Genomic DNA, 57,671 nt, shown 5'->3' with positions numbered 1-57,671 from the left:
TGGACCAGGTGGGAGACGCGCGCGCCGGGGGAGGTTTCCTCGCCCTTGTCGAGGGTGGTGCGCAGGATGAGGCCCATGGCGACGCCGGCGACGGTGGCGTGCACGCCGCTGTTGTACATCAGCGCCCAGGTCGCGATGCCGAGGGGGACGTACCACCACCAACCGCGTACGCGGAAGCGCTGGAGGGCGTAGAAGGCGGCGAGGCCGGCGAAGGCGCCGCCGAGGGCCCAGAAGTTCAGGTCGCCGGTGAAGAAGATCGCGATGATGAGGATGGCGCCGAGGTCGTCGACGACGGCGAGGGTGAGGAGGAAGGCGCGCAGCGCCGACGGCAGGTGGGTGGAGATGACGGCCAGCACCGCGAGGGCGAAGGCGATGTCGGTGGCCATGGGAACGGCCCAGCCGTCGAGGCTGCCGCCCCCGAGGCCGGCGGTGAGCGCGTACAGGGCGGCGGGAACGGCCATGCCGCACAGCGCGGCCACGACGGGCAGCGCGGCCGTGGCGGGAGTGCGGAGTTCGCCGACGACGAGTTCGCGTTTGAGTTCGATGCCCGCGACGAGGAAGAAGACGGCGAGGAGGCCGTCGGCGGTCCAGTGTCCGACGGAGAGGTCGAGTCCGAGGGCGGGTATCCCGAAGTGGAAGTCGCGTATCTGCCGGTACACGTCGCCGAGCGGGCTGTTGGCCCAGATCAGGGCGACGACCGCGGCGCCGAGCAGCACCAGGCCGCCGATGGTCTCGGTACGCAGCGCCGCGGCGATGGCGCGGCGTTCGGGCCAGGGGAGGAGGCCGAGGAAGGGGGAGCGCTGTGGGGGCGGGGCAGCGGTCATGACAGGGGTACCTCCGGGGCGTCGGCTGAAAGTGGGCACACGGCCCCCAGGACGCCGACCAGACTTCCCGGCACACCCCGCGCCCACTCCCTTGATGTGACGGGGAGGTTCTTGACGCGTTCTTTACACCCTATCGGGAGGGCGGGGATGTGGCCAGGGGGGCTTTGACGTGCGGGAACAAGGGGCAGCGGGCCCGTGGGCACCAAGGCGCGAGGTGCACACGGGCCCGCTGCGAGGAGCCGGGCCGCCGGGGGACGGTCAGACGGTGGTCTTCACCGGCTCCTGGTCTTCGTCCTCGTCCGTGTCCGTGTCGAGGCCGGCGTCGCGGCGGCGGACGAAGTCGAGGAAGTTGTTCAGCTCCCGCTTGACCACCGGGGCCAGCAGGTACAGGCCGATGATGTTGATGACGGCGAGCATGAAGAGCACCGCGTCGGCCATGTCGATCAGGGTCTGCAGGGTCAGCAGGGAGCCGGCGACCGCGAACAGGGTGTACATGATGTTGAACGTGAGCCGGCTTGCCTTGCTGCGGCCGAACAGGTGGGTCCAGGCCTTCATGCAGTAGTAGCCCCAGGTCAGCACCGTGGAGATGGCGAAGAGCATCACGGCGATGGTGAGGATGTAGGGGAACCAGGGCAGGACGGTGGCGAAGGCGTCGGAGGTGATGGTGACGCCGCCGATGGAGTCGCCGCCGTTGCGGAGCTCGACGTAGCTGGCCGGGTTGGCGATGACGATGGTCAGCGCGGTGATGGTGCAGATGACGACGGTGTCGATGAAGGGCTCCAGCAGGGCGACCAGGCCCTCGCTGGCGGGGTGCTTGGTCTTGACCGCGGAGTGCGCGATCGGGGCGGAGCCGAGGCCGGCCTCGTTGGAGAACGCGGCCCGCTTGAAGCCGATGATCAGCGCGCCGAGGACACCGCCGGCGACGCCCTGCGGGTTGAAGGCGCCTTCGATGATGCTGGAGACGGCGGTCGGGACGGCGGTGACGTTGACGGCGATGACGACCAGGCAGGCGGCGATGTAGATGCCGGCCATGGCGGGGACCAGCTTGCTGGTGACCGAGGCGATGGAGCGGATGCCGCCGAGGAGGACGATGCCGACGAGGGCGGCGATCAGGATGCCGAAGAACAGCGCGCCGGCCGAGGAGCCCATCATGCCGTCCTCGCCGCCGGTGACGGAGACCAGCTGGGCGTAGGACTGGTTGACCTGGAAGAGGTTGCCGCCGAAGACGCCGAAGAAGAGGATGAACGCGGAGGCGAGGACGGCGAGGACCTTGCCGAGGGTCTTGCCGCGGGCGCCGAAGCGCTCGGTGAGGCCCTTGGGCAGGTAGTGCATGGGGCCGCCGGAGACGGTGCCGTCGGCGTGGACCTCGCGGTACTTCACGCCGAGGGTGACCTCGACGAACTTCGTGGCCATGCCCAGCAGGCCGCAGAGGATCATCCAGAACGTCGCTCCGGGGCCGCCGATGGAGACGGCGACGGCGACACCGGCGATGTTGCCGAGGCCCACGGTGCCGGAGACGGCGGCGGTCAGCGCCTGGAAGTGGTTGACCTCACCGGTCGAGCCCTTCTCGTCGTACTTGCCCTGCACCACCTTGACCGCGAGCCGGAACTTGCGTATCTGGACCAGTCCGAACCAGGCCGAGAAGACCAGGCCGGCGACGACCAGCCAGGCGACGATCAGCGGGAGCTCGGTGCCGTTGACGGGCACGGAGTAGAAGACGACGTCGCCGAGCCATTTGGCGATGGGCTCGAAGAATCCGCTGACGGCCTCGTCGACGGAGTTCGTGAAGGAGTCGAGTGACATGTGGCAATACCTCGATGGCGCAGACCGGTCCCGTGCGGAGGGCCGGTGTGTGAAGGCGGGCTGAGAGCGAACGCCGTTGTCCGATCGGCGACCCGTGGCGCCGCCGGTCCGCGGACACGGATCGGGGAAGGGCGCCTTGGTCGTGCAGGTGGAACATGTGCTGCAGGTGGTGCCGCGACCTGGTGCCGGCCGCCACTCCCGGTCCTCCGGCGAGGGGTGGGCCGGAGCGGAGTTGCGTATTCCTAGCACGCTCTTTACGTTTCCTTTAGTGATGCCCGTCACGTCAGCTGATCTTTTGCGGCATTTGCCCAGGTCTGGTGACCGGATCGTTATTCGGATCTGAGGTTCCCCTGAGCGAACGACCGAGCGCGCTCGGCATGGTCCGGGCCGCCGCCGGCCGCGCTTGTCGAAACACCGCGTGGGCGAGGACGCGTACACGGACCCGGCCGCCCGACATGGCCTGCGCCCCCCGAGCATGCACTCGTTAGGGTGGCCGCATGACCACGCTCGTTTACGAAGACTTCGGCACCGGACGCCACCGTGAGGCCTCCCTGATCCGGCACGCCCTGGGCAGCGTCCACGACGAGGAGCTCGTCGCGGGGCTGGCGGGGGGAATCGGCTTCATGTACTTCGTGTTCGAGTACGCGGGCCGGCTCCCGATGGTCACGATCGTGGCCCAGGCCCATCCCGAGCCGTGGGTACAGGTCGCACTCCGCCGCCTGCGGATTCCGTACGAGGCCACGCGCGCGATGAAGCCCCGTTGGGGCAGGGTTCGGGCGGCGCTCGACGAAGGGCGGCCCGCCTTCTGCGTCGTCGATCGTTCCTCGCTGCCCTGGCACATGGCCGACCCGGACGCCGAGATGACGGGCACCGACCCGTACACCGTCGTCATCGCCGGGTACGACGGCGAGGACCTCCTGATCGAGGACGGCGCACAGACCCCCCACCGGATCGACCGCGAGGAGTTCGGCGCCGCCTGGACCGCCCACCGCAAGGGCCGCCACCAGCTCATCGTGCCCACCGGGCCGGCCGAGGGCGAACCCGACGTCGCGGCGGCGCTCGCCGGCACCGTCACGCACCTCACCGGACCGGTTCTGGGGAACAAGTTCGACGTGAACTTCGGCTTCACCGGGATGGAGAAGCTCGCCGCGCAACTGCGCGACAGCACGACCAAGACGGGCTGGGAGCGCCGGTTCGGCGGCTCCGCCGACGCGCTCCGCACCGGCACCGGGCGACTGTACGCCTGCCTGGAGGAGGAGTGGACCGCACCGGGCGCCACGCGGCCGCTGTACGCCGACTTCCTCGACCTCGCCGGACACGCGGAGGCCGCCACGCTCTTCAGGGAGTCCGCGCGGCACTGGTCGGCTCTCGCGGCCCTCGCCAGGGATACCGACGCGCGGGCCTCCGTCGAGGAACGACGGGAGACCTTCGACGCGTGTGCCGAGCACGTGGACCGCTGCCTGGAACTGGAGCGGCAGGCCGTGGAGGCGATGCGGAGGTAGTCCACCTCGTCCTCCTTGAGGCCGCGCCGAAGCGGGCGAGGAGATCGCCCGCCGCTCCTCCGAAGAGACGGCTGCTGCGCAGCCCTGACCTGCGGCAACGGTACCCGTGGCGGCCCCTGCTCCGTCGCGGTGCTTGAATGGACCATCGTTCCTGGTCCGGCAAGGAGAAGCACTGTGCCTTTGGTGTCCGTCGTGATGCCCGTCTACAACTCGGAAGCGACTCTCGGGGCGGCCGTCCGTTCGGTGCTCACCCAGACGCACGCCGACGTGGAGCTGCTCGTCACCGACGACCGGTCCTCCGACAGCTCCATGGACATGCTGAGCGACTTCGCGAAGCGGGACGAGCGCGTCCGGCCCGAGCGGGCACCCGAACAGGGCGGCGCCGGACGGGCCCGCAACCGCGCGATCGAGCGGGCCCGCGGGGACTACGTCGCCTTCCTCGACAGCGACGACATGTGGCTCCCGGAGAAGACCGCCAAGCAGCTCGCCTTCGCCGCCGAGGGCAGCGCGCCGTTGACCTTCACGTCGTACTTCAAGATGGACGCCGACCACGACGGCGAGAGCACCGAATGGGTCCCCAACGGGCGGGTGATCCGCGCGCGCGAGCACGTGGACTACCGCGCGATGCTGGTCCGGGACCACATCGGAGCTCTCACCGCCATGTACGACCGCAACGTCCTGGGCACGCGGCTGATGCCGGAGATGCGCAAGCGTCAGGACTACGCGCTGTGGCTGTCGATCATGCGGGACGGTGCCGACGCCCGCGGCCTGACGGAGCCCCTGGCCGTCTACCGGGCCCACCAGGCGGGATCGCTGTCCTCCAACAAGCTCTCGCTCGTCCAGTACAACTGGAACCTCTACCGCGAGCACGAGCACCTGTCGGTACCCCGGTCGACGCGAGCCCTCGCCGGCGCGGTGTGGCAGTCGCTGCGCAACTCCCGCATCTGAGTCCGACCGACGGCTCGGGTACGGCCGGGGCCGGCGGGTCGGTCAGGGGGCCGGTCAGTTGAACAGCCAGTACTGGTTGGGTTGGCTCCCGCAGTCCCAGAGCATGACCACCGAGCCGCGGCCCCAGTTGTAGATGTCCGCGCACTGGCCGGGGAAGGCGACGTTTTCGAGCCGGGTCGGGCCCGGGAGGGGGTCGATCTTCCACGCCTGCCCGAGGCCTTCCCCGCAGGGGTTCTGGATGAGCTGCTCCCCGTGGCCCCGGAAACCGTCGACGCAGAGTCCACTGGCGTCGCTGCGGATGTTCCAGCCCCCGCTGGTGGCGTTCCAGTCGAGGCTCCAGGACTGGTTGTCGCCGCCATGGCATTCCCACATCTGGATCCACGGCCCCCTGCCCCAGTCGTAGACGTCCAGGCACTTGCCGGCGGCCTCCGGGCTGAGGCTGGTGATCGTGGAGACCGGGACGGGCTGCGTCGTGGCTCCGGCGGAGGAGGCCGCGGGCCCGTCGTGCGCGGTGGCCGACCCGGCGCACAACACCAGCGCGGAAGCGGCGGCTCCCAGGATCGAGCCGAGTCGCGAGGGAACGTTCATACGGGGAACTCCGGTGATCGCACTGGTCGGTTCCCCGACGTTAGTGTCCGGCCGCGTCCGGCGCACAGAGCACTACCGGACGTTCGCGACCGCGGCCGAAAGCCCCCGCCCACCCGGGGAACCCTGGAGGTCAGTGGCCGTCGCCCGACGGTCGGGGGCGTAGACCGTCGAGCAGTTGGGCGAGCTGGCCGGGGGCATCGGCGGGGTCGAGCGGCCGGTGGCCGACCAGGAGGCGGTACCAGAACAGGCCGAAGACGTGGTCGGTGGCGGCGTCCAGATCGATGCCGGAAGCGAGTTCGCCGCGTTCCCGGCCTCGGAGCAGGATCGCCGCGACCCTGGCCCGTCGACTCTCCACCCATTCCTGGAACTGGGTCGCGAAGGCCGGGTCCAACTGGGCCTCGGCCATCAGCCCGCGCAGGGTCCGGATCCGGACCGGGTGCGCGCCGACCTCGTAGAGGGCGGTGACGAAGACGGTCAGGTCGGAGGCGAGCGAGCCGGTGTCGGGTTGCGGCATCCGCTGCTCGACGGCCGTGCGGTACGCGTCCATGACGAGGGCCGGCTTCGACTTCCACCAGCGGTAGATCGTGCTCTTGGCGACGTCGGCGCGGGTCGCGATCCGTTCGATGGTCACGGCTCGGTAGCCGAGTTCTTCCACGAGTTCGAGGGCGGCCGCCAGGATCGCGTCGTGGGCGTCCTGACTGCGCACCCGCCCGCCGGTGCGGCGGCTGGGGGCATTTCCGTTGGGCACGCCCGTCACGGTAGCAGCGTGCTAAGGTTTTATCGAAACGCTACGCATCGTTTTGATTAGGGGGATGGCTCATGAGCGAGATCGTCGTGTCGCACGGCTACGGAGCGAGTGACGACAGCGTCTGGTTCCCGTACCTGACCGACCGGCTGGGGGCCGCCGGACACCGGGTCACCGTGCCCCGACTGCCGCAGACCACCGCGCCGCGACCGGAGCCCTGGCGCAAGACGTACGCGGAGGCCGTACGGGCCGCCGGGCCGGCCGGCTCCACCGTGCTGGTCGGCCACAGCATCGGCGCGGTCAACGTGCTGCGCTTCCTCGAACAGCACGACCCCGAGTCCGACGGGGTGTTCGCGGGAGTGCTGCTCGTCGCGGCCTCCGCCCACGAGGTCGGCTACGACGAGCTCGCCGAGTTCTTCGAGGGCGGTTTCGACTGGGCCCGCATCCGCCGGGCGGCCCGCGGCTTCCGGGTCCTGCAGGCCCTGGACGACCCGGTCAACCAGCCCGACCCGACGGCCCACGTCCGGCTGTTCGTCCAGGGCCTCGGTGCCACCGCCGTGGTCACCCCGACCGGAGGCCACTTCGGAGCGACCCCGGACGACCACGTCGAGGTGCCGGAGGCCGTTCGTCTGGTCACCGAACTGCTGGCGGGCTGAGCGCGGCCCGAACGTCCTGACGGCGGGGAGCCCACAGGCCCCCGGCATCGCGGCCGCCGCGACCGGTGGCGGCGGACGGGCGGGACCGTCCGCTCCCACCGGCGTCAGCCGAGTCCGGAGACCTTGAAGACGGTGTGGGCGGTCTCGCCGTCGATCCGCCTGGCCAACTGGCGCATGGCCGTCGCCCCGCACAGGAGGGTGCCCCGCCGGATGGAGGTCTGGGCGTCGGCGTCGAGGTGGTGCCACATGGCGGGGTTGCGGACGAGGACCTTCGGGTCGATCTCGACCCGGTTCCCGTCCGCGTCCCGGAGGACCATCCGCTGGGACACCCCGTCGGACCAGCGGACCGAGACGAGCGCGTCGGTGCGCACGGCGTGCTCCGTGAACAGCCCGCGCGAGCTCAGCACTCCGGGCCCCGTGGAGACGCGCGGGGGCAGCAGGATCACGAGCACCAGGACGGCCAGTCCGGCCCACAGGGCGCCGCCGGCCGGGTCGAGGCGGCCGGCGGCGGCGTCCAGTCCGACGAGGGCGGCGAAGAGCAGGACGGCGGCTCCGACCGCCGATCGCCGTTCACCGGCCCACTCCGCGTCCCGCGCGATGTCTCCGAAAGGTCCCGTGGCGCCGGTCACGGCACGCGTCGAGGGGTGAGTGATTCGTCGTCCCATGGGACCGACAGTAGGAGCGGACGGGCCTGCCCCCGGTGGTCCTGACGAACCGCTGACGCGGTACCGACGGCATTTTGACGGTTCCTGTCCCTGCTGCCCCGGGCCGTCGTACGGGCGTCGTCAAAACCTGTTCCCCGCGGCGCGGCACCGGTGGTGGTGGGGTGGTGGTCAGGCCGGGTGGTGGTCGGGGACGGCGTTGAGTTCGATGTCGTGTTCGAGGAGCGCCTTCATCGCACACAGGGTGGTGGTGAACCCGCCGACCGTGTCGTTCACCCAGCGGAGGGTGTCGTCGGCCGTGCCCCGGAAGCCGGTCTCGGTGATCTCGACGAAGGTGGTCCGGTCCGTCCGCGGGGTGAACTTCAGCTCGACCGTGGTCGGCTGCTCGTAGTTGCCCCACTCGAAGCGGATCAGCGCCCCTTCCCGCACCTCCAGGACGCGGACGTCGGCCGACGCCCCGTAGGTCTCCCATTCCCAGCGCAGCTCGGCTCCCGCGACCATGGGTCCGCTGCTCCCGCTGTACCAGAACCGGGAGGTGACGGTCGGATCGGCGAAGGCGTCGAACACCTGCGCGGCCGGTCTGCGGACCATCATGCAGGCGTACGCGGCGGGGGGTCGCGCGGGGTGTCCGTTCTCGGTGGTCATGATCATGCTCCTTCGTGGGAACGCCCTCGCGCAGGCGCCCCGGTCGGTTCCTCGCGTTCTGTCCGATCCTCCCGTTCCGCGGCCTCGGCCAGGCGTTTGACGCGCGCCAGACGTCGGTCCCAGTCGGCGGCGAGCGCGGCCATCCACCGGGCCGTCGCGTCGAGCGCCGCGGGCCGCACCGTGTAGCGCACCTCGCGCCCGACCCGGTCGGAGGCCACCAACCCTGCGGCGTCCAGGACACCGAGGTGCTTGACGACGGCCTGACGCGATACGGGAAGCCCGCGGGCGAGCGTCGTCGCGGTGGCCCCGTCCTCGGCCGCGAGGAGTTCGAGCAGTCGGCGTCGCGTCGGATCGGCCAGAGCCGTCAGGACGGTGTCGACCGCCCCTGTGTCGATGCGGGGTTCGTCGCTCACGCGGAGGACCGCTCGGCCCGCGTCCTGAGCGCGTCGAGTTCCTGACGCCAGCCGCCGGTGTTGTCCTCGACGGCCTTGTTCCGCAGCGCCTGCGGGCCGGCCAGGGCCGCGAACCCGCTCTCGACCACGCGCAGGCGCGTCCCTTCACCCTCAGGGGCGAGGAAGAACTCCACGAGGGTGCTGTTGTCCTCGCGCAGCGGTGCTCCCGGGAAGGCGCTGGCCCAGCGGTACGCGAGATAGGTGGGCGGCTCGGCCTTCTCCACGCGCACCGGGAAGTCGCCGTACTCCGGGTTCTCCACCACGACCTCCTCGCCCTCCCCGACCGCGGCGCGCGGCGGGCCGGCCTGGTCGGCCACCCAGAAGCCGGGCTCGGCCACCAGCGACCAGACCCGCTCCGGCGAGGCCTCGATCACGATGTCTCGTTCGATCCGGTCCTCGTTCACGGTGTGTGTCCCTTCCTGCGGCGTGTGGTGCAACTCCAGGGTTGCACTACACGGCATCAAGTGCAACCTGAAAGTTGCGTAAGGGCTCCCTCGGCAGAGCACTCCCGCCGGAGGTGACACCGGCGCGACCGGACGTCCCGGTTGGCGCGAACGGCAGGTTCGCCCCCTGCCCGGTGGGTAGTGTCGCGAGATGACCTCGACATTCGACGCGGCGGTCCGCGCTCGGGTCGCCGTGATCGTGCGCCCCGTCAAGGTGCGGCACATCGTCGGGGTCGAGCGGTTCCGCCCCGGCGGCCCCGTCCCCGCTCCCTGAGCCCGACCCGGCCCGGGGAGGAGGCCGGATCCGCGGCCTGACGCGAACCGCCGGACACCTCGATGTTCCGCGTGGTGATCCGGCGGCCGTTGTCCGACAGGGGGCGCGATGGCCGTGGCGATGCCCCCCCGGGTGTTGAGGATGTCGACCGGCCGGTCGACCGGCCGTCGATCGCTCTACTGCCGGTCTTGCTCCGCGCCCGACCGCTGGTGACGGCCGCTGCCCTCCCGATTGCGCAGGACCGCCAGTTCCACCGCCCGGTCGACCGCCGGCAGGCAGGTGGCGATGTCCGTGTGGACCACGTACTCCACCGACGCGACCGTGTGCAGGCCCTGCACCAGGAAGGTGTACTCCCTGTCGCGCTCCAGCAGGAGGACGATCGGCTTGTCGAAGGCGCTGGCCCACCCGATCTCGATGTGGGTGCCCGGGGAGGCCGGGTGGCCGGGCAGGGCCACGAAGACGTCGGCCTTGCGGATCTCGTCCTGGTCGAGCTTGGTGCACTGCTCCGGCCGCATCAGCTCCGCCCCCCACGCCTCGCGGCGGTGGGCGTTGTGCACGGAGAGGCCCTGCGCCTCGAAGTGCTTGATCAGGACGTCGAACGGGGCCCGCGCCCCGGCCGACATCTCCCCGGTCTCGGGGTCCAGCAGCTGGATGAACGGACCCGCGAGGAAGACCGACCGGATGCCCGGGTCGGGGCGGGTGCCGGGGGCGTTCGCGGAGTCGAGGGGCGGTGTGGTGGACATGGGAGGTACCTCCGGGAGGAGCGCCGGTGCGCGATATCGGGTGGGTGGGGGCGGGGCGGGCGGACCGGGCGAGTGGCTCAGTCCTTCAGGAAGCACTGGATGAACGCGTCGCCGGCCGTGCCGCCGTGCGTGTACTCCGTCGTGTCGTACGCGACGAAGGGGTGCCGCTCGACCCGGATCCGGCGGAAGTGCGGCAGGTACTGCCGGCGCAGCTCCGGCTTCGTGCTGAAGAACGGGATGAAGACCCCGCCGGGGCGCAGGACCCGGACGACCTCGGGCATGGTCCTGGCCCACAGCGCGTCGTCCGTCCAGACCTCCATGTCCAGCGCGGGGTCGAAGAACATTCCGTCGACGCTCTCCGACGGAAGCTCGAAGATCCGCTCGAAGAAGTCGCCGCGCTCGATCGTGAGGTTGTCGGGCAGCCGGGGGTGCCGCTCCCGGAACAGGTCCTCGACCTCGTCGAAGAGTTCCAGCACCGTGTGGCTGCGGGTCGCGGGGTTGCCGGCGATGCGCAGCGCGGACAGGCCGAGCCCGAGTCCGACCTCGTAGAAGTCCTTGCCGTACGCGCACAGCATGTCGGCGCTCGCCCACATCAGGTCCCGCTCCCAGGCCTGCATGGCCTGCTCGCCGCCGATGCTGAGGGTGACTTCGCCGTTCTGCTCGATCAGTTCGATCACCGGCCTGTCCTGGGGAGCGGTGCTCCGCTCGACGACGTGCTGGCTCTCCATGAACTTCTCCCTGTGGGGGGTGTGGGGGGTGTGGGGGTGCGTGGGTGTGTGGGGCTGGGGGCGGTCAGGCGGTTCGGGGCACGACGCCGAAGTGGCGCCGGGCCGTGGAGACGGCGAGGTCCTGTACGGCGAACACGGTGAAGTAGTACGCCTGGGGCGCGGTGTCGGGGGCGAAGCGCACCCGGAAGGCGACGTCCTCGGCCCGCCCGCCGGTGAGCCGGAGCCGGGTGGTCGCGGGCTCCACGGTCGCGTCCTCGCGCAGGTAGCTCGGGACGAACAGGCCCAGCCGCACCGGCCCGGACCGGGCCGCGGTGACCGTGGCCCGCACCTCCAGCACCCCGCCCTGGCCGACCTCGTCGGCGGCGTGGGCGAGCAGCGCGGGGGCGTCCGGGATCCGGAAGGTGACGTCGCCGCACCGCATGCAGACGGCGCAGGTGGTGTCCAGGACGTGGGGGAGCAGGCCCCGCCGGATGAACTCCTGCGCGGGCCGGCCACAGTGGCAGGTGACCTCCCGGACGTCCGGGTCCAGGCGACTGCGGTCGCCGAAGTGCGCCGGGTAGTTCATCAGCTCGGTCTCGGGATCGGCGGCCACCTGCTCGGCGATCACGTGGTCGAGGGACTGCAGGTCCGCCGTGAGCGAGGCCGTGATCTGGTCGGGCGACTGGTCGGCGAGGTGCGTGGGCCTGGCCACCCAGAGGTCGACCTTGCGGGCCAGTTTGGTCAGCCGCGGTCGCAACGCGTGGTGGTGCGGAAGCAGGTCCGAGGCGAGGTAGGCGGTGAGTCGGGCGCCCACGGTCAGCAGCAGCGGGTCGGGGCGGTGGTCCGAGGGCGCGGGGGGCGCGGGCGTGTCCTCGGGGGCTCCCGGCAGCCCGAAGCGCATGAACGCCGGGTACGGGTGCGAGCCCGCCAGACTGGCGTTGAGGGTGTCGACCGAGTCCGCGCCGGCCAGGGCGCCGTGCATCCAGGCGACGTTCTCCGGCCGGTCGGAGTCGTGCACGGACACGGCCGAGACCACCGTACGGGCCGGGCCGTCGAGCGCGTTCAGCAACAGCTGGTACTTCGGGTCGTACAGGGCGAGATCCGCGAGCGGGCCGCTGTTGCAGGCGCTGAGCACCAGCTCCACGGCCCCCACCCGGTTCAGCGGGACCAGCTTGTCCTCCGGCTTGTAGCAGGGCAGCCCGTACGCGCAGCGCGGGCCGAGCAGCCCGGGGGAGGCCGGGGCGGACGCGTTCAGCCCGCAGATGGTGAACTCGCCGAGGTTGACGCTGTCGTCCTTGCCGTGGCCCTGGAAGCCCACCCGCCGCCACCGGGTGCCGAGGATCTCCGCCTGGATGTCCGCGCGTTCGAAGTCGCGGTCGTCGAAGACCTGGACTCCCGGCAGCCGCGGCGGCCGGTCCGTGTCGGTGAACAGCCCGAGCGCGTCGACGTCGAGGGCGGGCTCCGCGTACTGCTTGGCGACGTTCCAGCAGACGGAGGCGTCGTCGCGGCCGCTCAGCAGCGTCAGGCCGTGTCGCGGTCCCCGATAGGTCGCCATCAGCAGGTCCCGGACGGGCGTGAGGGTGAGTCGGTCGTAGCGGCCGATGACCAGCAGCGAGCCCTCGTGCCGGGCCCGGAACGACGCGAGGTCCGCCAGCTCCTCCTCGACCACCCACCTCCGGGCGAACGGACGGGCCAGCTCCGAGAGCCCGTCCGGCAGGTGCGCCGCGCCGAGGATAACCCCGACGTCCAGCGGGTGCGGGCGCCGCAGGCCGCCGTAGAGCCGACCGGCCAGCTCGACGCTCTCCGTCAGATCGGCGCGGTCCCCGGTCGCCACCGGCACCGGCAGGAGCCCGGGGGAGGCGAGGAACTCCCGTACCGCCGAGGCGAGTTCATGAAGGTCGACGGGGCGGAACAAGGAGCCCGGCCCGGCCGGACCGTCGGTTCGCTGTTCGGTGAGCGGGGCGTTCATGGTGGACCACCTCGGGTCGTCGGCGCCGGGGGCGCGGGGTACGGGAGGAGCGGGTGGGGCGGGAGGGACGGGGAGCGGCCGTACGCCGGTACGGGCGGCGCGCCCGCGGATCCTCGGGCCGGCGGGCCGGGCCCGGCCGTCATGCCGCGCACTTCAGGGCCGGTGCCGCCCGCCGCCCCAGCAGCCCGCGGCAGGCGAAGGCCAGCACGGCGGCGGCCAGGGCGGTCCCGGTGGCCACCGCGAACACGGCCCGCGGCCCGAACGGATCCATCAGCAGCCCGCCGGCCTGTTGGCCCAACGCGTCGCCCAGCACGGTGGCCAGGGACGCCCACGTGAACGCCTCCGCCATGGACCGCCCTTCGGCGATGCCGCTCACCAGGCTCATCTCGGTGGCGGACACCAGCGCGATCGGTACGCTGCCCACCGCGAGCGCCACGGCCAGGCCGATCTGGGAGCCCGCGAGCAACGTCAGACCCGTGCCGACGGCGTAGGCCAGCAGGAGTCGGCCCAGGCGCACCTGGGGGGCGACCTCGGACTGGGACCGGCCGAGCCAGACGGCCCCCAGCGCGCTGCCGACACCCCAGCAGGCGTACACCAGGCCCGCCCCGCCCGCCGCCCCGTGCCGGTCGACGAACGCCGGGATGGCCAGGGTCAGCAGCCCGATGGGCACGGCGGACAGGGCCATGATGCCGGTCAGCGCCAGCATGGCCGGCTCCCGCAGCGGGCCCAGCGGGTGGCGCGGCCCCCGCCGGGCGGCCTCCGGGGCCGCTTCGGTGCCGGCGGGCAGCCGGGTGTACGCCAGCCCCAGGGTGCCCACGCCGCCCACGACCGCGATCACCGTCAGGGCCAGGCCCGCCGGGCCCACCAGCATCAGCGCCGCCAGCATCAACGGCGCGCCGATCACCAGCATCTCGGTGAGCAGCGCCTCCCAGAGGTAGGCCGTCTCGCGTTCCTCCTCCCGCAGCGGCAGCCGTGCCCACAGCGAGCGCATGCAGGCGTTCGCGGGCGGCAGCACCACCCCCGCCGCGACCGCCGCCACCGGCTGGGCCCAGCCGCCCGGACGGGTTCCCCAGACCAGGACGGCGAGGGCCACCGGGTAGGCGATCGCGGTCGCGGTCAGCACCGTGGCGCGGCCGTTGCGGTCGAGGCGGCGCGCGATCAGCGGGCTGCCGAGGGCCATGCCGAGTGTGTAGAGCGCCGCGACGAGGCCGGCCTGGGCGTAACTGCCGCCCTGTTCGCGGACGGTCAGGACGAGGGCCAGCGACATCAGGTAGACCGGCAGCCTGGAGACGACGCTCCACCAGGCCGCTCCGGCCACCCGGGGGCGCGTGAGCAGGTCGAGGAAGCGGCGGGGCAGGCTGCGGGTCACGTGACGCACTCCGTTTCGGGCGACCGCGCGGTGCGGCCGGGATCGGGTGCCGGACCGCCGGCGCGGCGGGGCGGCTCGGACGGCGGTCCGACGGGGACGGGGCAGGCGAGGGCGGATCGGGCTGAGCCGGGCGGGTCGGGCGGGGCCGGGTCAGGCGAGGAGGACGGCGGGCTCCCGCGCCGCCACCTCGATCGTGAATCGGGCGAGCACCTCGCGCATGCGGCTCTCCACCTCCCCGACCGAGGCTCCCACGACATGGGCGTACCCCGAGGCGTTGTGCGAGGCCCGTCGGGCCGCCACGGTGTCACCGGCGCGGACCTTGAGCACCGCGTCGATGACCCCCGGCATCCCCAACAGCTCCTCCCGCGAGGTGATCCGCCGGATCGTCCCGGACCGGGGCAGCGGCAGCAGCAGGTCGCCCGCGCAGCGGCGGTCGCCGTAACGGAGGTCGGGCCGTCGGCCGAGGTAGACCGAAAGGGTGGCGCCGAACACGTCGAAACCGTAGGCGTGGCCGTGGTTCGCGGGGATCTCGCAGCCGGCGAGCCGCATCCCGATCTCGCCGACGCACACCTCACCGTCGATCAGGAAGAACTCCATGTGGGCGTAGCCGTGGTCGATGCCCATGCCCGTGACGATGCGTTGGACCAGAGCCCGCAGGTCCACCGGTGGACCCTCCCCGGTGGCGACGCTGATGTTGGCGTTCATCGCGCCGTCGACGATGTCCAGCGGACGGCAGGGCATGGCGCTCGGCCACGCGTCGAGGACCTCCCCACCGACCACGAGCGCGCAGGCCTCCCACTCCGTGCCGCCGAGGTACGCCTCCACCATCCAGTCCCGCGCCGAGAGGTCGATCCCGGCGAGGTCGTCCGGACCGTCGAGCCGGTGGGTGTCCACGCAGGCGAACGAGTCCACCGGCTTGAGCACCACCGGCCAACCGTGCCGGGCGGCGAATCGCCCGATCGCGGCGCCCGACCGCACGCGCTCGAACTCCGCAGTCCGCAGGCCCAGTTCCCGGAAGCAGGCCTTCATCGCGGCCTTGTCCCGGACCAGGGCCACCTGCCGCTCGGTCAGGTGTGGCAGGCCGGCGAGCCGCGCGAACCGCTGGGCCGCGGCCTGCCGCGGCTCCGAGGGGTTGCAGAACCGGGACGGCGCCACCGGCAACCCGGCCGCCCACTCCCGGTACCGCCCGGCCTCCGCTTCCGGCGCAGCGTCCTCGCGCACCCAGAAGGCGGGCAGGTGCGCCGTCTCCCGCAGGTAGCCCTCCGGCAGGTCGGCCCGTGTGACCTCGAACCGCAGCAGCACCAGCCGACCGGCCGACTCCCGGGCCGCGTAGCGGGTGAAGGACGACGGCCGGTCGTCCACCATCAACAGCACCTCGGCGTCGCTCACACCGCCTCCAGGACCTGACGGACGGCCTTCGCCGCGAGCGCCTGCTCCTCCTGCGGGAGCTCCGGGGAGAGCGGCAGGCACAGCGTGCGGTCCAGCAGGTCCCGCGTACGGGCGAAGCCGTCGCGGCTGAGGGCCAGGGGACCCTGCGGGGCGTGGTTCCAGGGGAAGCCGTCGCGGTAGAGCGAACGGCGGCCGGTGAGCACCGGATGGTCGGGCAGCAGGTACTTCCCCAGCGTCCAGTTGGCGATGCCGGCCTCGGTGAGCGCGGCCACGGCGCGGTCCCGCAGCTCCTTGCTCTCGCACCGGAAGCGCAGGCTGACCTTGACGTCCCCGGCAGCCCGGGGCAGGGCCTCCAGGTCGGCGCGCGCGGGCAGTTCGGCCAGGGCGATCGCGTACATCCGCTCCAGTCCGGCGAGCAGCTCGTCGAGGTGGCGGAACTGCTGGCACTGGACGGCCGCGACCTGCTCGCTGGTGACGAAGTTCTCCCCGAAGTGGGCGTCCTCGTCCCAGGTCGGGTAGCGGCCGGGCACCCGCGCGGAGCCGTGGTCGTGGTAGCGGCGCATGGTCGCCCAGGCCTCGTCCGACCCGGTCACCACCAGCCCGCCCTCGCCCGAGGTCAGGACCTTGTTGTGGTGGAAGCTGAAGGTCCCGGCGTAGCCGGCCGTCCCGACGTGCCGGCCGTCGGGGAAGCGCGCGCCGAGGGACTGCGCGCAGTCCTCGATCAGGTAGGGCACGCCCGGAGGCAGGGGCGCGACGGTGCCCTCCATGTGGGCCGTGATCACACGGGCCGCGTCCGGCGGCAGCAGCGACGGGTCCATGGAGAGCGAGTCGTCGGCGTCCACCAGGACCGGGATCAGCCCGCAGGACAGGACCGCGCCGGCCACCGCGACGAACGTCACGGCCGGGACGTACACCGGGTCGCCGATCGCCGGGCGGGTGGAGATCAGGGCCAGCCTCAGCGCCTCCGTGCAGTTGTGCACGGCCAGCGCGTGGTCCGCGCCGAGCCGACGGGCCACGGTCCGCTCCAGGCGGGAGGCCATGCTCTCGGTCTCGGTCTGGTAGCGGAACAGGACCCGGTGTCCGATCACCTCCTCCAGCTCCGACATGTCGGACCAGTCGAGGTAGTTCGCTCCGTACGGCAGGAAGCGCTGCCCGAGCCGCTTGTCGAGTGTGCTCATCGCGTGTCCGCTTCCGTGATCGGCTGCGCGCACCCGCCGACGACCATTTCCTCGCCTCGGTGGTTGCGCAGCAGCAGGCCGTCGGGGGTGGGGGTGAAGGAGGGCCGCGCGATCGGGATCTTGCCGATCCGGGTGGTCAGGACGTACTGGGGGACGCCGAACCCGGTGATGTGGCCCTGGAGGCCGTCCATGATCTCCCAGCCCTTCTCCACCGTCGTCATGAAGTGCGAGACCCCGGTGACGTTGTCGCAGTGGTACAGGTAGTACGGCCGGACCCGGATCCGCAGCAGCTCGGTCATCAGGGTGCGCATGACGGCGACGTCGTCGTTGATCCCGCGCAGCAGCACCGTCTGGTTCCCGACCGGGATGCCGTGCCGCAGCAGGCGGTCCACGGCCGCCGCGGCCTGCGGGGTGATCTCCTTGGGGTGGTTGAAATGGGTGTTCAGCCAGACCGGGTGGTAGCGGGAGAGCATGGAGCAGAGGTCCTCGGTGATCCTCTGCGGCAGCAGCACGGGGAACCGGCTGCCGATGCGGATGATCTCGACGCTGGGGATCGCCCGCAGACCGGCGATGATCTCCTCCAGCTTCCCGTCCTGGTAGGAGAGGGGATCGCCACCGGTCAGCAGGACGTCCCGGATCTCGGGGTGGTCGGCGATGTAGCGCAGGTCCTCGTCGAAGGAACCGCCCTCGTCGTCACGGAAGTAGGTGCCGTCGACGTCGGTCGTGTGGAACTTGCGCGTGCAGTGGCGGCAGTAGACGGGGCAGGCCTCGGTGATCAACATGATCACGCGGTCCGGGTACTTGTGCACGACCCGATTGGTCTTGCGGTAGTAGGTGTCCCCGACCGGGTCGACCTCGGCCCCGGGGAACTCCATCAGCTCGCCGAGCGCCGGCACCGCCTGCAGGCGCACCGGACAGGTGGGGTCGTCCGGGTCCATCAGGGACGCGTAGTACGGGGTGACGCTCCAGCGGTACTTGCCGGCCACCCCGGCGATGGCCCGCTCCTCGTCGGGGCTGAGGTTGATCCACCGCCGGGCCTTCTCGACGGTGGTGATGCGCCGGCGCATGTGCCAGCGCCAGTCGTCCCAGTCGGTCTCCGGGATCCTGGGACGGATCAGTTCGGGCTGGACGGGGGTCGCGGGTTCGCGGAGGGTTTCGGACATGGCGGCTCCTGCACGACGCGGACGACGTGGACGACGGGGACGACGACTTGGGCGGTGTGGCCGCGACCGATGGGGCCGCGGCGGCGGGCTGACGAAGAGCGGCGGGCGGCCGGGAGCCGGTCCCGGGAGGGCCTCACAGGGGCGCGAGCGCGAGCTGGCGGAGCGTACGGGCGACCCGCTGCGCGCCGCGCAGGTCGTCCAGGGCCGGGTCGAGCAGGTGCCACGGTCCGGTCGCCGCCCCGGGAGCCCACAGCCCCGGATCGTGGGGATCGACGGCCGACGGCAACGGCAGGACCTGGTCGACGCGCCGGGCCAGTTCCCGTTGGGCGGTGCCCAGCGGCGCAAGGAGGGCCAGCGGGGCCCGACGTGCCTGTGCCAGCGCGATCGGCCCGAGCGTGGGCGAGGCGAGGAACACGGCGGCGCCGGCGTGCAGCGCGTCCGGGTCGGCGTCGGCGGCCCGCAGCACCCGGGCCTCCGGCCGCTCCGTCAGGGCGGCCCGCACGCGGGCGAGCCCGGTGTCGACGACCACCGTGCAGCCCCCGGTCCGCTCCAGCGCGGCGCGGACCAGCTCCGGCAGGGCCCCGCGGACGTAGCCGTCCGCCTCGGCCTCGGGGACGCCCCACAGGGACAGCATCACGAGGGCCCCCGAGCGGCTCCGGCTCCGCCCGGTGCGCCGTGGCGCGAGGACCCCGGTCGGGCGGACGCCCCGGACGGTCGGCCCCGACGGCGCCAGCCACCCGGGCCGGTGCACCCGTACGAGCGCCCGACCCGGCGCCACGCCGCCGGCGGTCGTCTGGGGATGCCCCGAGTCCAGGTGCACCACCGGCACCCCCAGCTCCAGGAGTCGCTCCGTGGCGGCCACGTCGTCGCAGACCAGCGCCGCCGCCGGCGGGGGATCGAGCGCGGACCAGTCGATCCGGCGCAGGTCCCCGAGGTGGGCGGCCACCCGGGCCAGGGCGAGGACCGAGTCCAACCGGTCCTCGGCGGCGCTGAGCAGCACCCGCCGGTCGGGGGAGGCGTCGCCGTCCGCCGCGGGCGGGCCGGCCGGGGCCGGGTTCAGTAGTGCCACGGTCCCACCGCCCCGAGCCGTGCCACGTCGTCGCTGTATCCGGCGGCGGTGGTGGAACACCCGCCGCAGACCTCGGGTCCGTGCGCGCGGAAGTAGTCGGCGTGGGTCCGGAAGACCGGGGTGTCCAGCCGGATCACCCCCTGCTCGCGAAGCGGCGCGCCACCGGGCCCGTCGTCGCCTTCACGGTGCGGGATGCAGCTGCACGCGTACGCCCGCCCGTACTTGCCGTCCACGTAGATGACGTCGTCGGCGACGTGGCACAGCGGTTCGGCGGCGCGCGGGGTGACGGATTCGGTGAAGTACCGCTCCTGTTCGCGAGGGGTGTCCCCGTAGAAGCGCTTCCCCATCGGGACGAGCAGGGCCGCGGGGTCGGCCTCGTAGAGCGGATCGCAGACGGCGCGCACGTGGTCGGCGTCGGGGTAGGTGATCGTGCGGTCGAGCTTGAGCGCGGACAGCTCCCACTGGCGGACCCCCGCCTGCGTGAGTACCTCCTGGAGGCGTGGCATCCCGGTGTAGTTGTGGGGCCCCACCACGGTGTTCACCCTCGGGAGGACACCGAGCGCGGCGGCCTCGCGCAGGCCGCGCAGTCCGTTGTCGAAGAGCCCGGGGGTCCGTCGGTAGACGTCGTGGGTGGCGCCCGACGGCCCGTCCAGGCTGACGATCACCTGGGCCAGGCCGGCCTCGGCCAGGGGCGCCGCCATCCGGGGCAGCAGCGCGCCGTTGGTGATGAGCGACATCCTCATCCCGGCGGCCGTGCCCGCGCGGACCAGTTCCACCACGTCGGGGTGCATCAGGGGTTCGCCCCCCGTGAAGCGTACGTAGCCCACCCCGGCGTCCCGGGCCTTGGGCAGCAGGTCGGTGAAGTCCTCGCGGGAGAATCGGTAGGTGTCGCGCGAGAGGGCGAACTCGCACATGAAGCAGTCGGCGTTGCAGGCTTCCAGGATCCTGATGAAGAGGTAGCGATCGCGCGTGCGCACGGGGTGGTGACCTTCCAGGCGACTCACGGACGGGTGGGGACGGGGGCGGGACGGTCGCGGGCGGCGCGGCGGCGGGTGCGTAGCGCGGCGCGGCGCAGGGCGTGCAGGGCGCGACGCGCGGCCCGGACGGGTTCAGGACGTCGGGGCGGCGGTGCCCAGGACTTCGAGCAGGGCGTCGGCCACCTGGGCGGCGCCCCGGGTGCCCACGGTGGTGGCCAGGGCGTCCCAGGCGGCCACGTCGGCGCAGCCGCGCAGCGCGTCCAGCACTCCGTCGCGCAGGGCGCGGCCGACGTCCTGCCGGTCGTCCCCCCGCGCGGCCGAACCGATGGCGCCGTAGATCCGCTCCAGTGCGTGGTCCTCGCCCTTCGAGCGCAGCGCCAGCACCTCGTCCTCGACGAGTACGTTCTTGGGCCACAGCACCCGCAACCGTGCCCCGAGCGCCTTGCTGTGGTAGCGGCCGTTGAAGATCTGGCTGAGGTTCTGCGGCGGCAGGCAGACGGTGGGGACCCCCAGGCCGCCCGCTTCCAGCAGGGTGGTCAGGCCGGGCGAGGCGAGCAGCACGTCGCAGGCGTCCAGCCGTTCCAGGAACGCGCCGTGTCCCAACGGGCCGGCGGTCGTCCGGACCGGGGCGGTGGACGCGTCGACGAGGCCGCCGACCAGGTCGGCGGGCAGGTTGCCGGCGATGTGCACCTCTTCGACCCCGTGGGCGGCGAGGGCCTCCAGGGCGGCCGGGAGGACCAGGCGCGGGTAGTGGTCCGGATCGGCCAGGCCGGGGGCCCGTAGACCCCCCAGACTGATGAGCGCCCTGCGGTACGGTCCGGCGGTCCGGCGGGCTCCCCGGCCCGGCCCCGAGGCGCCGGGCCGGGCGATGACCGCCTCGACCCAGCGCAACCCCCGTGCGTCGGCCAGGACGCCGCGGCATTCGGGCGGCAGCTCGACGCTCTTCTGGGCGCAGTACACGGTCGCGTCCAGCGGCAGCGAGGCCCGGTCCCCTTCGGACCACAGGAAGGGCAGGCTGTCGACGAAGACGGTGGGCACTCCGGCGTCCGACAGCGCCTTCGCCGCGGCCCCGTCCAAGACCACCAGGGCCGCCCGCACCCCCTGCGTCCGCACGAACTCCTCGACCCGGGCGTTCGATCGGCCGGGATCGCGCGGCAGGTCGTACCAACCGTCCACCGCGTGCTCGGCGAGCAGCGGCCGGCCCAGCCCCGACGCCATTCCGACGAATCGCAGGGGAGGCGTCGGCCGATCCCGTAACGCGGAGAGCACCGCGCTGAGTTTCCCCGAACTTCCCCAGCCGAATTCCGCCCCGACGAGCGCGACGGTCATGGGGGCGGATGGTGAGGCGGAGGTCGCGGAGTGCGTGGCGGAACGGGACGGCATCGGCTGGCTCTCGCATTTCCAAGGAGGGGGATGGCGCGCCGGGAACGGGGGACGGGCGCCGCACAGGCACACGTATCCGCGTGCACACAGGCGCGAAACCGCCCGGGGTGAGATCGCGTGGTCTCTCCCCGAAGCCCTTTCGGAATCAACCCTGGCGCATCCCGGTGCATGGTGCAAGGAAATGTGGCCGCATCGAAACCGGCGAGTGAATAGCCCGATCAGTCGAATAAACGGCACTCGGAGAAGCATGATTGAGGAACCGTCACACAATAGGGAATTCCTCGATCGGTCGCCGAAAAAGGAATCGCCTCCGCGGGACCCGACCGCTAGCATCTCGCCCCATGGGCTACCTCGAAGCGGCCTCCCTCGGTCACCTGCTGCCCGACGGCCGCGAACTCTTCCGCGACGTCTCGTTCCGGGTCCCGGCGGGCCAGACGGTCGCACTCATCGGCGACAACGGGGCGGGGAAGACCACGCTCCTGCGCACCCTCTCCGGCGAGATCCCGGCGCAGCGGGGTTCGTTCCGCAGTCAGGGCGCGGTCGCCGTCATGCCGCAGTTCATCGGCAGCCTGCGCGACGACCGCACCGTCCGGGACCTCCTGCTCAGTGTCGCTCCGCCGCGCCTGCGGACGGCCGCCGCCGCCCTTGACGCGGCCGAACTCGCCATGATGGAGGCCGAGGACGAGCGCACGCAGGTCCGCTACGCCCAGGCGCTGGTCGACTGGGGCGAGGCGGGCGGGTACGACCACGAGGTGCTGTGGGACACGGTGACGGTCGCCGCGCTGGGCGTCCCGTTCCAGGTCGCCCAGTTCCGCGAGGTGAACACGCTCTCCGGCGGAGAGCAGAAGCGGCTCGTCCTGGAGGCCCTGCTCCGGGGCCCGGCCGAACTGCTGCTGCTGGACGAGCCCGACAACTACCTGGACGTTCCGGGCAAGCGCTGGCTGGAGGAGCAGCTCGCCCAGACCCGACAGGGCGTGCTGCTGATCACCCACGACCGTGAGGTGCTGAGCCGCACGGCCGGGCAGGTCGTGACCCTGGAGGGTGGCACGGCGTGGACCCACGGCGGAGGGTTCGCCACCTGGGCCGAGGCCCGCGAGGCCCGTTGGCAGCGGGCGGCGGAGCTGCGCCAGCGCTGGAGCGAGAAGCACGACCAGCTCAAGGAACTGGTCCGGACCCTGCGTCAGCAGTCCTCCATCAGTGACGAGATGGCCTCGCGGTACCACGCGGCGCAGACGAGACTGGCGAAGTTCGAGGCGGTCGGGCCGCCACCCGCGCCGCCGCGCCGCCAACGGGTGGCGCCGGACCTGCGCGGCGGTCGGACCGGCGTGCGCGCGATCACCTGCGAGAACCTCGAACTGACCGGCCTGATGCGGCCGTTCGATCTGGAGGTGTTCTTCGGCGACCGGGTGTGCGTGCTCGGTTCCAACGGATCCGGCAAGAGCCACTTCCTGCGCCTGCTCGACGAGGCCTCCAAGGAGACGGCCCCGACCGTCGCCCACACCGGCGCGTGCCGGCTGGGCGCACGCGTGCGACCCGGACTGTTCGCCCAGACGCACCGGCACCCGGAGTGGGCCGGCCGGACCCCCGCCGACATCCTCGGCGCCGGCGAGGGCGACCGCCCCGGGCTGGACCTCCAGGGCGCCATGTCGGCCCTGAGTCGCTACGGTCTGGCGGGCGCGGGTCGGCAGAACTTCGAGACCCTGTCGGGAGGCCAACAGGCCAGGTTCCAGGTGCTGCTGTTGGAACTCGCCGGTGCCACACTGCTGTTGCTGGACGAACCGACCGACAACCTCGACCTGATCTCGGCCGAGGCCCTGGAGCAGGCCCTGGCCGGCTTCACCGGCACGGTGGTGGCCGTCACCCACGACCGTTGGTTCGCCCGGGTGTTCAGCCGGTTCCTGGCCTTTCGGGAGGACGGCCGGGTCGTGGAGACGGACGAACCGGTGTGGGACGAGGGACGGGTGGACCGCCTGCGCGCCTGACCACCGGGCACCGGGCCCGGCGGGCCGCCTACGCGTCGGCCGGCAGGACGTGTTCGCCGGTCTTGTCGGTGCTCAGGCACAGGGAGCACACGACGGACGCGTGGGTGACGCAGGCCGCCAGGTCGGGGCGCTCGTAGGGCTGCCCGCAGACGTGGCAGTCGAAGGTCGCACCGCTCGGATTGCCCTCGTCGTCCAGCAGGGGTTCGTCGATGCCGTCGTCGACGCGGCGCAGGTAGTACCGGCCTCCGGTGACCACGGCCATCAGGGGGGTGAGGACGAAGGCGATGACGGCCGCCGCCACGGGTGAGTACGGCTGGAGGCCGTCGCCCAACAGGCCGAAGTACAGGGCGATCGACAGCCCGGAGGCCGCGAGGAAGGAGACGACGCCGACGGGGTTCACCGCGTGCAGCATGCCCCGGCGGAACTCCGGCCGCAGCGGGGACAGCCTCAGCACGTACTTGTTGACGCCGATGTCGGTGGCGACGGTGACCACCCAGGCGATCGCGCAGTTCGAGTAGAAGCCCAGGAGCCCGCCGAGGAAGCTGAACATGTCCGCTTCCATCAGGGCGAGCGCGAACGCGAGGTTGACCAGGACGAAGACCATGCGGCCGGGGTAGTGCCGGGTGACGCGGGTGAAGGCGTTCGTCCAGGCGAGCGAGCCGGAGTACGCGTTCGTCACGTTGATCTTGATCTGGCTGATGACCACCAGGAGCACGGCCAGCGGGACGACCGCCCAGGCGGGCATCATCGCCTCGAACGCCCCCCGGAACTGCCGGATGGGCTCGGGCGCCGCGGCCGGTCCGGCCTCGGCGATGACGTAGACGGCGAGGAAGACGCCGATGGCCTGCTTCAGCGCCCCGAGCACCACCCACCCGGGGCCGGCCATGACCACGGCGGTCCACCACGCACGCTTGTTCGCCGCGGTCTTGGGCGGCATGAAGCGCAGGTAGTCGATCTGCTCGCCGATCTGGGCGATCAGCGACAGGCACACCCCCGCCCCGAGCATCACGGACGCGGTGTTCACGGCTCCGTCCCCGTCCGTGCCGGCATAGGCCAGGAACCGGTCGACCGTCCCGGGGTCGTGGGCCACCAGGTAGACGAGCGGTCCGACCATGAGCAGCAACCAGATCGGCGTGGTCCACACCTGGAGCGTGCTGAGCGCCTTCATCCCGTAGACGACCAGCGGGATCACGATGAGGGTGGAGACGGCGTACCCCAGCCACAGCGGCAGCCCGAGGCCGAGCCTCAGGCCCTGCGCCATGATCGACCCTTCGAGGGCGAAGAAGATGAAGGTGAAGCTCGCGAAGATGACGCTGGTCAGGACCGACCCGTAGTACCCGAAGCCGGAGCCGCGGGTGATGAGGTCGAGGTCGATGTTGTAGCGGGCACCGTAGTAGGCCAGGGGGAAGCCCGTCAGGAAGATGACGACCGCGGCGACGGCGATGGCCAGGAGGGCGTTGCCGGTGCCGTGGGCCAGGCCGATGCCGGCGCCGATGGAGAAGTCGGCCATGTACGCGATGCCGCCGAGTGCCGTCGTGGCCACGACCATGGGGCTCCAGCGCCGGTAGGCGCGTGGTGCGAAACGCAGGGTGTAGTCCTCCAGCGTCTCCTTGACCGCCTGATCGCCGGCCGCGTGAGCCGTATCCGTCGTGGACCGTCGCGAATCCGTCGTGCTCACTTCGACGCCTCCAGGTGACCTGTACACAGTCGCGCTCCGTCGGTCGGTCACGCTAGGGAGACGCTGTTACCCCGGGCGCGCGCTCCGGTGAACACCATGTTGCTGCGGGCGGGTTCGGCCGCGGGCACGCCGCGCGGGGCGGAGGCCACGTATGCGATGGGGGCGGCGTGCGCGGCCGGGCACCGATCGGCGTGCGGGCACCGCTACGGTGGCCCGGTGAACGTATGCGTCTTCCTCTCCGCCGCCGACCTCGACGTCCGCTACACCGAGCCCGCCCACCGGTTCGCCGAGCTCCTCGGCGAGGGCGGCCACACCCTCGTCTGGGGCGGCTCCGACACGGGCCTGATGAAGGTCGTCGCGGACGGCGTCAGCGGCGCGGGAGGAAGGCTCTCGGGAGTCTCGGTCGACTTCCTGGCGGCCAAGGCACGACCGGTGACCGCCCCCGACGAGATGGTCTTCACCCGCGACCTCGCCGAGCGCAAGGCGACCCTCATGGAGCGGGCCGACGCGTTCGTCATCATGGTGGGCGGCATGGGAACCCTCGACGAGGCCACCGAGATCCTGGAGCTGAGGAAGCACGGCAGGACCGCCAAACCGGTGGTCCTCCTGAACACGGCCGGCTTCTACGACGGCCTGCGCGAACAGCTCTTCCGCATGGAGGCCGAGGGCTTCCTCCCCGTCCCCCTGACCGAATTGCTGTTCATCGCCGACGAACCCGCCGACGCCCTCGCCTTCCTGGAACGCACCGTCACGGGCCCCTGACCCGCCGCGCCCCGGACCGGCGCAGCGGCGCCCCGTATCCTGGGCGCACCCGCTTCCCGGCGCGACGCCGATCGCCTGTGAAAGGACCGCATGTGAACGCTCGGCCGTCGAGGGCTCCGCTGGGCAGGGCGATCGACGCCGTACGGGCGTACCCGCGCCGCGCGCCGGCCACGCTCGGCTACGTCTGTCTGCTCCTCGCCGGTCACGCCTGGATCGGCCGGGGGGCGTCCGCCGACCGGGCGGCCGACGTACTGGGCCACGTCAGTACGAACCTGGAGAACCTCGGGGACCATCCGCTGACCGCGCTGCTCGGCAGCGTGTTGTTCTTCGACGGGACGCTCACGGACGTCACCTCGGTCGAGTTCGTCGGCACCCTGATCACCCTGGGCCTCGGCGTCTGTTGCTTCCTGGCCTGGACGGAGCACCGGTGGGGTACGGCGCGCGCGGCGGCCGTGTTCCTCGGTGGGCACGTGGCGGCGACATTGCTCACCGCCGCCGTCGTCACCGTGGCGCTGCGGCAGGGCTGGTACCCCCCGTCCACGCGCGAGGCCTTGGACTACGGGGTCAGCTACGGAGCCCAGACCGTACTGGCGATCGGTACGCTCGCCCTGCCGCGCCGGGCACGCCTGCCGTGGGTGGCCTTCGTACTCGCCTGGCCCCTCGGCGGCGCCGAATGGACCGGTCCGCTGCCGGACTTCACCACCGTCGGCCATCTCGTTGCGGCGGCCCTCGGCTTCGCCCTGCTCGGCGTTCCGGCCTTCAGGAACCGAGGGTCGGGCGCCACGGGGTCACGGCCCACCGAGGGCGACGTCGGGCCGCGACGGTCCGTTCCGGAACCGACCTCGCGGTCGGCGGGAACGGGGACGCGGCCGTCGGCCTGACCGGGGCCGTGGCCCCCGCCCCCGCCCTATGGGTTACTTGGCGAAGTGCCAGGTGACGTCGATCTTGTTCTTGTCGAGCGGAGCCAGTGCCTTGAACGCGCCCGGCGTGAGGTCGAGACCGTGTCGGCCCGCGCCCGGAGCCTCGTCGAGGACCGTCGCCGTGATCGACTTCCCCTTGTAGGTGATGACGACCTTGCGCCCGCAGTTGCTCGACGGGTAGCCGGCCCCGAACATGGTCGGGTCGAGGGCGACGGCGAGCTCGTTCTCCTTGATCATCTTCCCGCACGCACCCAGGCCGGGGGAGTAGAAGGTCGCGGAACCCTTGTAGGTCTCACCCGGCTTGCCCGGCTGCGGGGAGGCCGTCGTGGTCTTGCTCGGCTTCGGGGGAGGTGTGGTGGTCTTGCCCGGCTGCGGGGTGCCCGAGGGCGCGGGCGACTTGCTCGGCTTCGGCGGCGGCGCCGTCGTACCGCCCGGCTGCGGAGGGAGGGCGGTGCCGGCCGGCTCCGCCAGTACCGTGGCGTTGGGTTCCGCCACCACGGTGGCGTTCGGCTCCGCCGCGACCGTGGCCGCCGGCTGCGCGGCGACCGTCGCGCCCTGGGCCGAGACGGACATCTCGGAGGTCTCCGACGCGGAGGCCGTGGCGACGGTGATCACGGCGCCGGAACCGACCGCGAGTACGGCAGCGGCGACGGCGGCCTGGGCGATCCTTGCTTTCATCGTTCTCTCTCTCTGAAATATCGCGTTCCAGGGCTGGTTCGCGGGAAGTCTTCGACGGTGCGCCGACGCGCACGGTGGCGTGCGAGGCCTCGGCGACGGGCCCTCCGTACGGCAGGGCCGTCAGCCCGGCGCCCGGACCCCGGTGGCACAGGACACCGCGCGGACGGGACGCGGAGCCGTGTCGCGCGCGTCGCCACCGGGCGTCACCGAGGGCACCCGCTCCGAGCCGACGTGCCGCGAACGCGACGGCTGCCAGGGCCGCCAGGAGGACGGCGGTTCCCAGTGGCGCTCGGACCGGTGGCCCGGGCGCGTGCGGTGTCGCACCGGGCCGTCCGTCGCGGACGTGGACGCGGCTTGCGCGCGGCAGCGGGGCCGGGGGACCGTGCCCGCGTCGGACGGGGCTTGTGGGTCGTGGCCGCCGGCTCGGTGCCCTTCGACGGTCGCCTCGTTCACGACGGCGTCCGGCCGGCCGAATTCGGGCGCGCCCGCCTGAGCCGAAGGCACCGGGGCGATGCTCGCGCATATCGCGGTCAGGGCCGCCGCGATGCCGCTTCGGATTCTCATGGGGGACTCTCTCTCGCCCGGCGCCTGCCGGAGACGTACTGCGCGTGAGCCCCAAGCCAACCGGCGGCAGCGCGCGCGGACCACGAAGTTCCACCCGCAAAACTCCGGCCGGAGTACTTTTGCGGGCCCCGGCCCGTCATCCCCTGCGCCGACCCACTAACCCCGGGGGGTGATCGGGCACCGCCCGATACACGGGGCACGCTGCGCGGAGGCCCGACTCCACCGAACGAGGGACCCGCGCCGGCCCGGACGGTCGCCCACCCACGACCCGGCACGCGTGACGATGGGGCCCGCCGCCCGCACGCCGCCGCAAGCCACTTCCCCTTCCCCGGTCGCGCCTGCGCCGCTGCCTGTTACTCCGACAGTCGTTTAACACCGCGAGGCGCCCTCACCCACCCTCCGACCGCGGCCGAAACCAGAGCTCGGCAGGGCGAGCCCCGAGGCCCGCACGGACTCCGGGGACCGGGTGGTGCGCCCCGGCGTGACCGCGGCGCACCACCCGTGCGCCGGCAGTCGGTCACGGCGCGGTGAGCTTTTCGACGTATACAGGAGCCGCAGTGACCGTTCAACGCATCGACGTGATTCGCCCCGCCGAGCTGACGCCGGCCGACCTGGAACTGTGGGGCGAACTACGGGCCCGTACGGCGCCACAGGCCAACCCCTTCATGAGCGCCGAGTTCTGCCGGGCGGTCGGCCGCGTGCGCCCGGGTGCCCGGGTCGCGGTCGTGCGCCAGGGCGGCGAGCCCGCCGGCTTCTTCCCCTTCGAGCGCAGCCGGTGGGGCCGCGGCCGTGCCATCGGCCTGGGCGTCTCCGACTGCCAGGGAGCCGTACTGCGCCCCGGTGTGGAGGTGGACCCGCACGAGCTGCTGCGCGCCGGCTCCCTGTCCGTCTGGGAGTTCAACCACCTCGAAACCGGCCAGGACCTGTTCCTGCCCTTCGTCACCGGGCGCTTCGCCTCGCCCGTCATCGACCTCACCGGCGGATACGCCGACTACGAGGTCCGCCTCCGGGCCGGCTCCCGCACCTTCCTGAAGGCCACCCGCGCACAGGAACGCCGTCTGGCCCGGCAGGCCGGACCGCTGCGGTTCGTGTTCGACGAGCGCGATCCGGCCGCACTGCGGACGCTGATGACCTGGAAGTCCGCCCAGTACCGCCGAACCGGCCGGCGCGACCGGTTCGCCCAGGACTGGATCAACAACCTGGTGACGATGCTCGCCACCACGCGGACACCGTCCTGCACGGGCCTCCTGTCGGTCCTCTACGCGGGCGGGCGACCCGTCGCCGCGCACTTCGGCCTGCGCTCGCGCACCGTGCTCTCGTGCTGGTTCCCCGCCTACGACCGGGAGTACGCCACCTTCAGTCCCGGACGCGTCCTCTACCTCTGCATGATCAAGGAGGCCGCCGCCGCCGGCATCGACATGCTCGATCTCGGCAGGGGCGACGCCCCCTACAAGGACTCCCTCAAGACGCGGGACCTGATCGTGCACGAGGGCGCCGTGCTCCGCGCCGGAGCGGGGGCGGCCCTGCACTGGCTCAGCCACGAGCCGCCGCGCGCGGCCCGGGGGTTCGTGCGCGAGCGGCCGTACCTCAAGGCCGCGGCGCTGCGCGCCCTGGCCGCGGTCGGCAGGCTGCGCGACCGCCGCCCGTGATCGAATCCGCGGGCACGGCGCCCTGGCCGGCCCGGGGCGCGATCCGCGCGAGCGGCCCCGGCGCGCGGTGACCCGACCCCTTGACAGGGTCGAGGTTCCACCCCTCGACCCGTCGCGGCGGGGGCGTACGTACGAGCGAGGGTCACGAGCGTTCGTACGCGGTGAAGGAGACACCCAGGTCGGCGACGATGAGCAGCCCCTTGTACTCGAAGATCCGGTCCGCCGGCACGTCGTCGTGGAAGTCGCGGACGTCGCGTTCCCTGCCGGTGGCGGCGTCGAAGACGTACAGGTCCTCGTCGGGGACCGGCGAGGTCGCGCTGCCTCTGGCGATCACCGTGACCCTTCCGTCCCGGACGTGCAGGCCGATGCCCGGCAGATCGTCGAGACCGGCTTTCCAGACCGGCCGACCGGTGGCCAGGTCGAACGCGACCGGACGGTGACGGGCCCCGCCCTTCATGGAGTAGCCGGCCAGTGCGTAGAGCCGGGTGCCGTCCGTCGCCGACCCGAGGGGGATCCTGGGGTCCAGTCTCCCGTAGGAGCCGTCGTAGTCGATGGGCGGGTTGGCGCGGCCGTCCGGGCCGAAGGAGTGGTAGGCCCCGGAGTCGGAGCTCAACGAGGTCGACGGCGATCCTGAGGAGGTCGTGGCGGACACGACCAGGGGGTCGGCCGAGACGATGGACGTGACCGTACCGGGCCTGACCGGCTCGCGGTCGCCGAACGGGGTGGACCACAGCAGGGCGCCGGTGGCCGGGTCGAAGGCGGCGGCGTGCAGTTCGGCGTCCGCGGGGGCGCCGTCCTTCCACGGTTTGGCCGGGTCGCCGCAGGTGAGGACGGCGGCGACGTGGCGTGTGGCCGGGGCCGCCTTGCCCGGCAGGCAGTGCTTGGGTACGGCGGCCGTCCAGCGGGAGGCGCCGGTGCGTACGTCGACCGCGCGCAGCCCCTGGTCGGCGAGCACGGCGAGACCGCCGCCGGCGGCCAACGGGTCGGGCTCGAAGCGGCCTTTGCCGCTCTCGGGGATCGGGGCGCGCCAGAGCTCCCGGCCGTTCTTCAGGTCGATCGCGGCGACGGCGGTGCACAGCTCCCGCCGGGCAGAGGCGGGGCGGGTGTCGTCGTCGCGCGTGATGAGCAGGACGGAGTGGTCGACGTCGGCCTCGGCCGTGCATATCTCGGAGCGGCCGGGTGGCCGGTACTCCCAGACCTGCTTGCCGGTGCCGGCGTCGTAGCCGGTCGCCGCGTCGAAGCGGCTGCGCACCAGGGTGTCGCCGGCCAGCCAGGCTCCGTTGCCCTGTTCGGAGGGCTCGTCGTCCGCGGAGGTCTTCCACGCGGCATCCATGGAATTGCCCGGGAAACGGCCGGCGTAGGCGAGACATCCGGCGGTGAGGGCGCCGATCAGGGCCACGGCGACGCCACCTGTGATCAGCACGCGGCCGATCCGTCCTCTGCCTGAGGGCGCGTCGTCGTTCGTGTCCGTGGCCACTCGCCGCCCCTCTGCCGCAACGCCGACGCCGATCGCTGGGCATGACCTCACACAATACCCCCCCGGCGGTGATGATCATAGGCGTTCGGCCAACCGAACGGGAGGGCCGCATCCGACCGTATCGAAGGGTGGAACCGGCGGGGCCGATCGCCGTCTCGGGCCGGAGCGAACAGAACGCCTGGGTTCCCTCATGCCTTGCGGCGGCGAGCCACCGGCGCCTTCTCTCCGGCCGCCGCCCGCTCACCCCAGGGGCGGTGCGGCGACGGCCGAGTTCTGGCCGACCACGATCTTCCAGCCGTCCGGCTGCCGTGCGATCACGTACGTGGTCACACCGTGCGGACCTTCGACGGGGTTGCCCGAGGCGTCCGTCGGGGTCTGGTGGACGTTCACGCCGATGACGCCGTCCGCGATCTCCAGGAGCTTCACGACGTCGTAGCGTGCGTACGACTCGCTCAGGAAGCCCTTGAGCGCGGGCCCGCTGAACTCCGCGATCGCTTCCCGGCCGTCGAGCCGCAGGCCGGCCGCGTTGGTCCACGAGGCGTCCACGCCGAACTGCTCGGCCAGGGCCGCGCCGTCGTGGGCGTTGAACGCGTTCTCCAGATCCTTGACCACGCCCGTCACCGCCTCACGGGTCTGCGCGGAGATGTTGCCCACGGTCAGGGTGTCGTTCGTCATGATGTGCCTCGCTCCGCTCGGGAATCCGATCCGTTACCGGGTCGGGCGACGTTCTCGCCGCCGTGAACCACTCAAGGACATCAAGTGCGCTTGAGGTCAAGGGTGGTCGAGCGGGGCAGGGGCGACGCGAGCCGGCCCGTGCCGGTCGGGCCCGGGAGAAAGGGGGGTTTGCGTCGAAGCCTGCCGGAAACACGGGAAGGAGCCGAACAGGTCGAAGAGGTACCGATCGTGAGGAGGCGAAGGCCGATGGGGACCATGATCATGCTGATCGCGCCGATGCTGCTGGCCCTGCTGCTGGTCACCCGACGAGACGCCCACCGTCCCCGACACCGGGCCGGACGCGGCTGAGGAGCGACCCGCCGACCGACCGAGGAGGGATGGTGAGACCGTGGTGATCCGAGCCGTCGGTTGGGCCAGGTCGTTTCCCGTGCACCTGGGCGTTCGTGAGGCACGCCGATGGTGCCTGGCGCATCTGAAGACCCTGGAGTGGAGCGAGGACGCCCCCGACACCGTCCATTCCATCCTGTTGACCGTGTCGGAACTGGTCACCAACGCGCACGTGCACGCACACAGCAGCGCCCAACTCGTGCTCGCCTGGGACGGCTGTTGCGTGCACGTCAGCGTGGCCGACGGCGACCCGGAGCTGCCGGCTCCCAAGCCCGCCTCGACCCGGGCGACCTCCGGCCGGGGCCTGGCCATCATCGACGCGCTCGCCGACCGGTGGGAGGCCCACGCGCACCCCTGCCACACCGGCAAGACGATCACCGCCTGCTTCCAGCCTCCGGGGCGCCCGTCCTCGCACGCCTGAGCGGGCGGCCGGGCTGTCGGGGCGCCGAGCGAGCACAAGTATTCCTTGACAGGAATATTCTCCACGGAGAATGATTGTGCTCATGGACGCACTCCTCGCCGCACTGGCAGACCCCGCCCGCCTGCGGCTCGTGAGGCTGCTGGCCGAGCGGCCCCGTCCGGTCGGGGTTCTCGCCCAGCTTGCCGACGCGCGCCAGCCGCAGACGACCAAGCACCTGCAGACCCTGGAGCGCGCCGGCATCGTCACCTCGCAGCGCACGGGGCAGCGGCGTATCTACGCGCTGCAGTCCGCCCCCCTGCGGGAACTGGCGGCGGCCTTGAACCGGCTCGCCGACCAAGCGGACCAGCCCGCCGGCTCGCGCGCGACCTACGACCGCTACGGAAACAGCCTCCGCCTGGAGCGACTCGCCGCGCAGGAGCCCGGATGGGCCGACGACCGCACCTTCCGGTTTCACCGGTCGCTGGCCGGGCGACCTGAACTGGTCTGGAGTCACCTCACCGAGGAGTCCCTGCTCGCCCTCTGGTGGACGCCGGATGACCTCAGGGTCTCCGAGCTGGTCTTCGAAGCACGACCGGGTGGACGAATCGTCCAGGAGTACCGCGACACCGAGGATGTCGACGGCTCCGACGTCGTAGCCGGTCGTGCGGAGGGATGCGTCGAGAGCGTGCGGCCCGGTGAGAGCCTCGGCTACCGACTCTCTCCCGTACTGCCCGATGGGAGCACCGCGTTCACCGCGCACGTCGACATGGTCCTGGCGCCGTCCGATACGGGCACGGACCTCGAAGTCCACTGGCGGATCGCCGACAGCACGGTCGACTCCGCCGACTTCATCGCGGGAATCGAGATCGGCTTCGACCACAGCCTCGACAAATTGGACGCCGCTCTCGCCACCCTCGCCACAGACCCGCACGACACCGACAGCACCGATACGGGGAGCGTGAAATGAACAAGGCGACCAGCCGCAGGGTGACCGCGAACCTGGCTCTGAGCCTGGATGGACGGTACAACGGCCGCGGTGGAGTCCACGACTTCAGCGCCTTCGCACCGTACGTGACCACCGAGGTCGCGAGGGACCAGCTCACCCGAATCTGGGAGGGCGCGACGACAGCCCTGCTCGGAAGGGTCAATGCCCAGGGGTTCCTGGGGTACTGGCCGTCGGTCGCCGTGGATGAGAACGCCGATCCGCGTGATCGTGGGTATGCGAAGTGGCTCGTCGACACGGAGAAGGTGGTCTTCTCGACCACCCTGGCCGAGGCGCCGTGGCACAACACCCGCCTGGTGAACGCCCCCGCCGCGGAGGTCGTCGCCGATCTCAGGACCGCGGGTGAGGGCGACATCCTCGTCAACAGCAGTGCCAGTGTCATGAAGGCGCTCCTCTCGGCGGATCTGCTGGACCGGCTGTACCTGATGGTCTTTCCCGAGATCGTCGGGGGCGGGGCGCGGCTGTTTGACGACGGCCTGCCGAGCTCGAAATGGAAGCTCACGCACCAGGAGACCGGCGATCTGGGGGAGATCGCCTTGGTGTACGACCGGCTGCGCTGACTCTTCTGCGGTCAGTGCGCCCGGAGGTGGAGTGGCCGCCCCGGCAAGGCGAGGTCGGGTCGGCCGGGGGGTGTCCCTGGGGGAGGGTGCCTCGTTGAGCGGGGCGTGATCAAGAAGACGATGGTCCTTGTCCTCGTGGCCGGAGCCGCTTCCCTCGCCTCCTCGCCGCCCGTGTTCGCGGACGGGCTCGGCGGCCTGGGCGCACTGGGGAAGCCCGTGGTCGACTCGTCCGCCGTCGCCACGGACGTGGTGCGCAAGCCCGATGTGGCGGTCGACGAGGTGGTCGGCACGGTCGGCAGGGTCGCCGAGACCGGAGAGCTTTCGAACGGCTGACCCCGCTTGCGCGAGCCACCGACGGGAGGCAGGGCCTGCCTGTCGGCGCGCCGAGTTTGGTGTGGAGGACCTCACGGTCACCGCGATCACGCCGCGCGAGGATCGGCTTCCGGTCGACCACGCCCACGTGCGGCCCGCCCCGCCCGGTGCAATAGTGGGGAGCGGATGGAGGCCCCCTGCGGGTGTGGGTGATGACAGACCTCCACGCGTCGTCAAAATTCCGCTTTCCGAGCCGAGGTTGAAGGCACAACCACCTCGGCCGTCATCGGTGGACGTCAGGGCAGTGAGCATCGCCCTACAGCTCTGCGCCCCATCGACCAGAGGTGGGATCCCCGAGAAGACACTTTCGCCACCGGGCGCGAGAAGCGGGAGACCTGTGCGGGCGGTGACCTACTCGGGCGACGCGACTGCCTTCAGCCGACGGAAGGGACATCTCATGCGAAGGAAGACCCTCTCCACCGCGGTCGTGGCCGCCGTGGCGTTCAGCGGGTGGACCGGCGTCACCGTGATGACGGCCGACGCGGCGGCACGGGCCGTACCCGGCGCCACCTGCTTCCTCTCGGAGGGCCCCAACAACACGTTCGGCGTGTCCGGCGAAGGGTTCAGACCCGGCGAACGCGTCACCGTGAGGAACTCGCAGGGCACCGCGGTGCGCACGGCGCGCGTCATCACCGGAGGCTTCTTCGAGGTCACAGGGCTGCCGAACGACACCTACAGCGCCGCGGGACGTCGGGCCAGGGCGATCTGCCCGAAGTGGGTGTCCGACGAGGAGGCCGCGATCAAGTGCACCGTGACCAAGGGGCCGGGAACGACCTACGGGGTGTCCGGCAGGGGATTCCCGGTGGCGGAGACGGTCACTTTGAAGAACTCCTCCGGCGCCGTCGTGAACACCACCCAAACCATCCAGGACGGCTTCTTCGAGTTCACCGGCGTCCCCAACGACACGTACACCGTCACCTCGAAGTTCGCGAAGGTGACCTGCGCCAAGGCCGCCGAGTAGCGGCATCCGCCCCGCCGGCCGGGGCGGCCGGCCAAAGCACGAGACGGGCATCCGCCGAGACGATCTCGACGGGTGCCCCTCGCTGTCACCGCTCCACGGCCCCGTCACCCCACCGGGACCACCCCGGCGTTCGTCCGTCGGGACAGCTCCCCGTGCTCCCGTGCGCCGAAGGCGGCGAAGACCCGCAGTGCGTCGGCGCGCAGCTCGGCCGCAGTACGCGGGTCCCCGGCGGCCTCGTGTACGGCCGCCAGGTCGCGGTGTGCCCGCGCGCAGAACAGGGGCAGGCCCAGGCGCTGCCAGATGCGTACGGCGGCCTCCAGTTCGCGGGCGGCCTCGTCGAGTCGGCCCTCGGCCAGGGACAGCTCGCCCAGGGTGCGCAGGACGAGGCCTTCGCCCAAGGGGTCGCTGTGGTCGCGGCACTCCCGCAGGGCCGCGCTGAGCACGGTGCGGATGCCGGACGTCTCCCCGAGCCGGACGAGGGCCTTGGCCATGGCTTGGTCGGCGTAGGCGGCCATCAGGCGGTCCCCGGTGGCGCGGAACATCTCGCCCGCTTCGGCGCACAGGTCGGCGGCGGCCCGGTAGTCGCCGACGGCGCGGTGCACCAGCCCGGTGGTGCGCAGCGTCAGGGCCTCGCCGCGGATGCTGCCGATGCGCCGGTAGGCCGTGAGGGACTCCACGAGGAGTGCGCGCGCGGCGGGGTAGGTGCCCTCCTCCAGGTGCACGGAGGCGGCCAGGCGGGCGGTGTGCCCGATGCCCGCGTGGTCGTCGCTCCGCCGGAATCCGTCGAGGGCGCGGGTGAGCTGGTCGCGGGCGGAGACGAAGCGACCGCGCTCCCGGTCGACCGAGCCGAGGCCGGCGAGCACCACCGCCGTGCCCCGGACGTCACCGGCCGTTTCGAACAGGGGCAGGGCCTGCCGGAAGTACCGCTCCGCTTCGGTGTAGCGGTCCTCTTCGTAGCGCAGCTGACCGAGACCGGCCAACAGCGTCGCCTCCCCGGTGGTGTTGCCCGCGCGGCGGGTGGCGGCGAGTGCCCCGGTGTGCACCCGGCTCCACTGCCGGAACCGGTTCCCGACGGCGAAGGCGGAGGCGCCGAGCGCGGCCGCCAGATCGCAGGCGGGCGTGTCCAGGTCCATCGCGGCGGCCCGCTCGACCGCGGCCACCAGGGCCACCTCCTCTGCGGCGAACCAGGAGAGGGGATCCGCCAGCGCGAAGGCCGCCGCCTCGGGTGACAGGGGTCTGGTCGGTGTGCCTCCCGTAGGAGCCTGCACCGTCCCGGAGTGCTGTGCGGCCGTGGTCTGTGTGACGAGCCACAGCCAACCGCCCATCACCCGGCTCAGGGCGGCGGAACGCTCCCGGGACGTCTGGGTCGCCTCCGCCTGTTCGGCGGCGTAGACGCGGAGCAGGTCGTGCATGCGATAGCGGGGTTGCCCGGAGGCGGGGTCGCGCTCCACGTCGAGGAGCTGGGCGTCGATCAGTCGCTCGCCTATCTCCTCGGCCATCGGGTCGGGAACGTCCAGCAGCGGTGCCAGCACCCAAGGCGCGAAGTCCGGTACGCCGAGGAGGCCGAGACGGGCGAAGGCCGTGCGGGCCTGGGCGTCGAGGGCGTGGTGGCTGAGGTCGAAGGTGGCGCGCACCTCCAGGTCGCCCGCCCGCAGCTCGTCCAGCCGGCGGTACTCGTCCGCCAGCCGGCCGGCGAGGGTGCTGACGCGCCAGTGTCTTCGGGTGGCCAGCCGCGCTCCGGCGATGCGTACGGCCAGGGGCAGGCCTCCGCAGTGTCGGGCCACCTCGGCGGCGGCCTCCGGCTCGGCGGCAACCCGGTCGGCTCCGGCGATCCGGGCCAGCAGCTCCACCGCCGCGTCGTCGGCCAGGGCGTCGAGTTCGACCCGGGCGATGGAGCTCAGCCCTGCCAGGCGGCTGCGGCTGGTGAGTACGACACCGCAGGTCGCGGCCCCGGGGAGCAGGGGTCGCACCTGGGCCTCGTCGCCCACGTCGTCCAGCACCAGCAGTACCCGGCGGCCGCTCAGCAGGGTCCGGAACTGGCCGATCCGGTCCTCCACCCGGTCGGGGACCGCGCTGTCGGGCATGCCCAGGGAACGCAGGAACCGGCCGAGTACCTCGCCCGGCAGGGCGGCGGGGCCCACCGTGCCGCGCAGGGAGGCGTAGAGCTGCCCGTCCGGGTACGCGGACGCCACCCGGTGGGCGGCCTGCACCGCGAGCGTCGACTTGCCGACGCCACCGCTGCCGGTCACGAGCCAGACCGGACCGGGATCGGTCAGCCCTCCGACGAGCGTGGCGAAGGCTTTGTCATGACCGGTGAAGTCAGCGACCTGTGGCGGCAGTTGAGCCGGAGTCGCCATCGGCGCGTGCTCGCGCACCTGTTCTCGCCCTCCCGCCGCCGACGCGGGGTCAGCCCGAATGATCGACTCGTAGAGGCGCCGCAGCTCGGGCCCCGGGTCGATGCCGAGCTCGTCGGCGAGCAGCCGACGCCCCTCGTGATAGGTGGCGAGCGCGTCCGCCCGGCGGCCCACCCGGTACAGCACGGTGATCAGCTGGTGGCGGAGCCGCTCGCGCAGGGGTGCGTACGCCACCAGGGAAGGCAGTTCGCCGAGGAGCTCGGTCGTGCGCCCCAGGGCCAGGTCGGCCGCGGCCCGGTCCTCCAGCGCGCCCAAGCGGAGTTCGTCCAGGCGGTGGGCGTCCGCCCGCAGCGCGTCGCCGATTCCCCCCAGCGGGGCGCCCCGCCACAGGTCCAGGGCGGAACGCAGCTGTGCGGAGGCGCGTTCGGGCTCGCCGGCGGTCAGCGCGTCCCGCCCCTCCCCGGCGAGTCGTTCGAACACGGCCAGGTCGAAGGCGACCGCGGGGGCGTGCAGGACGTAGCCGGGCGGGCGGGTCTCCAGTACGTCGCTTCCGATCGCGCGGCGGAGCGCGGAGACGTACGTCTGGACCAGAGCGCGGGCCGTCGGCGGCGGGGCCTCGCCCCACACCCGGTCGACCAGCCGTTCCGTGGAGACCACCCGGCCGTGCGACAGGAGGAGGGTGGCGAGCAGGGCGCGTGGCTTCGGCCCGCCCAACGGCAACCGGCCGCCCTGCGACCACACCTCCACAGGACCGAGCACCCTGAACTCCATCCGCGCCCCCCGGCGTTGACTCCGTACCACCCCTGCGGCGAACGCCCGCCAGGGAATCGTACGGTTTGCAGAGGACTTACAGCGGGGTCGGCGAGTCTCTTCCACGGCACCTGAAGGGCCGCATGGAATCGAGGAGTCGAACGTGAGAGCAATGCTGTTCCGCCGAGTCGCCACCACCGCGCTGGGCGTCCTGCTGGCGGCGGGCGCGACCCTGACCACGGCGCCGTCCGCGCAGGCGGCCACCGCCTCCGGCATCGCGGGCGTCGCCAACCGCGAGGCGAACCAACCACACACCTGCTCGTACTACGGGGAGTGCCCCGGTGGCGGCTGGTGCGCGGTGTTCGCCACCTGGGTCTGGCGCAATGCCGGCGTGAGCGACCTCGGCGGCCTGGGCATCAGCGCGAGCGACTTCTACCGGTACGGCGTGAACCATCCCGGCACCCTGGACCAGGTGCCCGATGTCGGCGACGCGGTGGTGTTCGATCTCAACGCCTCCGGAACCTACGCCGCCCACGTGAGCGTCGTGGTGGCCGTCTCCGGCGACACCGTCACCACCGTCGGCGGCAACGAGAGCGGTACGGTCAAGCGCACGAGCTGGAACTGGCGCAACGGCGTGAACACGAGCGGCCAGCGCGTCGGCGCGTACATCGCACCGGCCGGCGTCTCGCGCCTCGCGCCCACGAACGACTTCAACGGCGACGGCTTCAGCGACCTGGTCGCGATCAACAACGGCACCGGCGAGCTCGTACGCTGGAACAACGCGGGCGGTGGCATGCCGGTGGCCGGCACCTACGGCGCGGGCTGGGGCCCCTACCGCGAGCTGACCGCCGGCGACTTCAACGGCGACGGCTTCAGCGATGTGGTCGCCGTGAACCACGGCAGCGGCGAACTGGTGCGCTGGAACAACGCCGGCGGGGGCATGCAGGTGGCCGGCACCTACGGAGCCGGCTGGGGCCCCTACCGCGAGCTGACCGCCATCGACTACAACCGAGACGGTCGGAGCGACCTCGTGGCCGTCGCTCCCGACGGCAGGCTGGTGCGCTGGTCGAACACCGGCGGGGGTCTGACCGTCGACGGCGACTACGGGCCCGGCTGGGGCGGCTACCGCGCCCTGACGGCCGCCGACCTGAACGGGGACGGTCATGCCGACCTGGCCGCGATCAACGGCGCCGGGGAGTTGGTGCGTTGGAACAGCGCGGGCGGGGGCATGCAGGTCGCCGGTACCTACGGCGCGGGCTGGGACGGCTACCGCGACCTGGTGGCGGGCGACTTCAACGGCGACGGCCTCGGCGACCTGGTCGCGATCAACAACGGCAACGGCGAGTTGGTGCGCTGGAACAACGCGGGCGGGGGCATGCAGGTCATCGGCACCTACGGAGCCGGCTGGAACGGCTACCGCAACCTGGCCTGACCGGCTTCCGGCGCGGACGCTCCGGCCTTGCCGGCACGCTGCTCGAACAGAGCGTGCCGGCAAGGGTTTGCGCCACCCACGCGCGGCAACACGCGCTGCATGAGCACTCACACACGCGCACGCGGTGGAAGAAGGAGTCAGGGGGGCCGAGCCGTCGCACTGGTGGCGGACGTGCTCGCCTTCGTGATCGGACTGTGGATCCTCCTCTACCTGCTGGAGGCGAACCAGGCCAACGTCGCCGGCCGGCTCCACAGCCGCTGACGAGCGGGGCGGGGCGGTGTGTGTGGTGCGGCCGGTGCGGTCACACCACACACCACACACCACACACCGCCCGGTATCCGGCATCCGGTTCTTCCGTGGACGGCGCGGGGGCCGGGCGGCTCGGTCCTCCACCCGGGGCCCGTGCGCCGTCAGCCGTTGGTGTAGCGGTCGACGAAGTTGACCCGCGAGAGCTCCCACCACTCCGGCCTGCCGTTGATCCAGCCGCTCGTGGCCGTCGGCGCCAGGGAACCGTCCGCGAGGGCCGGCCAGGTCAGCATCCGCTCGCCGTCCCCGTACCCGTACATCGCGCCCAGGTCGTCACGACCGTCGCCGTTGTAGTCGCCCACCACGAGCCGCAGGTTCTGCCGGGACACCTCGCCCGCCGGGAGGTTCAGGGCCACCCTGTACGAGCCCACCGTGCCGTCCGCGTTGCCCTTCAGGGTGTGGAAGGCGTCGTGCCCGGCCTCGTAGTCGAACCACAGGCCCAGGTCGTCGCGGCCGTCGCCGTCGAAGTCGCCGGAATGGACGTCCGTACGCGCCAGCGGGCCCCAGGTGTCGGCGACCCAGGCGAGCCGGCCGTCCTGGAAGCCGCCCGACGGCGTGGCCAGGAACGTCCACAGCTTCACGGCCTGGTCGCCGTAGCGGTAGAGCGCCGCGACGTCGTCGCGGCCGTCGCCGTTGAAGTCACCCGTGGTGTACTTCGCGTCCGAGGCCGTCCACCTGCCCGCCGGCACGGTCCAGCCGACGAAGGGGGCGGTCGCGGGGAAGCCGCCGCGCTCGTCCGACAGGAACGTGAACATGGTGTCGTGACCGGCCCAGTAGTCGTACCAGGCGACGAGGTCGTCGCGGCCGTCGCCGTTGAAGTCCCCGCTGTGGAACCGGGCGCGGGAGAACTCCCAGTGACCGGGCGGCGCCGACCAGGACGGGAACGGGGTCTCGAAGGTGCCGTCGGACCGTCCCAGGAACGTCCACAGCTTCACGGAACCGTCCCCGTAGCCGTAGAACACCGCCAGGTCCGCGCGGCCGTCGCCGTTGTAGTCGCCGGACATCCGCTTCATCTGGTTGACGGACCAGTTGCCCGGGCCCGTCGTGAAGGACGTGGTGGGGGCGTCGAGGGCGCCGCTCGGCGAGCCGCGGAAGACGTGCATCGCGTCACTGTCGTCGGGATAGTCGTACCACTCGACCATGTCAGCCCGACCGCTGCCGTCGAAGTCGTTGCGGACGGCCGAGCCGTTCGACCACCGGGACGCGCCCTGCGCGTCGCGCACGACGAGGTTGCCGCGCTCCTGGAGCACCACCGAACCGCCGCCGGCGGCGGTGCCGGACTGCCACAGCGTGGCCGTGTCGGCCGCGTCGCGCACGACGAGGTTGCCGTCGGCCCCGAACCGGGCGGTGGCGCCCGCGTTGCCCGCCGTGCGCGTCGACCACAGGACGTTGCCGGCCTTGGCCGCGACGACGAGGTCACCGTCGGCCCGCATGGTGAGCGTGGCGGCGGTCGAGGCGAGGGTGTCGCCGGAGGCGAGGCGCTGCCCGGCGGTGAGCCGCGAGGCACCCACGAGAGCGTCGGCGCGCACGGCCAAGGCGCCGTTGCGGGTCTCCGTGACGCCCAGGCAACCGCCCTGCCAGGACCGGCTGCTGATGCCGACGAGTTCCAGGGCGCCGGCCCGCTCGCGCAGGACGGGGCCGCCGCTGTCGCCCTGGCAGATCGCGTCGCCCGCCGAGCTGCCGGTGATGGCGAACGTGGTCGCGTCGACCGTGTTCACGGCGAAGGAGGCCACGTGCAACCGGTCGGGCACCCATTCGGTCTTCGTCCGGCCGTAGCCCGCCACCTTCAGGGTGTCGCCGGCAGCGGCCGGTTCCGAGGCCACGGCCACCGGCTGGATCCCGGTCGCGGGCGTCGCGAGGCGGGCCAGTACGAGGTCCCGCCCGACGCGCGGCACCAGCTCGGTGACCTCCGCGACGTGCCCGCCGGTGGTCGCCGTCAGATCGGCGCGGCCGACGGTCGCGACCGTCTTCAGCGCCGGGGCGCCGGGCGCGACGACGCCCCCCGGTAACGGCCCGTCGGTGAGGCAACTCGCCGCCGTGGCCACCCACTGCGGGGCGACGAGGACACCGGAACAGGCGCGGGTCCGCTCGCCGTCGCCGATCCGGAGGTGGGCGGCGAAGGCGTACGAGCCCGTCGGGACCGGGCTTCCGACGGCGGCCCGCGCGGGCGCTCCGATCGGCAGCAGGGGTGCGGCGATCAGGGCCGCCGACAGCGCGGCGAGGACCGCGGGTCTGCCGGTTCGGCGCGGCGTCGTACGGCGCGTGGTGGTTCGTCGCATGAGTGGCTTCCTCGGTGGCGGAGTAGGGAAGGCCGTGGACGGCGGCCGGTGCTCTCACGGCTGGACGGCGGACGAGGACGTCGAAACAGGCCGGCATCCTCGGGCTCTCGCAGCCGGCCGTTCGTTGCGGAGGCGGGCTCACGAAGATCCGACGTACGGCCCCCCGTATGTAAGCCGGCGCCCCGGCCCCCGGTCAACGTGACAAAGCGACCCAAAGAGCGCCCGCGCGGCAGCGGTACCGGGTGAGCTGCGTCACCGCGCGGGACGGATGATGCGCACCTGTGAAACCTCCCCTCCCCGAAGGGCGGGGCCTCCCGGGAGGAATCAGGGGAAAAGCCCGTGGAGCTTCGTGGACGCGCAGGGAGCGGACCGGGTGTGGACCGGGTGTGGACGGGTCTCAGGTCCGGCGCCGGCCCTCGGGCGGGAGGCTGTCGCGCAGGTGGGCCCGTAGACGTGCGGCCTCGTGCAGAGGTGGGCGGAACGCCGGGTTCAGCCTGGCCAGGGCCTCGTAGATCGTCACGGCCTCCTCCGCCGCGCCCAGCGCCTCCCGCAGGCCGCGCTGCCCGGTGATCCGCATCAGCACGACGGCGACGAGCATGTGCGCGAGGTGCGGCCGGTGGGCGCCCGGGTCCTCGTCGGCGAGCCGCCGTTGGAGGTCCACGGCCTCTCGGAGGGGTCCCTCGGCCCTCGGCCACCGCTTCGCCTGCGCCAGCGGGAGACCGAGCCCGTAGAACAACCCCATGACGAGGTGCGGCCGGTGGGCGGCCGGATCCCGTTCGGCGAGCCGTCGCCAGATGACGACCGCCTCCTCCCCGGCAGCCGTGAGCTCCTCGTGCCGGTCCAGCGCTGCCAGCGGACGCCCCAGACTGCCCAGCGAGAACGCGAGCAACCGCTCGGCGGCCGGATGGTCCATGTCCCGCCAGAGCGCCACGGCCTGCCGGCCCACCCGGACCGCCTCGTGGTGCATCCGGACCTCCGCCAGGAGCGCGCCGAGCCGGTCCAGGGCCACCGTCAGCTCGAACGCGTGGCCCCCGGGATCGCCCTGCGCCAGATGCCGCCAGACCTCCACCTCACGCTCGGCCACCACCACGGCCTCGTGCTTGCGCTCCAGCGCCGCCAGCGCCCGACCGTGGTTCCTGAGCGCGAGCCCCAGGTGAGGCCGGTGCACGTCCGGAAGATCCGCGGCGAGGCGCTCCAGCAGGGCGACCGCCTCGGCGCCGCAGGTGGCGGCCTCCTCGTACCGGCCCGCCGTTTTCAGCGTGTCGCAGAGGATCGCCAGCGCGGCGGCCAATCCCGGCTCGTGCACACGCGGGTCGCCCCGCACCATGGACCGCTGGAGGTCGACCGCCTCCCGCGCCACCGTCACGGACTCCGCGTGCCGTCGGACCGCGTTCAGCTGACGTCCCAGGTTCGTCAGGACGCCCGCCAGGATCGGCAGGCCCTTGCCCGGGTTCTCCTCCGCCACCTCCCGGGCCAGTTCGGCCGCCTCGCGGAAGCACACCACGGCCTCCTCGGCCGCGGATCCCTGGGCGAGCCTGTTGCCCAGGTTCACGAGCGTGATGGCCAGCCGGCTGCGGAACACCACGGGATTGGACGGGAGCAATTGGCGGTGCAGTGCGACGGCCTCCCGGCAGGCCGCCTCGGCCTGCTCCGCCCGACCGGCCTCCGACGCCCGGGGGCCGAGGTTCAGCAGGGCCTCCGCGAGCCCGGGCAGATGGCTCTCGGAATCGAGCGCGACCAACTCCCGGAACGACGCCACCGCTTCCTCGCAGCGGACGACGGCCTCCTGGTACGCACCGGACTTGCCGAGCCAGATGCCGAGGACCATCAGCGACCGGGCGAGCCCCGGCAGATGCGCCGGGCGGCTGCGCTCGACGAGCTCCCGCGACAGCGCGACGGACTCGCGGCAACGCCGTACGGCCTCCCGCAGCGCACCGGACTCGCCGAAGTCGGCCCCCAGGTTCAGCAGCGTGTTCGCCAGGACCGGCTGATAGGCCCCCGGATTGTCCTCGGCGCCGGCCCGCAGCAGTGCCGCCGCCTCCTCGCGCGGTACCAGGCCCTCGCGGTGACGGCCCTCGCCGCTCAGCGCGACCGCCACGCCGTCGAGGGCGTTCGCCAGGGAGCCGAGGTGGGCCCGGGGATCCTGTTCCACCAACTGCCGGTAGATGGCCACCGCCTCCGTCTCGGCCGCATGCGCGTCCCGGTACCGGCCGACCGCGGACAATCGGCCGCCCAGGTTGTGCAGCATGCTCGCCAGATCGGGGCGGAAGATCGCGGGGTTCGCCTCGGCCGTCAGCCGGGTGATGCGGACCGCCTCCTCCAACAACCCCAGGCCCTGGGCGGTCCGTCCCTGCTGATCGAGCCGCAGGGAGAGGGTGGTGAAGGCGACCGCGAGGTTCGCGATCTTCTTCGGGTCGTCGTTGACGACCGCCGCGAACAGCGCCACGGACTCCTCGGCCGACTCCAGCGCGGCGCGGTGGTCTCCGGTCCAGTGCTGTTCGTTGCTCCGACTGTTCAGCGCCCACGCGAGATCGGCCCGGTGTTCCACGTCGCCGTCCCCCGCGAGCATCCGGTGCAGCCCGATCGCTTCTTCGATCGCCGTCAGGGCCTCCTCGTGCCGGCCCGTGTTCGACAGCCGCCACGCCCTCTTCGAATACAGCGTGGCCCGCGCGGTCGGGTCCGGGGCCGACCGGATCCGGTCGACGGAGAAACGGTCCGTGATCTCGGCGATGCCCACGTCCAGGTCCGGGTCCCCGGACGGAGCCACCGCCTCGATCGCCTCCAACGCCTCCAGTGGCACCTCCTCGATCCGGGCCAGGGCCGCCAGGGCCGCGTTGCCCGCGCGGAGCACGATGCGGGGGTGCTCGACGGCGAGCGGGGCCAGCTCGTGGGCGGCGAGGTGGGGCCAGCGCGCGGCGGCGTTGATCAGGTTGGTGAGTACGTCGCGACTCCACTCCGGAGCGGACGCGTCGGCGGCCCCCGAGGACGCGGGGGCCCCGGACGGTACGTCGCCGGCGACTCCGAGCAGACGGGCGGCGGCCCCCTCCGCCCAGCGGTGGGGGTCGTCGGGGTCGTCGGGCGTGCTGAGCGCCACGAAGTCCTCGCCGAGCCGGTCGGGGTAGAGCGGTTCCAGGTACGTCCTCGGCTCGGCGGCCGGGTAGCAGTCGGCGTGCTCGCGCAGGACCTGCCGATGGGACGCCGGACCGTCCACACCGGCGGCCCTCAACGCGGCGAGCGCCACCTCGTGCCGCCGGGGACGCGTCAGGGTGGCCGTGAACACGGCCTGCCCCATCACCTCCGCCGAGGTGACGCGGTCGGGTCGCCGCGCCACTTTCGCCCAATGCCCCCGCTCGCGGTCCAAGAGGTACCTCGACAGCCCACCCGGATCCCGGGGCGGCTCCGCGCCCCTGATCCGGGCGTCCACCGCCACCAGCGCCGCCATCTGCACCGTCAGCATCAGCCCGAACTCCGCACGGCCGAGGCCCTCCGGCGTCGCGAGGGACGCGGCCTCCTCCTCATCCAGCCCCAGAGCCTCGGCGAAGCACGCGCGGGCGACCTCGAACGCCTCGACCCGGGCGCCGAGGTCCCCGTCGGGCAGCGCCCGGAGCGGGAAGGCGGCCTGCTCCTCGTAGCCCTGCGTACGCAGGTCGTCCAACAGGTACGACCACCAGCCGGCGGACCGGGCGATCAGCAGGACCCGCAGCCGCGCCCCGCGCCGCGCGACCAGAGCGCCCAACAGGGACTCCAACTCCGGTGCGGGCCACCGTTCCGCGTAGTCGACCACCACCAGCGCGCTGCCGCCCAGCGAAGCCTGCCCGGGGCGGCCGTCGACCGGCACGACCGCGCCCGTCCGCGTGGCCTGCCACACCTTCCACCCCCGTACGACGGCGGTCCGCCGGGCCAGTTCACCGGCCAGCCGCGTCTTGCCCTGCCCACCCCGGCCGTACAGCAACGCCACCGAGGCGGCGACCGGCTTCCCGGCGCTCTGCTTCCCCGCCTCCTGATCCCCCTCCCGTCGAGCCCCCTCCGGCTGCTTCCCGTCCCGCCAGCCGATCAGCGCGGCCAGGTCGTCCGCGCGGCCGGTGAACGGCACCACCTCGTGGCGGGCCAGCAGCAACTGGCTCGGCTGACCGAGCAGATCCGCCGCCGGCCGCACGCCCGCCGGCGGGAACCGCCGCACTCCCGGCAGCGGCGTCCCGGCCGCCCCCGGGTCCTCGTCGCCCCGGTGCGCCTCCCACAGGACCTCCAGGCGCCCGTACCGCCCCCGCCACACCTCCAGGTCGAAGTGCGCGGCGGACACTTCCGGCCCCTTGGACTCGGCGGCGATCGCCTCGCAGACCTCCAGGAACGTCTGGACGAGGTCCCATGACGGAGGCTCCTGGAAATCACCCCGCAGCACCCTGTTGACGGTGGACTTCGGCAGCCGGCGCTCACCGCGTCGACCCAACTCCTCGAACGACGGCGTCCCGGCCGCCGCCCGCACCTCGGCCAGCCCGGCCGCGAAGAACTCCCTGGCTTCGTCGTACGCCGTCAATTTCGGCTCCCCCCACGGTCCGAACCATCCCGGACCATCCCTGACGATCCCTCGCCACACCTGCCGCCACCAGGGCGAATGCCCCGGGGCTCCCGATGCCTCCCATGCGACGGCCGAGCGACCGCCGTGACCCGCATCCTCTTCCTCGTCGGCCGACACTCCCCTCCGAAGTCCACCCCGAAGGAGACCGACGAAGATGTCCCGCACCCGCCGGACGCCCCGAACCCGGCAGACGTCCCGAACCACGGACGCGCCCCGTACGCCGAACACATCCCGTACCCGCCGGCCCGACGGCGAGCGCACCCCGTGGGCGCCGACCGTCCTCGGCGGCGCCGTCGGTGGCGCCGTCCGCGCCGTGATCGGCTGGTTGCTCGAACGGTTCTCGGGCTGAGGTCCCGAAGCCCGTCCGGCCGCCGCCCCGCCCGAACCGGGCGCGGTGGCGGCCACCACCCCCATCGCCGCCGGGGCCCGCCAAGGCCCGGGCCGCCGTCAGAGCGTCCACCGCGCCATCACAGCACAACGGGCCCCGGGCGGTGCCCGAGAACTGCGGACCCTCCGCTCCGGGACGGAACGAATACGTCCACGACCGGGCAGACGCGGGGCGCGAGGAGACGGCGTGCGTCAGGAGATGTGAGGAGACGCCGATGGACGTCCATGACCATGGGAAGCACCCGGGTCGGACGAAGCGGGACGGCGCAAGCCTCCCGGCCGCCTGTCAGCAGGTTCTGCGAGACTCGGCCCCATGCATGCCAATGACCCGAAAGACGACCTGCACCGCTACCTCGACGCCGCCCGCGACGCCGTCGTCTGGAAGCTCGAAGGACTGTCCGAGTACGACGTACGCCGCCCCCTGACCCCGACCGGCACCAACCTCCTCGGCCTCGTCAAGCACCTCGCCGGCGTCGAACTCGGCTACTTCGGGCCGACGTTCGGCCGCCCGCACGGCGAGTCCTTCCCCTGGCACGACGAGGACGCCGAGCCCAACGCCGACATGTGGGCGACCGCCGACGAATCGCGCGAGGACGTCCTCGGGCTCTACCGGCGGGCCCGCGCGCACGCGGACGCGACGATCGAGGCGCTGCCGCTCGACGCGCCGGGCCGCGTCGCCTGGTGGGGCGAGGCCGGCGACGTGACGCTCCAGCGGATCATGCTGCACATGACGGCCGAGACGAACCGGCACGCCGGCCACGCCGACATCGTCCGCGAACTGATCGACGGCAAGGCCGGCATGCGGGCGGGCAACACCAACATGCCCGACGCCGAGGAGACCTGGTACCGCGCGTACCGGGACAAGCTGGAGGCGTCCGCGAAGGCGGCCCAGGCCAAGCAGGCCTGACCGCCCGACCGGCCCGAAGGCGACCCGCAGCGCCCCGCGCCCTCTTGCCGTCAAGCCCGCGCCCGCGGTCGGGGTCACGTGTCGGACGAGGTGACCGTCCTTCGGCGGCGGTGCTCGGCTACCCGGGTGCGGGAGGCGCACGTGGGGGAGCAGTAGCGGCGCGGGCTGCCGGGGCCGGCGCCGAGGTAGAGGGTGCGGCAGTCGGGCGCCGCGCATTCGCCCCAGGTGGCGCGACCGTGCTCGGTGAGGACCTGCGCCAGGGCCAGGGCGCCGGCGGCCAGGAACCACTCGGCCCATCCGGCCTGGTCACGGTCGACGTGGAGGTGCCACGGGTGGCCGTCGTGCCGGGACAGCCGGGGCGCGGTGGCGTGGCGGGCCAGGATCTCGTTGAGGGCCGGGGCCGCCCGGTCGGTGTCGCTCTCGGCGAGGACGTCGGCCATCTCCAGGGCGGCGTCCCTGAGTTCCACGAGGTCCGCGTCGGAGAGCGCGGCCTCCGTCAGGTCCTGCGGGGCTTCGCCGTGATGTGCCAGGAGCGGCACGGCCACCTCGCGGGGCAGGTCGGGGTGGGCCCGTACGGCGTTCGCGAGATCGATCAGACGCTGGGCGGCCTGGAAGCCCTGAGGTGCCACGTACGCGCTCCTTGATCCACGGCCCGGACGGCGGGTTGTCGTCGGGTGACCTGCGTCCCTTACTGTAACGGCTTGTAGGAAGAACCCGTTACTCGGTGGAGGTGGCGATGTCAGGACGATCCGGAGCGCGGCGGTACCTGCTGACCGCGTTATGCGCGCGGCTGGCCGATGAAGGCGTGGCGGTGGCGGTGATCCTGCTGGCCGTCCACCGCACGGGCGGCGCGGCGCAGGGGGCACTCGTCCTGACGGCCTGGATGGCGCCGCACGTCCTCGCGGCGCCGCTGACGGGAGCCGTCGCGGCGCGGGCACGCCGTCCGCGACTCCTCTACGCCGGCGCGCTCGGCGGCTTCGCCCTGTCGATCGCCGCCCTCGCCCTCGGCATCGGACGCCTTCCCCTTCCCCTGACCCTCGTCGTCGCGGCGGCCGGAGGCTGCTGCGGGCCGATCGTCTCCGGCGGACTGTCCAGCCTCATCACCCGGTTGCTGCCGGCGGGCGAGGAGCAGGACCGCGCCTACTCCTGGGACGCGGTGGTCTACAACGTCGCCGGCATCGCCGGCCCCGGTACCGCCGGCCTCGCCGCCTCGTACTTCTCCCCGACGACGGCCCTGCTCATCCTGGCCGGCACGGCCGCGTGCGCCTGCGCACTCGTGACGACGCTGCGCCCGCGCGCGGGCGAGTCCCCGACGACGGAACGCACACCGCTCCGTCGGGATCTGGTCGACGGCGCCACGACCGTGTGGAAGGTACGGGAACTGCGCGCCATCACGGCGGCCACCTGCCTGGCCTTCACCGGCATCGGGGCGCTGACCACGACCGCCGTCCTGCTCGCCACGAGGCTCGGCCACCCGGGGGCCGGTGGCCTGCTGATGACCGCGTTCGCGGTCGGCGCCCTGGTCGGGACGCTCGGGATGGCCCGGTGGCGAAACGTCACCTCGTCACAGCGGTCGGCCCTCGTCGGCCTGCTCGTGACCGCCGCCGGGCTCGCCGCGGCCACCCTGGTCTCCCCGCTTCCGCTCGTGGCGGCCTGCTACGCGGTGGCCGGCGCGGGGGACGGCCTCGTCCTCACCGCGACCCTCCGGCTGCGGGCCGAGCACGCCCCACCGCGATGGCGTCCGCAGGTCTTCACCATCGGCGCCGGACTGAAGATCACCGCCGCCGCGGCCGGCTCCGCACTCGCCGGGACGGCCACCGTCGCCACCGCCCCCTGGTACCTGCTCGCGGCGGCCCTCACACAGGCGGCGGCCGCCCTCCTGTACCACTTGGCCCGACGCGACACCCGCCGCACCGCACCCGCCGACCCGGCTCCGGGACCGTTGGCCGAGGAGGCCGGCTCGGCACGACCGTGAACGGCGCCGGACCGTTCGGGCCGAACCGTGCGGGCCGGGCCGCCGGGTGCGGTGCGGTGCGACTGCGTGCGGGATTACAGGAGCTTCCTGATGCCGCCACCGAGCGTCTTGACGATCTTCGAACCGGTGTCGATACCGGCTTTGCCCACGGTGACCGCAGCGTCCACGGCCTTCTCCGTCGCCTTCGAGGCCACGGACCAGCCACCCCGTCCGCCGCGCGAGAGCAGGCTGAGGGCGAGGTGGCCGACGGACTCTCCGAACTCCTTGCTCAGCCAGCCGAACTCGATGCCCTTGAACAGGCTGCTGAGCGCCCCCGAGAGGGCGGAGGCGGCGAAGAGCGCACCGGCCACCACGACCAGGACCGGAACCGCCGGCGGGAAGAGGGCCATCGCTCCCAGGGCCAGGAGCGAACCGAGCCCGGACCAGTCGCTGATGACCTCGAAGGCGTCCGCCCACCAACCGGCGTCCGACCACCACTTCTCCGTGCCGTTGGTGCCGTTGGGATTGACCTGGTCGTTCTCCGGAACATCGGCGGGGTTCCGCTGTTCGTCGGCGAGCCGCTGCGCTTCCTCCTGCGCCTTGCGGGCCGCCTCGGCCACCTCCTGCTCCCGCTTGACGATGGAGATCCTGCGGGCCTCGGACGCCGCTGCCGCCGCCTCGCCCGAGCTCTTGCCCGCCGCGATGGCCGAATCGTGGGCCGCGGTGGCCGACGCGCGGGCGGAGCGGGCGGAGGTCAGGGCGCCACGGGCGGAGTCGATCGCCTTGTTCGCCGAGTAGTTGGCCGACCGAGCCGCTGCGCGCGCGACCTCCGCTGCCTGCTTGGCCTGGTCCGCCCGGGCCTGGGCGTCCCTGGCCGACGTCTCCGCGGCGTTGGCGTTGGCGTTGGCCTCGACGGCGTACGCCGCGGCGTTCTCCTTGGCCTGGAGCGCCCTGTTCGCCCACTGCTGGGCCTCCGCCGCCGCGTTGCGCGCGTCGGCCGCGGCCCGCGAGGCGTAGGCGGCGTCCCGTTGCGCCTCCTGGGCGATCTTGGCGGCGGCGGAGACGGTGGCCTGGATCGCGGCCGCGTGGCTCGCGGAGTCGTGATCGAGCCGGGCGGCATGGTGGCTGACCACGTTGACGAAGTGGAGCTTCATCCAACTCGGCCCGGCCAGCGCCACCTCGCCGAAGGCCTTGGTGTAGGCGCCGCCGGTGTGGATGAGCGACGCGATCCTGACCTGTACGTCCTCCTCCACGGCCGCGGAGAGTTCCTCGTCGAAGAACCGTTGCAGGGCTTCGGCGGTGTTGACCGCCAGTGCCTTGTCGGCGGCCCTGCGCACCGCCGCTCCGACCTCACCGTTCAGCAGCCGGAAGATGAGGACCCGGTTCTCCTCGGACCGACGGGCGATGACCCCGCTGGTGCTGAAGTCCCCCACGGCCTGGTCGCTGCCGCCGGCCAGGACGTCCGCCGCGCCACGTGCCACTTCCGGTCCGGAGATCCGCGCGACGTGGAGCAGCGTCTCGCGGTCGTCCTGGGCCTGTGCCAGGGAGCGGTCGAGGTCGATCCAGCTCAGGACGTCGTCGTCGCTGCCCGCGAGGGCGAACTGCGCGGCCTCCCGGGTCCAGCTGCCCTTGGACCGCAGCAGACCCACCGCCGCCTGCCGGCCCAGGGGTACCGCACGGGCGAGGTCCCCGGAGGACAGCGCCTGCTCGGCCTTGGCGATCAGTTCCTTGAGGGCCTGGGTGATCTGCTGGGCCTGGGTGCGCTTGTTCAGCGAGGCAGCGCGGTCCGCCGCCTCCTGAGCGGCCAGCTCCCTGGCCTCCTCCAGGCCCCGCTTGCGGTCCGCCTCCAGGGCCGCCCACTCCGCCTCGCGGGCCTTGGCGGCGACGGCGACGGCTTCGGAGACCGTCCTGGTGGCGGTGTCGGCGGCCTTGACCGCGTCCGCGGCGTGGGCGGTGGACTTGTTCGCGTAGTCGATGGCCTGGCCCGCGTACGTGACGGCTTCCTCCGCCGCTGCCGCCGCCTTCAGGGCGTGACCTGCCGCGGAGTTCGCCGCGTCGCGCGCCGCCCGGGCCGCCGCCGCGGCCGTGCCCGCCAGCGTCTGGGCGGTGGAGGCCGCGTTGGTGGCCTCGTTCGCCGCGCCGGCGGCGATGTCCGCCTCGCGTCGGGCCCGCGCGGCCTCGGACTGGGCGATCCCGGCGGCGTCGGCGGCCTGGGCCGAGGCCCTCGCCGCCGTGGCGGCCTCACGTGCCGCCGAGGCGGCGGCGTTGCCCGCGCCGGCCGCGGCCTCGGAGGCGATGGCCGCCTGGTCGGCGGCGGTCGCCGCGCTCTGCGCCTTGGCCGCGGCGTCGCGCGCGGCGACGGCGGCCTCCCTCGCGGCCGCCGCCTTGGAGGCGTCCTTGGAGGCGGCGATCGCCGCGTTGTACGCCGTGGAGGCCGCCGCCCCCGCGACGGCTGCCGCCTGGGACGCGCCCGTCGCGGCCCGGGCCGCGCGACGGGCCGCCTCCACGGCGGTGTTCGAGGCGCGGATGGCGATACGGGCGGCGTCCGCGGCCCCCTGTGCGGCGGACGCGGCCTTGCGGGCCGCCGCACCGGACCTGGCCGCGTCCGCCTTGCCCGCTTCGGCCGCGGCCGCCGCCTTCTGCGCGGCCTCCTTCGCGCGTTCCGCCGCGGTCTGGGCCCGCTGCGAGGCCTCGACGGCGAGATCGGTGCTCGCCCGCGCCAGCTTCCCCTCGCGCTCGACGACCGCGACGAGTTCCTTGATGGTCGCCTTCTCCTGATCGCGCGCCCGTGCGATGTGCTGCCCGATCTCGAGGAACCAGGAGAGGTCCGCGTCCGTGCCCTGGATGGCGCGGTCGGCGTACTTCCTCACCTCCGGCCCCGCGCCCGACATGATCGTCAAGGTCTCGACGCGCATGTCCTCCTCTTCGGCCGTCCAGTGCCCTTCGATGATGAACCGCTCCAGAGCCTGGTCGGTGCCCGCATCCAGTGCCGCCGTGCCGGCCCTCCTCACCGCACGGCCGCCGAAGTTGACCATCGTCGCGGTGGCCACCTTCATGTCCTCGGACACGGCCGCCCGGTAGCCGCTGCCGACGAACGCCGCGACGGCCGCGTCACCGCCGAGCAGCGCCGCCGACCCCTCGCGACGCATCGCCTTGCCCGCGCCCGCCATGCAGGCCAGCGCCGCGACCCGGTTGTCCTCGGCGGTGGTTCTGACGAGTTGGTCGCCCAGGAAGGCGTTCACCTCGGCGTCGGTCCCCGCCAGCGCCCGGGCCGCCAGGGCACGTGTCTCCCGGCCGCCAGACAACCAGGCCATGACGGCCCGGGCCCGGGCGGTGTCCGGCAGCGCGCCGCTCGTGCCGCTTCCCGCGGCACGGGCCACCCGTGTCAGCTGGATCGGCGAGGCCGCGGCGGCGGTCGCCGCGGCCAGCACACCGAGGAGTCGACGTCTGCTCATGAAGGTGATCGGCACGGGTACTCCTCAAAGTCCTGACCTGTGGGGCACGTTGACGTGGTGGTACAAGACGGTTCAGAGGTGCGGGGGCCGCCCGCGGCGCGAGGGCGGTGACGTAGGCGTGCGGGCCCACGGCGTGGCGGTGGGCCCGCGGAACCGCTCGGCGTGCGCGCCCACGCCCCGCGACCGAGCCCGTGTACGCGCCTCCGGGACCTGCCCTGCGGAAACACCCCTCGCTTCACCGCCGCTCCGGCGAGCCGGCGCGTCCAGCGCCGAGTAAAGCAAATCGCGTCGGATTCAGTCCCGGCGCCAACGAGCCATTTATCACGCGGATCCGGCCGGCCGGAATTCATGAATCCGGGAACCCGGTGTACCGCCGCGACGCTTTTCTGTGACAGTGGGTCACATTCGTCGACAGAGTGATTGTCATTCCGTAAGTGCGCACCGGTCATTTCGCCCATTCTTTCGCAAGAAGGGGCACATGTTGGGCGTGGGGCGCCTCCTGAGTCGTGCGTCCATTTTGTTCACCTGGACAGGCGACTATTCCGGAGTTGTAATCAGGCAGGGGTCGGGGGAATTGACGCAGTGGTCTCGACGTCTGTTTTCGGAAATTTTTCACGCCCCCACGACCGCTGTCGGAGGGCCCCGGGCCCATTTCCACAGGAGCTTCAGTGAAGAATTACCTGCGTGTCCTCACCGTGAGCTGCGCCGCCGCACTGGCCGCCGCGACGTTCCTGGTGTCCGCCGACACGGGGGACACGATTTCGGCCAAGCCGGTGGTGGACGAGGGGCCGGGCTACGCCGTGGAGACGTTCGACTACCCGCTGGCCGACAAGATCCTGGCCGAGAAGAAGATCCTGCTGAAGCGCGGTGACGGCCACATCACCCTGGCCGACTGCGCCAGTGGAACGGGTCTTCTGGAGGTCTGGGCGCGCGCCAAGGAGAAGATCTGCTTCAAGGTCACCGGCGCCAGCGGCTGGTTGACGATGGAGATCCCGGCGGTCTACGGCATCCGCGGCAGCGCCGGCCAGACCGCGCAGGTCGACATGACCGTCGGCACCGAGGAGAAGTCGTACACGGTGCCGAAGGACGCCTTCACCCCCGTGGGGGAGAGCGCCGACGACCAAGGCCGCGACCACATGCTCGTCGAGATCAGGACCTCTCGGTAGCAACCTGCCGGACCTCGGCGGCCATCGCCCGCCCACGACCTCGGACACCGCGCGGTCCGCGGCCCGGGCGGGCGGGGTGACGGGACCGCAGCCACGTCACTTCGTCCGCGGGTCGGAACCGGCGAACCGGCCGACCCCGCTGCGCCCGTGCCGCACAGGTCTTCCGTACGCGTCGCCCTCGCCCGTACACGTCCCGCGACCCACGGACCCCGCGAGCAACGCGGTTCGCCTTCCGCGCCCCGGCGTATTTCCGCACGCCTCGCCGGCCCCGACGGCGTTCCGGCCGATCCGGGTCCGGCAACAGGTGAATCCGGCCCGGACCGCCGCGCGGCCTGATCCGTCGCGCCGGGCCTTCGGCGGGACACGGGAAACGCGACGCCCGCCCGTTCGCCTCGCGAACTCGAAGTCCCGGACGCGGTGGTGACGGCCGGGGCGCCGTAGGCAGGCCACCCGGCACGCCACTCCGCCGCGTTCCCACCCATCCGCCACCGAGACAAGAGGAACCCGACAAGCATGCACAGAATACGTCCGCGCGCCGCATTCCGGCGGCGCGCCAGGTCAGCCGTGCTCGCGGTGTTGGCCGCAGTGACAGTGGGACTCGCCACGACCGGTACGGCCGTCGCGCAGCCGACCCCGGCGGCGTCCGGCAGGACGGCCGGCCCGGACCGGGCCGACACCGCTTTACCGGCGACGACGTTCGACGACCTTCCCAAGAAGTCCGCGGAGCACTGCGAGGCCACGAAGGCCGGGTCGAAGGAACGCGGGAGGGGCGCGGTGGAGGCCTGCGTGAGCTTCAGCCCCTCCCCGGCCCGGTCCGGCGCCGCGCCCCGGCCGAGCGTCCCGCAGGGCCCTGCGGCGGACGCCGCCTGCTCGGTGGGCGGCGCCGGCAACTACTCCTACGAGCGCTTCTCGTACTGCGTCAGCGGTCTGAACGTGTTCTACACCCTGCGTGACGGCAACGGTGTGGAGATCGGATGGGGCACCCTGGAGGTCGCCACGAGCGCCTCGCTGCCCGCCAGCGGTACGACCTGGAACGAGCAGGTCACCGTGAGGATGACCGAAGCGCGTGGCGACGTCACCACCCTGAGCGTCAAGTTCCGTGCCGCCTGCGGCGCCGGCTGCACGGCGACCAAGTACGCGCCGTGGTACGGCGCGGACCTGACGAAGGGCCAGTCCCGAACCGGGCCCGTCACGTACTCCTCGACCCCCGCCGCCGGAGCCGTCGCGGAGTTCAGCACCTCGTACCAGTTGTTCGTGACCATGCCGGGCGCGACGATCACCGATCCGAACGCTTCGTGGACCAACCCGCGCCGGATCCGCTGTGACGACGCGGTGGGAGAGGTCGGGGCCGCCCCGTCGCCCGGTTGCGTCGTCCCCTCCGAAATGGCCGTCGTGCCCATGAAGGCGCAGGGCTCGGACGCCGGTGGCGCGGTCGCCGCCTACCAGTGGGCTCAGCAGAGCCTCAACGACGGCTGGGGCAAGACCAAGCCGCTGACCCGCCAGAAGGCCGGCACCGCCGACCGCGAGAGCCGAACCTGCGGAACGTTCAAGTCCAGGGACGACCTCGTCGAGAACGACACCTGCGGCCAGTTCCCCTTCGCGGAAACCAAGGAAGGAGGCAGCGCCGGCGCTCGCTGCGTCGAGCTCATCCCCAATGCCAGCAGCGGCGGCTGGGACACCTACGTCCTCGGCAACAGCCTGGAACTCGACCCCGCCGCGCCGTGCGTACGCGCTCACGTCTCCCCGGCCGACAGGCAGTTCGCCGACCGGAAGCTCGCCGAAGGCTTCCAAGACCAGCGGGTGATCGACGCGGACCCGTTCAAGGTCGACATCAGCACGCCGACCCAGGCCGCGCAGGCCGCATGCCTGCGGGTTCCGCCGGCCGGCGCCGTCCCTTCCGGCAACGGGTGGCGCAAGAACACCACGAAGCCGGTCGACCACGTGAACAAGACGACCAACCCGCCGGGCCCGGCCGGTACCCGGCCCTCCTTGGCGCAGGCTTGCCTGGGCAAGAAGCCCGGAACGGGCAAGGCCGCCTCGGGCAGCCCCACGGGCTGGCTGGACGCCCAGAAGTTCCGCGACGACTTCGCCCCCGACACCGGTCAGGCCCGTTGTCACCTGATCGCCAACATCCTCGGCGGACCCGGCCAGATCGAGGACGGCGGCCAGGACAATCTCGTCCCCTGCTGGCAGGTGGGCATGAACACCGGAACGCCCAGCATGAGGACGTTCGAACGCGAGGCACAGGAGAAGGTGAAGGAGTCCGGTTTCGGGGCGGACGACGCGATCTTCTACCAGGTGAACCCCGTCTTCCGAGATGACACGAGCACGATTCCGCTGGGGATGACCATGAGCGCCACCATCGAGCGGGCGAACGGAACGAGGGAAGAGCTGTTCCCCAACGTCTTCGTGCCCAACACCCTGAAGGACACGGGCACCCTCAATCTCGGAAACTAAGGGCTGTCCCGTAAACGAGCTCTGTGAGCGGGACTCGGTTCAGGCATGTAGCTTCGTCGTCGGAGGTTTCGCTCGTGCTGTTCAGGCCCGG

At 72.5% G+C, this 57,671-nt stretch carries 46 protein-coding genes (1 of these 46 running past the window's edge); 19 read left to right on the top strand and 27 right to left on the bottom strand.

Going from position 1 to position 57,671, the window contains the following annotated elements; all coding sequences use genetic code 11:
- Both nhaA and AB0D01_RS33140 read right to left on the bottom strand, forming a co-directional pair.
- Positions 1–824, bottom strand: partial view of a Na+/H+ antiporter NhaA gene (gene nhaA, locus AB0D01_RS33145; protein ID WP_363061848.1) — the 5' portion only. The gene continues 481 nt to the left of window position 1, outside the view; only the first 824 of its 1,305 coding nucleotides appear in the window; the start codon lies at positions 822–824; its stop codon lies off the left edge, out of view.
- A 258-nt stretch (positions 825–1,082) separates the two neighbouring features.
- A complete protein-coding gene (locus tag AB0D01_RS33140; RefSeq protein ID WP_363061846.1) occupies positions 1,083–2,627 on the bottom strand; it encodes an alanine/glycine:cation symporter family protein in 1,545 nt (514 codons plus the stop codon).
- A gap of 497 nt (positions 2,628–3,124) precedes the next feature.
- Here AB0D01_RS33140 and AB0D01_RS33135 point away from each other — a divergent pair, with 497 nt between their 5' ends.
- Together AB0D01_RS33135 and AB0D01_RS33130 are read left to right on the top strand one after the other, a co-directional pair.
- Positions 3,125–4,129 carry a BtrH N-terminal domain-containing protein gene (locus AB0D01_RS33135; protein WP_363061844.1) on the top strand — a complete coding sequence of 335 codons (1,005 nt, stop codon included), beginning with the start codon at positions 3,125–3,127 and terminating at the stop codon, positions 4,127–4,129.
- A 174-nt stretch (positions 4,130–4,303) separates the two neighbouring features.
- Entirely contained in the window at positions 4,304–5,077 is a 774-nt protein-coding gene (locus AB0D01_RS33130; RefSeq protein WP_363061842.1) for a glycosyltransferase family 2 protein, read from the top strand.
- A gap of 54 nt (positions 5,078–5,131) precedes the next feature.
- On the opposite strand, the gene AB0D01_RS33125 is transcribed toward AB0D01_RS33130, so the two are convergent.
- Both AB0D01_RS33125 and AB0D01_RS33120 read right to left on the bottom strand, forming a co-directional pair.
- Positions 5,132–5,665, bottom strand: a complete 534-nt coding sequence (locus tag AB0D01_RS33125) for an RICIN domain-containing protein (protein WP_363061840.1) — start codon at positions 5,663–5,665, stop codon at positions 5,132–5,134.
- Positions 5,666–5,795: 130 nt separating this feature from the next.
- Positions 5,796–6,413, bottom strand: coding sequence for a TetR/AcrR family transcriptional regulator (locus tag AB0D01_RS33120; RefSeq protein WP_363061838.1), 618 nt, complete (start codon positions 6,411–6,413; stop codon positions 5,796–5,798).
- A 71-nt stretch (positions 6,414–6,484) separates the two neighbouring features.
- Between AB0D01_RS33120 and AB0D01_RS33115 the strand changes: the two genes are divergently transcribed.
- Complete coding sequence (locus AB0D01_RS33115) at positions 6,485–7,066, top strand: alpha/beta hydrolase (RefSeq protein ID WP_363061836.1); 582 nt, start codon at positions 6,485–6,487, stop codon at positions 7,064–7,066.
- A gap of 104 nt (positions 7,067–7,170) precedes the next feature.
- Here AB0D01_RS33115 and AB0D01_RS33110 read toward each other — a convergent pair whose 3' ends face one another.
- The 4 genes from AB0D01_RS33110 to AB0D01_RS33095 all read right to left on the bottom strand — a co-directional run bounded on the left by AB0D01_RS33110 (position 7,171) and on the right by AB0D01_RS33095 (position 9,229).
- Complete coding sequence (locus AB0D01_RS33110; protein ID WP_363061834.1) at positions 7,171–7,731, bottom strand: hypothetical protein; 561 nt, start codon at positions 7,729–7,731, stop codon at positions 7,171–7,173.
- Between the two features lie 168 nt (positions 7,732–7,899).
- Entirely contained in the window at positions 7,900–8,373 is a 474-nt protein-coding gene (locus AB0D01_RS33105; protein ID WP_363061832.1) for an SRPBCC family protein, read from the bottom strand.
- Between the two features lie 2 nt (positions 8,374–8,375).
- Entirely contained in the window at positions 8,376–8,786 is a 411-nt protein-coding gene (locus AB0D01_RS33100; RefSeq protein ID WP_363061830.1) for a metalloregulator ArsR/SmtB family transcription factor, read from the bottom strand.
- Positions 8,783–9,229 carry an SRPBCC domain-containing protein gene (locus AB0D01_RS33095; protein ID WP_363061828.1) on the bottom strand — a complete coding sequence of 149 codons (447 nt, stop codon included), beginning with the start codon at positions 9,227–9,229 and terminating at the stop codon, positions 8,783–8,785. Before AB0D01_RS33095 ends, AB0D01_RS33100 begins: the two co-directional genes overlap by 4 nt.
- A 190-nt stretch (positions 9,230–9,419) precedes the next feature.
- Here AB0D01_RS33095 and AB0D01_RS33090 point away from each other — a divergent pair, with 190 nt between their 5' ends.
- Positions 9,420–9,542 carry a hypothetical protein gene (locus tag AB0D01_RS33090; RefSeq protein WP_363061826.1) on the top strand — a complete coding sequence of 41 codons (123 nt, stop codon included), beginning with the start codon at positions 9,420–9,422 and terminating at the stop codon, positions 9,540–9,542.
- Between the two features lie 176 nt (positions 9,543–9,718).
- On the opposite strand, the gene AB0D01_RS33085 is transcribed toward AB0D01_RS33090, so the two are convergent.
- The 10 genes from AB0D01_RS33085 to AB0D01_RS33040 all read right to left on the bottom strand — a co-directional run bounded on the left by AB0D01_RS33085 (position 9,719) and on the right by AB0D01_RS33040 (position 21,435).
- On the bottom strand, positions 9,719–10,285 hold the full coding sequence (locus tag AB0D01_RS33085; protein WP_363061824.1) for a nucleoside 2-deoxyribosyltransferase: 567 nt from the start codon (positions 10,283–10,285) through the stop codon (positions 9,719–9,721).
- 77 nt (positions 10,286–10,362) lie between these two features.
- On the bottom strand, positions 10,363–11,013 hold the full coding sequence (locus AB0D01_RS33080) for a class I SAM-dependent methyltransferase (protein WP_363061822.1): 651 nt from the start codon (positions 11,011–11,013) through the stop codon (positions 10,363–10,365).
- A 64-nt stretch (positions 11,014–11,077) separates the two neighbouring features.
- A complete protein-coding gene (locus AB0D01_RS33075) occupies positions 11,078–12,961 on the bottom strand; it encodes a hypothetical protein (RefSeq protein ID WP_363061820.1) in 1,884 nt (627 codons plus the stop codon).
- Between the two features lie 139 nt (positions 12,962–13,100).
- Positions 13,101–14,330, bottom strand: a complete 1,230-nt coding sequence (locus AB0D01_RS33070) for an MFS transporter (protein WP_363061818.1) — start codon at positions 14,328–14,330, stop codon at positions 13,101–13,103.
- Between the two features lie 150 nt (positions 14,331–14,480).
- Positions 14,481–15,719, bottom strand: a complete 1,239-nt coding sequence (locus AB0D01_RS33065) for an ATP-dependent carboxylate-amine ligase (protein ID WP_363061816.1) — start codon at positions 15,717–15,719, stop codon at positions 14,481–14,483.
- The gene (locus tag AB0D01_RS33060) at positions 15,716–16,897 is read right to left on the bottom strand and encodes a DegT/DnrJ/EryC1/StrS family aminotransferase (RefSeq protein ID WP_363061814.1); all 1,182 of its coding nucleotides are present in this window, start codon (positions 16,895–16,897) and stop codon (positions 15,716–15,718) included. The genes AB0D01_RS33065 and AB0D01_RS33060 overlap by 4 nt, the downstream gene beginning before the upstream one ends.
- Positions 16,894–18,060 carry an arginine 2,3-aminomutase gene (gene blsG, locus AB0D01_RS33055; RefSeq protein ID WP_363061812.1) on the bottom strand — a complete coding sequence of 389 codons (1,167 nt, stop codon included), beginning with the start codon at positions 18,058–18,060 and terminating at the stop codon, positions 16,894–16,896. The genes AB0D01_RS33060 and blsG overlap by 4 nt, the downstream gene beginning before the upstream one ends.
- A 133-nt stretch (positions 18,061–18,193) precedes the next feature.
- On the bottom strand, positions 18,194–19,129 hold the full coding sequence (gene blsF / locus AB0D01_RS33050; RefSeq protein WP_363061810.1) for a CGA synthase-related protein: 936 nt from the start codon (positions 19,127–19,129) through the stop codon (positions 18,194–18,196).
- The gene (gene blsE, locus AB0D01_RS33045; RefSeq protein WP_363061808.1) at positions 19,117–20,106 is read right to left on the bottom strand and encodes a cytosylglucuronate decarboxylase; all 990 of its coding nucleotides are present in this window, start codon (positions 20,104–20,106) and stop codon (positions 19,117–19,119) included. The genes blsF and blsE overlap by 13 nt, the downstream gene beginning before the upstream one ends.
- 132 nt (positions 20,107–20,238) lie before the next feature.
- Positions 20,239–21,435, bottom strand: coding sequence for a hydroxymethylcytosylglucuronate/cytosylglucuronate synthase (locus tag AB0D01_RS33040; protein ID WP_363061806.1), 1,197 nt, complete (start codon positions 21,433–21,435; stop codon positions 20,239–20,241).
- A 395-nt stretch (positions 21,436–21,830) separates the two neighbouring features.
- Here AB0D01_RS33040 and AB0D01_RS33035 point away from each other — a divergent pair, with 395 nt between their 5' ends.
- Complete coding sequence (locus AB0D01_RS33035; protein WP_363061804.1) at positions 21,831–23,471, top strand: ATP-binding cassette domain-containing protein; 1,641 nt, start codon at positions 21,831–21,833, stop codon at positions 23,469–23,471.
- Positions 23,472–23,499: 28 nt separating this feature from the next.
- On the opposite strand, the gene AB0D01_RS33030 is transcribed toward AB0D01_RS33035, so the two are convergent.
- A complete protein-coding gene (locus AB0D01_RS33030; RefSeq protein ID WP_363061802.1) occupies positions 23,500–25,149 on the bottom strand; it encodes an allantoin permease in 1,650 nt (549 codons plus the stop codon).
- 216 nt (positions 25,150–25,365) lie between these two features.
- Between AB0D01_RS33030 and AB0D01_RS33025 the strand changes: the two genes are divergently transcribed.
- Together AB0D01_RS33025 and AB0D01_RS33020 are read left to right on the top strand one after the other, a co-directional pair.
- Positions 25,366–25,911, top strand: a complete 546-nt coding sequence (locus AB0D01_RS33025) for a TIGR00730 family Rossman fold protein (protein ID WP_363061800.1) — start codon at positions 25,366–25,368, stop codon at positions 25,909–25,911.
- A 92-nt stretch (positions 25,912–26,003) separates the two neighbouring features.
- Positions 26,004–26,792, top strand: coding sequence for a rhomboid-like protein (locus AB0D01_RS33020; RefSeq protein ID WP_363061798.1), 789 nt, complete (start codon positions 26,004–26,006; stop codon positions 26,790–26,792).
- Between the two features lie 33 nt (positions 26,793–26,825).
- Here the strand turns inward: AB0D01_RS33020 and AB0D01_RS33015 are convergent, their stop codons facing one another.
- Positions 26,826–27,509 carry a hypothetical protein gene (locus tag AB0D01_RS33015; RefSeq protein ID WP_363061796.1) on the bottom strand — a complete coding sequence of 228 codons (684 nt, stop codon included), beginning with the start codon at positions 27,507–27,509 and terminating at the stop codon, positions 26,826–26,828.
- Between the two features lie 1,121 nt (positions 27,510–28,630).
- Between AB0D01_RS33015 and AB0D01_RS33010 the strand changes: the two genes are divergently transcribed.
- The gene (locus AB0D01_RS33010; protein WP_363061794.1) at positions 28,631–29,722 is read left to right on the top strand and encodes a GNAT family N-acetyltransferase; all 1,092 of its coding nucleotides are present in this window, start codon (positions 28,631–28,633) and stop codon (positions 29,720–29,722) included.
- 142 nt (positions 29,723–29,864) lie between these two features.
- Here AB0D01_RS33010 and AB0D01_RS33005 read toward each other — a convergent pair whose 3' ends face one another.
- Both AB0D01_RS33005 and AB0D01_RS33000 read right to left on the bottom strand, forming a co-directional pair.
- The gene (locus AB0D01_RS33005) at positions 29,865–31,145 is read right to left on the bottom strand and encodes a PQQ-binding-like beta-propeller repeat protein (protein WP_363061792.1); all 1,281 of its coding nucleotides are present in this window, start codon (positions 31,143–31,145) and stop codon (positions 29,865–29,867) included.
- Positions 31,146–31,439: 294 nt separating this feature from the next.
- Entirely contained in the window at positions 31,440–31,874 is a 435-nt protein-coding gene (locus AB0D01_RS33000; protein ID WP_363061790.1) for an SgcJ/EcaC family oxidoreductase, read from the bottom strand.
- Positions 31,875–32,262: 388 nt separating this feature from the next.
- Between AB0D01_RS33000 and AB0D01_RS32995 the strand changes: the two genes are divergently transcribed.
- The 5 genes from AB0D01_RS32995 (at position 32,263) to AB0D01_RS32975 (ending at position 35,557) form a co-directional block, all read left to right on the top strand.
- On the top strand, positions 32,263–32,682 hold the full coding sequence (locus AB0D01_RS32995; RefSeq protein WP_363061788.1) for an ATP-binding protein: 420 nt from the start codon (positions 32,263–32,265) through the stop codon (positions 32,680–32,682).
- An 82-nt stretch (positions 32,683–32,764) separates the two neighbouring features.
- Positions 32,765–33,628 carry a metalloregulator ArsR/SmtB family transcription factor gene (locus AB0D01_RS32990; RefSeq protein ID WP_363061787.1) on the top strand — a complete coding sequence of 288 codons (864 nt, stop codon included), beginning with the start codon at positions 32,765–32,767 and terminating at the stop codon, positions 33,626–33,628.
- Positions 33,625–34,224 carry a dihydrofolate reductase family protein gene (locus AB0D01_RS32985; protein WP_363061786.1) on the top strand — a complete coding sequence of 200 codons (600 nt, stop codon included), beginning with the start codon at positions 33,625–33,627 and terminating at the stop codon, positions 34,222–34,224. The genes AB0D01_RS32990 and AB0D01_RS32985 overlap by 4 nt, the downstream gene beginning before the upstream one ends.
- Positions 34,225–34,329: 105 nt before the next feature.
- Positions 34,330–34,557, top strand: coding sequence for a hypothetical protein (locus AB0D01_RS32980; protein ID WP_363061784.1), 228 nt, complete (start codon positions 34,330–34,332; stop codon positions 34,555–34,557).
- A 436-nt stretch (positions 34,558–34,993) separates the two neighbouring features.
- Entirely contained in the window at positions 34,994–35,557 is a 564-nt protein-coding gene (locus tag AB0D01_RS32975; RefSeq protein ID WP_363061782.1) for a hypothetical protein, read from the top strand.
- 104 nt (positions 35,558–35,661) lie between these two features.
- Here AB0D01_RS32975 and AB0D01_RS32970 read toward each other — a convergent pair whose 3' ends face one another.
- Positions 35,662–38,670, bottom strand: a complete 3,009-nt coding sequence (locus AB0D01_RS32970) for a BTAD domain-containing putative transcriptional regulator (protein ID WP_363061780.1) — start codon at positions 38,668–38,670, stop codon at positions 35,662–35,664.
- Positions 38,671–38,833: 163 nt separating this feature from the next.
- On the opposite strand from AB0D01_RS32970, the gene AB0D01_RS32965 reads away from it, so the two are divergent.
- A complete protein-coding gene (locus AB0D01_RS32965) occupies positions 38,834–40,093 on the top strand; it encodes a VCBS repeat-containing protein (protein WP_363061878.1) in 1,260 nt (419 codons plus the stop codon).
- A gap of 410 nt (positions 40,094–40,503) precedes the next feature.
- On the opposite strand, the gene AB0D01_RS32960 is transcribed toward AB0D01_RS32965, so the two are convergent.
- A complete protein-coding gene (locus tag AB0D01_RS32960; protein WP_363061778.1) occupies positions 40,504–42,678 on the bottom strand; it encodes an FG-GAP-like repeat-containing protein in 2,175 nt (724 codons plus the stop codon).
- A 397-nt stretch (positions 42,679–43,075) separates the two neighbouring features.
- Entirely contained in the window at positions 43,076–47,212 is a 4,137-nt protein-coding gene (locus tag AB0D01_RS32955) for a tetratricopeptide repeat protein (RefSeq protein WP_363061776.1), read from the bottom strand.
- Positions 47,213–47,408: 196 nt separating this feature from the next.
- Between AB0D01_RS32955 and AB0D01_RS32950 the strand changes: the two genes are divergently transcribed.
- The gene (locus AB0D01_RS32950; RefSeq protein ID WP_363061774.1) at positions 47,409–47,603 is read left to right on the top strand and encodes a hypothetical protein; all 195 of its coding nucleotides are present in this window, start codon (positions 47,409–47,411) and stop codon (positions 47,601–47,603) included.
- Between the two features lie 351 nt (positions 47,604–47,954).
- Positions 47,955–48,548 (top strand): DinB family protein, encoded by a 594-nt coding sequence (locus AB0D01_RS32945; protein ID WP_363061772.1) that lies wholly within the window; start codon positions 47,955–47,957, stop codon positions 48,546–48,548.
- A 74-nt stretch (positions 48,549–48,622) separates the two neighbouring features.
- Here AB0D01_RS32945 and AB0D01_RS32940 read toward each other — a convergent pair whose 3' ends face one another.
- A complete protein-coding gene (locus AB0D01_RS32940) occupies positions 48,623–49,177 on the bottom strand; it encodes a CGNR zinc finger domain-containing protein (protein WP_363061770.1) in 555 nt (184 codons plus the stop codon).
- A gap of 107 nt (positions 49,178–49,284) precedes the next feature.
- Between AB0D01_RS32940 and AB0D01_RS32935 the strand changes: the two genes are divergently transcribed.
- The gene (locus AB0D01_RS32935; protein ID WP_363061768.1) at positions 49,285–50,523 is read left to right on the top strand and encodes an MFS transporter; all 1,239 of its coding nucleotides are present in this window, start codon (positions 49,285–49,287) and stop codon (positions 50,521–50,523) included.
- Positions 50,524–50,597: 74 nt separating this feature from the next.
- On the opposite strand, the gene AB0D01_RS32930 is transcribed toward AB0D01_RS32935, so the two are convergent.
- Entirely contained in the window at positions 50,598–53,972 is a 3,375-nt protein-coding gene (locus AB0D01_RS32930; protein ID WP_363061766.1) for an ALF repeat-containing protein, read from the bottom strand.
- 716 nt (positions 53,973–54,688) lie between these two features.
- Between AB0D01_RS32930 and AB0D01_RS32925 the strand changes: the two genes are divergently transcribed.
- Positions 54,689–55,123 (top strand): hypothetical protein, encoded by a 435-nt coding sequence (locus AB0D01_RS32925; RefSeq protein WP_363061876.1) that lies wholly within the window; start codon positions 54,689–54,691, stop codon positions 55,121–55,123.
- Positions 55,124–55,708: 585 nt separating this feature from the next.
- Positions 55,709–57,580 carry a DNA/RNA non-specific endonuclease gene (locus tag AB0D01_RS32920; protein WP_363061764.1) on the top strand — a complete coding sequence of 624 codons (1,872 nt, stop codon included), beginning with the start codon at positions 55,709–55,711 and terminating at the stop codon, positions 57,578–57,580.
- The last annotated feature ends 91 nt before the right edge of the window (positions 57,581–57,671 follow it).

The organism is Streptomyces sp. NPDC048606 (assembly GCF_040650855.1).
Lineage (GTDB): Bacteria > Actinomycetota > Actinomycetes > Streptomycetales > Streptomycetaceae > Streptomyces.
This window is presented reverse-complemented; position numbering and strand designations above follow the sequence as displayed.

Coding starts and splice junctions, on each gene's coding strand:
- AB0D01_RS32935 (WP_363061768.1), top strand. CDS start 49,285: ATGTCAGGACGATCCGGAGCGCGGCGGTACCTGCTGACCGCGTTATGC.
- AB0D01_RS32950 (WP_363061774.1), top strand. CDS start 47,409: ATGTCCCGCACCCGCCGGACGCCCCGAACCCGGCAGACGTCCCGAACC.
- AB0D01_RS33135 (WP_363061844.1), top strand. CDS start 3,125: ATGACCACGCTCGTTTACGAAGACTTCGGCACCGGACGCCACCGTGAG.
- AB0D01_RS33105 (WP_363061832.1), bottom strand. CDS start 8,373: ATGACCACCGAGAACGGACACCCCGCGCGACCCCCCGCCGCGTACGCC.
- AB0D01_RS33090 (WP_363061826.1), top strand. CDS start 9,420: ATGACCTCGACATTCGACGCGGCGGTCCGCGCTCGGGTCGCCGTGATC.
- AB0D01_RS33015 (WP_363061796.1), bottom strand. CDS start 27,509: ATGAAAGCAAGGATCGCCCAGGCCGCCGTCGCCGCTGCCGTACTCGCG.
- AB0D01_RS33125 (WP_363061840.1), bottom strand. CDS start 5,665: ATGAACGTTCCCTCGCGACTCGGCTCGATCCTGGGAGCCGCCGCTTCC.
- blsG (WP_363061812.1), bottom strand. CDS start 18,060: ATGTCCGAAACCCTCCGCGAACCCGCGACCCCCGTCCAGCCCGAACTG.
- AB0D01_RS33040 (WP_363061806.1), bottom strand. CDS start 21,435: ATGACCGTCGCGCTCGTCGGGGCGGAATTCGGCTGGGGAAGTTCGGGG.
- AB0D01_RS32985 (WP_363061786.1), top strand. CDS start 33,625: ATGAACAAGGCGACCAGCCGCAGGGTGACCGCGAACCTGGCTCTGAGC.
- AB0D01_RS32975 (WP_363061782.1), top strand. CDS start 34,994: ATGCGAAGGAAGACCCTCTCCACCGCGGTCGTGGCCGCCGTGGCGTTC.
- AB0D01_RS33115 (WP_363061836.1), top strand. CDS start 6,485: ATGAGCGAGATCGTCGTGTCGCACGGCTACGGAGCGAGTGACGACAGC.
- AB0D01_RS33085 (WP_363061824.1), bottom strand. CDS start 10,285: ATGTCCACCACACCGCCCCTCGACTCCGCGAACGCCCCCGGCACCCGC.
- AB0D01_RS33075 (WP_363061820.1), bottom strand. CDS start 12,961: ATGAACGCCCCGCTCACCGAACAGCGAACCGACGGTCCGGCCGGGCCG.
- AB0D01_RS32960 (WP_363061778.1), bottom strand. CDS start 42,678: ATGCGACGAACCACCACGCGCCGTACGACGCCGCGCCGAACCGGCAGA.
- AB0D01_RS32945 (WP_363061772.1), top strand. CDS start 47,955: ATGCATGCCAATGACCCGAAAGACGACCTGCACCGCTACCTCGACGCC.
- AB0D01_RS32965 (WP_363061878.1), top strand. CDS start 38,834: ATGCTGTTCCGCCGAGTCGCCACCACCGCGCTGGGCGTCCTGCTGGCG.
- AB0D01_RS33080 (WP_363061822.1), bottom strand. CDS start 11,013: ATGGAGAGCCAGCACGTCGTCGAGCGGAGCACCGCTCCCCAGGACAGG.
- AB0D01_RS33140 (WP_363061846.1), bottom strand. CDS start 2,627: ATGTCACTCGACTCCTTCACGAACTCCGTCGACGAGGCCGTCAGCGGA.
- AB0D01_RS33110 (WP_363061834.1), bottom strand. CDS start 7,731: ATGGGACGACGAATCACTCACCCCTCGACGCGTGCCGTGACCGGCGCC.
- AB0D01_RS33060 (WP_363061814.1), bottom strand. CDS start 16,897: ATGAGCACACTCGACAAGCGGCTCGGGCAGCGCTTCCTGCCGTACGGA.
- AB0D01_RS32990 (WP_363061787.1), top strand. CDS start 32,765: ATGGACGCACTCCTCGCCGCACTGGCAGACCCCGCCCGCCTGCGGCTC.
- AB0D01_RS33035 (WP_363061804.1), top strand. CDS start 21,831: ATGGGCTACCTCGAAGCGGCCTCCCTCGGTCACCTGCTGCCCGACGGC.
- AB0D01_RS33000 (WP_363061790.1), bottom strand. CDS start 31,874: ATGACGAACGACACCCTGACCGTGGGCAACATCTCCGCGCAGACCCGT.